This is a genomic window from Virgibacillus sp. CM-4 (assembly GCF_000445495.1).
GTDB classification, from domain to species: Bacteria; Bacillota; Bacilli; order Bacillales; family Amphibacillaceae; genus Virgibacillus; species Virgibacillus salexigens.
On the sequence record NZ_AUQA01000002.1, the window covers coordinates 1 to 57,671 of the forward strand.

58 protein-coding genes, 2 riboswitches and 1 other annotated feature (1 of these 61 running past the window's edge) are annotated in these 57,671 nt (G+C 36.9%); of the genes, 25 read left to right on the top strand and 33 right to left on the bottom strand.

The features are described 5' to 3' along the window. Positions 1-307: 307 nt before the first annotated feature. Positions 308-616, bottom strand: coding sequence for a rhodanese-like domain-containing protein (locus M948_RS23885; protein ID WP_021288864.1), 309 nt, complete (start codon positions 614-616; stop codon positions 308-310). Positions 617-725: 109 nt separating this feature from the next. Here M948_RS23885 and M948_RS23890 point away from each other — a divergent pair, with 109 nt between their 5' ends. After that, the gene (locus tag M948_RS23890; RefSeq protein WP_031334930.1) at positions 726-1,484 is read left to right on the top strand and encodes a hypothetical protein; all 759 of its coding nucleotides are present in this window, start codon (positions 726-728) and stop codon (positions 1,482-1,484) included. A 51-nt stretch (positions 1,485-1,535) separates the two neighbouring features. On the opposite strand, the gene leuS is transcribed toward M948_RS23890, so the two are convergent. Then, positions 1,536-3,947 (bottom strand): leucine--tRNA ligase, encoded by a 2,412-nt coding sequence (gene leuS, locus M948_RS23895; protein ID WP_021288866.1) that lies wholly within the window; start codon positions 3,945-3,947, stop codon positions 1,536-1,538. A gap of 54 nt (positions 3,948-4,001) precedes the next feature. Then, positions 4,002-4,217 (bottom strand) — a binding site (T-box leader). A 106-nt stretch (positions 4,218-4,323) separates the two neighbouring features. On the opposite strand from leuS, the gene M948_RS23900 reads away from it, so the two are divergent. Beyond that, entirely contained in the window at positions 4,324-4,887 is a 564-nt protein-coding gene (locus tag M948_RS23900; protein WP_021288867.1) for a tRNA (mnm(5)s(2)U34)-methyltransferase, read from the top strand. A gap of 23 nt (positions 4,888-4,910) precedes the next feature. On the opposite strand, the gene M948_RS23905 is transcribed toward M948_RS23900, so the two are convergent. Then, positions 4,911-6,002, bottom strand: coding sequence for a tetraprenyl-beta-curcumene synthase family protein (locus M948_RS23905; RefSeq protein WP_021288868.1), 1,092 nt, complete (start codon positions 6,000-6,002; stop codon positions 4,911-4,913). Between the two features lie 79 nt (positions 6,003-6,081). On the opposite strand from M948_RS23905, the gene M948_RS23910 reads away from it, so the two are divergent. After that, complete coding sequence (locus M948_RS23910) at positions 6,082-6,597, top strand: gamma carbonic anhydrase (RefSeq protein ID WP_021288869.1); 516 nt, start codon at positions 6,082-6,084, stop codon at positions 6,595-6,597. Positions 6,598-6,795: 198 nt separating this feature from the next. Here the strand turns inward: M948_RS23910 and asnB are convergent, their stop codons facing one another. Both asnB and metK read right to left on the bottom strand, forming a co-directional pair. Continuing rightward, positions 6,796-8,700: an asparagine synthase (glutamine-hydrolyzing) gene (gene asnB, locus M948_RS23915; RefSeq protein WP_021288870.1), complete on the bottom strand. Its 1,905-nt coding sequence runs from the start codon at positions 8,698-8,700 to the stop codon at positions 6,796-6,798. Positions 8,701-8,970: 270 nt separating this feature from the next. Then, the gene (gene metK, locus M948_RS23920) at positions 8,971-10,173 is read right to left on the bottom strand and encodes a methionine adenosyltransferase (protein ID WP_021288871.1); all 1,203 of its coding nucleotides are present in this window, start codon (positions 10,171-10,173) and stop codon (positions 8,971-8,973) included. Positions 10,174-10,308: 135 nt separating this feature from the next. Then, positions 10,309-10,416: riboswitch (SAM riboswitch) on the bottom strand. A 265-nt stretch (positions 10,417-10,681) separates the two neighbouring features. Between metK and pckA the strand changes: the two genes are divergently transcribed. The 4 genes from pckA (at position 10,682) to M948_RS23940 (ending at position 15,049) form a co-directional block, all read left to right on the top strand. Further along, positions 10,682-12,268, top strand: a complete 1,587-nt coding sequence (pckA, locus tag M948_RS23925) for a phosphoenolpyruvate carboxykinase (ATP) (protein ID WP_021288872.1) — start codon at positions 10,682-10,684, stop codon at positions 12,266-12,268. A 174-nt stretch (positions 12,269-12,442) separates the two neighbouring features. After that, positions 12,443-13,438: an ABC transporter substrate-binding protein gene (locus M948_RS23930; RefSeq protein ID WP_021288873.1), complete on the top strand. Its 996-nt coding sequence runs from the start codon at positions 12,443-12,445 to the stop codon at positions 13,436-13,438. A gap of 5 nt (positions 13,439-13,443) precedes the next feature. Beyond that, the gene (locus tag M948_RS23935) at positions 13,444-14,253 is read left to right on the top strand and encodes an ABC transporter ATP-binding protein (protein WP_021288874.1); all 810 of its coding nucleotides are present in this window, start codon (positions 13,444-13,446) and stop codon (positions 14,251-14,253) included. Beyond that, positions 14,240-15,049: an ABC transporter permease gene (locus M948_RS23940; protein ID WP_021288875.1), complete on the top strand. Its 810-nt coding sequence runs from the start codon at positions 14,240-14,242 to the stop codon at positions 15,047-15,049. Before M948_RS23935 ends, M948_RS23940 begins: the two co-directional genes overlap by 14 nt. Positions 15,050-15,132: 83 nt before the next feature. On the opposite strand, the gene ytkD is transcribed toward M948_RS23940, so the two are convergent. The 5 genes from ytkD to M948_RS23965 form a co-directional block, all read right to left on the bottom strand. Next, on the bottom strand, positions 15,133-15,600 hold the full coding sequence (gene ytkD, locus M948_RS23945; protein ID WP_021288876.1) for an RNA deprotection pyrophosphohydrolase: 468 nt from the start codon (positions 15,598-15,600) through the stop codon (positions 15,133-15,135). A gap of 26 nt (positions 15,601-15,626) precedes the next feature. Continuing rightward, positions 15,627-16,157 (bottom strand): hypothetical protein, encoded by a 531-nt coding sequence (locus M948_RS23950; protein WP_021288877.1) that lies wholly within the window; start codon positions 16,155-16,157, stop codon positions 15,627-15,629. 178 nt (positions 16,158-16,335) lie between these two features. Next, positions 16,336-16,659: a hydrolase gene (locus tag M948_RS23955; protein ID WP_306465024.1), complete on the bottom strand. Its 324-nt coding sequence runs from the start codon at positions 16,657-16,659 to the stop codon at positions 16,336-16,338. Between the two features lie 93 nt (positions 16,660-16,752). Beyond that, complete coding sequence (locus M948_RS23960) at positions 16,753-17,580, bottom strand: ABC transporter ATP-binding protein (RefSeq protein ID WP_021288879.1); 828 nt, start codon at positions 17,578-17,580, stop codon at positions 16,753-16,755. 153 nt (positions 17,581-17,733) lie between these two features. Then, complete coding sequence (locus M948_RS23965; protein ID WP_021288880.1) at positions 17,734-18,699, bottom strand: iron-hydroxamate ABC transporter substrate-binding protein; 966 nt, start codon at positions 18,697-18,699, stop codon at positions 17,734-17,736. Between the two features lie 93 nt (positions 18,700-18,792). Here M948_RS23965 and M948_RS23970 point away from each other — a divergent pair, with 93 nt between their 5' ends. From M948_RS23970 to M948_RS23980, 3 genes are read left to right on the top strand one after another with little or no spacing between them, the layout of a single operon-like run. Beyond that, entirely contained in the window at positions 18,793-19,803 is a 1,011-nt protein-coding gene (locus M948_RS23970; RefSeq protein WP_021288881.1) for a FecCD family ABC transporter permease, read from the top strand. Continuing rightward, a complete protein-coding gene (locus M948_RS23975; RefSeq protein WP_021288882.1) occupies positions 19,800-20,813 on the top strand; it encodes a FecCD family ABC transporter permease in 1,014 nt (337 codons plus the stop codon). Before M948_RS23970 ends, M948_RS23975 begins: the two co-directional genes overlap by 4 nt. A gap of 17 nt (positions 20,814-20,830) precedes the next feature. Further along, positions 20,831-21,841, top strand: coding sequence for an NAD(P)/FAD-dependent oxidoreductase (locus M948_RS23980; protein ID WP_021288883.1), 1,011 nt, complete (start codon positions 20,831-20,833; stop codon positions 21,839-21,841). Positions 21,842-21,851: 10 nt separating this feature from the next. On the opposite strand, the gene M948_RS23985 is transcribed toward M948_RS23980, so the two are convergent. The 5 genes from M948_RS23985 to M948_RS24005 all read right to left on the bottom strand — a co-directional run bounded on the left by M948_RS23985 (position 21,852) and on the right by M948_RS24005 (position 28,214). Continuing rightward, positions 21,852-23,303 (bottom strand): o-succinylbenzoate--CoA ligase, encoded by a 1,452-nt coding sequence (locus M948_RS23985; protein ID WP_021288884.1) that lies wholly within the window; start codon positions 23,301-23,303, stop codon positions 21,852-21,854. A gap of 101 nt (positions 23,304-23,404) precedes the next feature. Next, positions 23,405-24,223, bottom strand: a complete 819-nt coding sequence (gene menB, locus M948_RS23990) for a 1,4-dihydroxy-2-naphthoyl-CoA synthase (protein ID WP_021288885.1) — start codon at positions 24,221-24,223, stop codon at positions 23,405-23,407. Positions 24,224-24,273: 50 nt separating this feature from the next. Continuing rightward, positions 24,274-25,080 (bottom strand): 2-succinyl-6-hydroxy-2,4-cyclohexadiene-1-carboxylate synthase, encoded by an 807-nt coding sequence (gene menH, locus M948_RS23995; RefSeq protein ID WP_021288886.1) that lies wholly within the window; start codon positions 25,078-25,080, stop codon positions 24,274-24,276. Between the two features lie 3 nt (positions 25,081-25,083). Continuing rightward, complete coding sequence (gene menD / locus M948_RS24000) at positions 25,084-26,823, bottom strand: 2-succinyl-5-enolpyruvyl-6-hydroxy-3-cyclohexene-1-carboxylic-acid synthase (RefSeq protein ID WP_021288887.1); 1,740 nt, start codon at positions 26,821-26,823, stop codon at positions 25,084-25,086. Then, entirely contained in the window at positions 26,820-28,214 is a 1,395-nt protein-coding gene (locus M948_RS24005; RefSeq protein ID WP_021288888.1) for an isochorismate synthase, read from the bottom strand. Before M948_RS24005 ends, menD begins: the two co-directional genes overlap by 4 nt. Positions 28,215-28,370: 156 nt before the next feature. On the opposite strand from M948_RS24005, the gene M948_RS24010 reads away from it, so the two are divergent. Genes M948_RS24010 through M948_RS24020 form a run of 3 tightly spaced genes read left to right on the top strand, consistent with a single transcriptional unit; the run spans position 28,371 to position 30,093 of the window. Continuing rightward, on the top strand, positions 28,371-29,306 hold the full coding sequence (locus tag M948_RS24010) for a 1,4-dihydroxy-2-naphthoate polyprenyltransferase (RefSeq protein WP_021288889.1): 936 nt from the start codon (positions 28,371-28,373) through the stop codon (positions 29,304-29,306). A 15-nt stretch (positions 29,307-29,321) separates the two neighbouring features. After that, positions 29,322-29,756: a hotdog fold thioesterase gene (locus M948_RS24015; protein WP_021288890.1), complete on the top strand. Its 435-nt coding sequence runs from the start codon at positions 29,322-29,324 to the stop codon at positions 29,754-29,756. After that, entirely contained in the window at positions 29,740-30,093 is a 354-nt protein-coding gene (locus tag M948_RS24020) for a hypothetical protein (RefSeq protein ID WP_021288891.1), read from the top strand. The genes M948_RS24015 and M948_RS24020 overlap by 17 nt, the downstream gene beginning before the upstream one ends. A gap of 220 nt (positions 30,094-30,313) precedes the next feature. Here the strand turns inward: M948_RS24020 and M948_RS24025 are convergent, their stop codons facing one another. The 3 genes from M948_RS24025 to M948_RS24040 form a co-directional block, all read right to left on the bottom strand. Next, entirely contained in the window at positions 30,314-30,907 is a 594-nt protein-coding gene (locus M948_RS24025) for an ECF transporter S component (protein WP_021288892.1), read from the bottom strand. A 164-nt stretch (positions 30,908-31,071) separates the two neighbouring features. Continuing rightward, a riboswitch (FMN riboswitch) is annotated at positions 31,072-31,215 on the bottom strand. Positions 31,216-31,348: 133 nt separating this feature from the next. Then, on the bottom strand, positions 31,349-35,614 hold the full coding sequence (locus M948_RS24035) for a S8 family serine peptidase (protein WP_081674653.1): 4,266 nt from the start codon (positions 35,612-35,614) through the stop codon (positions 31,349-31,351). Between the two features lie 609 nt (positions 35,615-36,223). Beyond that, positions 36,224-37,282, bottom strand: a complete 1,059-nt coding sequence (locus tag M948_RS24040; protein WP_021288895.1) for a M20/M25/M40 family metallo-hydrolase — start codon at positions 37,280-37,282, stop codon at positions 36,224-36,226. A 133-nt stretch (positions 37,283-37,415) separates the two neighbouring features. Between M948_RS24040 and M948_RS24045 the strand changes: the two genes are divergently transcribed. Both M948_RS24045 and M948_RS24050 read left to right on the top strand, forming a co-directional pair. After that, a complete protein-coding gene (locus tag M948_RS24045) occupies positions 37,416-37,976 on the top strand; it encodes a thioredoxin family protein (RefSeq protein WP_021288896.1) in 561 nt (186 codons plus the stop codon). 221 nt (positions 37,977-38,197) lie between these two features. Continuing rightward, positions 38,198-39,202 carry a potassium channel family protein gene (locus M948_RS24050; protein WP_021288897.1) on the top strand — a complete coding sequence of 335 codons (1,005 nt, stop codon included), beginning with the start codon at positions 38,198-38,200 and terminating at the stop codon, positions 39,200-39,202. Here the strand turns inward: M948_RS24050 and M948_RS24055 are convergent. Further along, positions 39,182-39,592, bottom strand: a complete 411-nt coding sequence (locus M948_RS24055) for a YugN-like family protein (RefSeq protein ID WP_021288898.1) — start codon at positions 39,590-39,592, stop codon at positions 39,182-39,184. The genes M948_RS24050 and M948_RS24055 overlap by 21 nt on opposite strands. Positions 39,593-39,724: 132 nt before the next feature. On the opposite strand from M948_RS24055, the gene yugI reads away from it, so the two are divergent. Further along, positions 39,725-40,099 (top strand): S1 domain-containing post-transcriptional regulator GSP13, encoded by a 375-nt coding sequence (yugI, locus tag M948_RS24060; protein ID WP_021288899.1) that lies wholly within the window; start codon positions 39,725-39,727, stop codon positions 40,097-40,099. 45 nt (positions 40,100-40,144) lie between these two features. Here yugI and M948_RS24065 read toward each other — a convergent pair whose 3' ends face one another. Beyond that, positions 40,145-40,384, bottom strand: coding sequence for a DUF378 domain-containing protein (locus tag M948_RS24065; protein WP_021288900.1), 240 nt, complete (start codon positions 40,382-40,384; stop codon positions 40,145-40,147). A gap of 167 nt (positions 40,385-40,551) precedes the next feature. Between M948_RS24065 and M948_RS24070 the strand changes: the two genes are divergently transcribed. Further along, entirely contained in the window at positions 40,552-41,898 is a 1,347-nt protein-coding gene (locus M948_RS24070; RefSeq protein WP_021288901.1) for a glucose-6-phosphate isomerase, read from the top strand. Positions 41,899-42,093: 195 nt separating this feature from the next. Next, a complete protein-coding gene (locus M948_RS24075) occupies positions 42,094-43,263 on the top strand; it encodes a MalY/PatB family protein (RefSeq protein ID WP_021288902.1) in 1,170 nt (389 codons plus the stop codon). Between the two features lie 26 nt (positions 43,264-43,289). Here the strand turns inward: M948_RS24075 and M948_RS24080 are convergent, their stop codons facing one another. Together M948_RS24080 and M948_RS24085 are read right to left on the bottom strand one after the other, a co-directional pair. Next, positions 43,290-43,874, bottom strand: coding sequence for a superoxide dismutase family protein (locus M948_RS24080; RefSeq protein WP_021288903.1), 585 nt, complete (start codon positions 43,872-43,874; stop codon positions 43,290-43,292). A 119-nt stretch (positions 43,875-43,993) separates the two neighbouring features. After that, positions 43,994-44,185 (bottom strand): hypothetical protein, encoded by a 192-nt coding sequence (locus tag M948_RS24085; protein ID WP_306465025.1) that lies wholly within the window; start codon positions 44,183-44,185, stop codon positions 43,994-43,996. A 115-nt stretch (positions 44,186-44,300) separates the two neighbouring features. On the opposite strand from M948_RS24085, the gene kapB reads away from it, so the two are divergent. Beyond that, positions 44,301-44,681: a sporulation phosphorelay system protein KapB gene (gene kapB, locus M948_RS24090; protein WP_021288905.1), complete on the top strand. Its 381-nt coding sequence runs from the start codon at positions 44,301-44,303 to the stop codon at positions 44,679-44,681. A 74-nt stretch (positions 44,682-44,755) separates the two neighbouring features. Here the strand turns inward: kapB and M948_RS24095 are convergent, their stop codons facing one another. Together M948_RS24095 and M948_RS24100 are read right to left on the bottom strand one after the other, a co-directional pair. Next, positions 44,756-45,595: an SDR family oxidoreductase gene (locus M948_RS24095; RefSeq protein WP_021288906.1), complete on the bottom strand. Its 840-nt coding sequence runs from the start codon at positions 45,593-45,595 to the stop codon at positions 44,756-44,758. Positions 45,596-45,702: 107 nt separating this feature from the next. Next, entirely contained in the window at positions 45,703-45,966 is a 264-nt protein-coding gene (locus tag M948_RS24100; RefSeq protein WP_021288907.1) for a phosphocarrier protein HPr, read from the bottom strand. A gap of 265 nt (positions 45,967-46,231) precedes the next feature. Here M948_RS24100 and deoD point away from each other — a divergent pair, with 265 nt between their 5' ends. From deoD to M948_RS24115, 3 genes are all read left to right on the top strand, one after another. Continuing rightward, the gene (deoD, locus tag M948_RS24105) at positions 46,232-46,939 is read left to right on the top strand and encodes a purine-nucleoside phosphorylase (RefSeq protein WP_021288908.1); all 708 of its coding nucleotides are present in this window, start codon (positions 46,232-46,234) and stop codon (positions 46,937-46,939) included. Between the two features lie 434 nt (positions 46,940-47,373). Continuing rightward, a complete protein-coding gene (locus M948_RS24110; protein WP_021288909.1) occupies positions 47,374-47,967 on the top strand; it encodes a biotin transporter BioY in 594 nt (197 codons plus the stop codon). Positions 47,968-48,098: 131 nt separating this feature from the next. Then, on the top strand, positions 48,099-48,575 hold the full coding sequence (locus M948_RS24115) for a divergent PAP2 family protein (RefSeq protein ID WP_021288910.1): 477 nt from the start codon (positions 48,099-48,101) through the stop codon (positions 48,573-48,575). A gap of 48 nt (positions 48,576-48,623) precedes the next feature. Here M948_RS24115 and M948_RS24120 read toward each other — a convergent pair whose 3' ends face one another. The 3 genes from M948_RS24120 to M948_RS24130 all read right to left on the bottom strand — a co-directional run bounded on the left by M948_RS24120 (position 48,624) and on the right by M948_RS24130 (position 51,099). Next, positions 48,624-49,322, bottom strand: coding sequence for a 3D domain-containing protein (locus tag M948_RS24120; protein ID WP_021288911.1), 699 nt, complete (start codon positions 49,320-49,322; stop codon positions 48,624-48,626). 59 nt (positions 49,323-49,381) lie between these two features. Then, on the bottom strand, positions 49,382-49,693 hold the full coding sequence (locus M948_RS24125; RefSeq protein ID WP_021288912.1) for a YuiB family protein: 312 nt from the start codon (positions 49,691-49,693) through the stop codon (positions 49,382-49,384). Between the two features lie 188 nt (positions 49,694-49,881). After that, positions 49,882-51,099, bottom strand: a complete 1,218-nt coding sequence (locus tag M948_RS24130; RefSeq protein ID WP_021288913.1) for an NAD(P)/FAD-dependent oxidoreductase — start codon at positions 51,097-51,099, stop codon at positions 49,882-49,884. 385 nt (positions 51,100-51,484) lie between these two features. Here M948_RS24130 and M948_RS24135 point away from each other — a divergent pair, with 385 nt between their 5' ends. Then, positions 51,485-52,471 carry an NAD(P)/FAD-dependent oxidoreductase gene (locus tag M948_RS24135; RefSeq protein WP_021288914.1) on the top strand — a complete coding sequence of 329 codons (987 nt, stop codon included), beginning with the start codon at positions 51,485-51,487 and terminating at the stop codon, positions 52,469-52,471. A gap of 60 nt (positions 52,472-52,531) precedes the next feature. Here M948_RS24135 and M948_RS24140 read toward each other — a convergent pair whose 3' ends face one another. From M948_RS24140 to M948_RS24150, 3 genes are all read right to left on the bottom strand, one after another. Beyond that, positions 52,532-52,888, bottom strand: a complete 357-nt coding sequence (locus M948_RS24140; RefSeq protein ID WP_021288915.1) for a HesB/IscA family protein — start codon at positions 52,886-52,888, stop codon at positions 52,532-52,534. A gap of 76 nt (positions 52,889-52,964) precedes the next feature. Further along, a complete protein-coding gene (gene dapF / locus M948_RS24145; protein ID WP_021288916.1) occupies positions 52,965-53,822 on the bottom strand; it encodes a diaminopimelate epimerase in 858 nt (285 codons plus the stop codon). 19 nt (positions 53,823-53,841) lie between these two features. Beyond that, entirely contained in the window at positions 53,842-54,168 is a 327-nt protein-coding gene (locus M948_RS24150; protein WP_021288917.1) for a YuzD family protein, read from the bottom strand. A 144-nt stretch (positions 54,169-54,312) separates the two neighbouring features. Here M948_RS24150 and M948_RS24155 point away from each other — a divergent pair, with 144 nt between their 5' ends. Next, positions 54,313-54,540 carry a NifU family protein gene (locus M948_RS24155; protein ID WP_021288918.1) on the top strand — a complete coding sequence of 76 codons (228 nt, stop codon included), beginning with the start codon at positions 54,313-54,315 and terminating at the stop codon, positions 54,538-54,540. 94 nt (positions 54,541-54,634) lie between these two features. Here M948_RS24155 and M948_RS24160 read toward each other — a convergent pair whose 3' ends face one another. Both M948_RS24160 and M948_RS24165 read right to left on the bottom strand, forming a co-directional pair. Beyond that, positions 54,635-55,600, bottom strand: coding sequence for a 2-hydroxyacid dehydrogenase (locus M948_RS24160; protein WP_021288919.1), 966 nt, complete (start codon positions 55,598-55,600; stop codon positions 54,635-54,637). Positions 55,601-55,626: 26 nt separating this feature from the next. Beyond that, a complete protein-coding gene (locus M948_RS24165) occupies positions 55,627-56,595 on the bottom strand; it encodes a hypothetical protein (RefSeq protein WP_021288920.1) in 969 nt (322 codons plus the stop codon). Between the two features lie 92 nt (positions 56,596-56,687). Here M948_RS24165 and M948_RS24170 point away from each other — a divergent pair, with 92 nt between their 5' ends. Beyond that, positions 56,688-57,200 (top strand): phosphatidylglycerophosphatase A family protein, encoded by a 513-nt coding sequence (locus M948_RS24170; protein ID WP_021288921.1) that lies wholly within the window; start codon positions 56,688-56,690, stop codon positions 57,198-57,200. Positions 57,201-57,259: 59 nt separating this feature from the next. Here the strand turns inward: M948_RS24170 and M948_RS24175 are convergent, their stop codons facing one another. Further along, positions 57,260-57,671 carry the 3' portion of a TIGR01457 family HAD-type hydrolase gene (locus M948_RS24175; protein WP_021288922.1) on the bottom strand. It continues 368 nt past the right edge of the window, so only the last 412 of its 780 coding nucleotides appear in the window; the start codon falls outside the window, past its right edge; its stop codon occupies positions 57,260-57,262.

Consider the following 57,671-nt stretch of genomic DNA (forward strand, 5'->3'; position numbering starts at 1 on the left):
TTCTTGACATACTGGTTGTTTTGTTCAGTTTTCAAAGAGCAAATTTCTTTTTTTAGCGCAACTTTTACATTGTATCACTTGCATTAAAACTTGTCAATGATTTCATTGCGTAAAATTTGAGAGATGAACTCTGTCGAATTAGCTTATAACCAACAACTTCATCACTGGAATAAATATTATAGCATGTATCCCATTAATCGTCAATAGTCTATTTTTTTTGCCAAAAAACAATAACACTTTTTTTGACAGCAAAAAATATTATATATTTGTAACAGAAAAAAGTCAATCCTTTTTTCTGTTACATTTTTCAGCTGCTAACGTCACCTTTCCATTCAAGCATTCCACCAGCCATATTATAAACCCTATATCCATTATCTTGTAGAAATGAAGCAGCTTTCATACTTCTTCTTCCAGAACGGCATACCATTACGTAATCTTTGGATTTATCTAATTTATTTACAGCTTCAGGAATCTCTTGTAGCGGAATATGTTTTGCCTGTTCAATCTTTCCTTGAGCTACTTCTTCATCTTCCCTAACATCTATAACTTCTATATTTTTATCGTTTTCCAGTTTTTCTTCCACTTCTTGGGGGCTTAATTCTTGAATTGTATTCATCTAGAACCACTCCTTAACTAGTACATTCAATTTTAATAATAAGCTGTAGAAGGATAACATGCAACTTTCCTACACACACTAATAATAACAAACGATAATGGAGAGGTACATGATGAAAAAAATAATAGTAAGTATATGTTCGCTATGGATCATTTGTGCATTAAATCCATTGGTTTCACAAGCAGCAGAACAAAAACCAATACAGATTAAAACATACCATGCAGACGTTAATGGGGATGGTCAAAATGAAAAAATCCAACTAAAGGGCATCTTATTTTCTCCCGACTCCAATTTTTATCGGGAAATTTGGACAGAAATCACAAATAAACAAAAGGAAGGCTGGAAAATAAATTATGCTGGTGGAGGTTATGATCCAACTTTACAAATGATTGACTTGAATCACGACAACAAAAAAGATATCTTTTATCAAAGTGCAACTGGGGGGAGTGGAGGACTTTACAATTATCAGTTAAATACAATTTCTCAAGGTCAGCTTAAAGAAAATCCACTTCCGGAGCAAGCCTATTTGAGTGGGACTTTTGAAGATAATTTTAACGTTATCATTAAACTAACCCCAACAGATAAACCGATTACGATTGATGTTCAGAATCGTGCTGAAGATTATATCAGACTTGGCATATACGATAAAAACGGTAATTTACTTGAATCTCATAAATCTGTCATGATTGACCCAATTGCCTTTTTTGAACCAGTATTAATTAGTAAAAGTAAAGGATACGGATTAAAAAGTTATCAACAAATTAGTGGAGCTTACCATGCAGATAGGTTAGGTACAGTTGAAACCACCTGGTATTATGAGAATGGAGAATGGATTATTTTACAAACGAAATGGATACCATCTACTTAAAAATCGAATGTGCTATAAAAAGATCTCTTCGTATCCGAAGAGATCTTTTTATTAATTCGCTACAATATTAACTAATTTCCCAGGAATTACAATTACTTTTCGTACCGTTTTTCCTTCTATTAATTCTTGAATCTTTTCATTTTCTAGTGCTATTTTTTCCAACTCTTCTTTGGTGGTATCTTTCGCAATACTCACCTTTGCCCTTACTTTCCCCATAATTTGTATAACTACTTCCACTTCATCTTCAACAAGTTTACTTTCATCATATGTTGGCCAAGCTTCGAAACTGATTGTTTCCGAATGACCAAGTATTCTCCACAGCTCTTCTGTTACGTGAGGTGCTATCGGTGAAAGCATCTTAACAAAACCTTCTATATAATCTTTTGGTAATTTTTCTGCTTTGTAACCTTCATTAATAAATACCATCATTTGTGAGATCGCCGTATTAAAATGTAAATGATTAAAATCATCGGTAACTTTTTTCACCGTTTCATGGTAAATCTTATCTAACCCATTAATTTCCTCATCCACAATTTTATCAGATTGTTGCCCATCATCTGATACAATTAATCGCCACACACGGTCCAAGAATCGCCTCGCTCCGTCTAGTCCGTTTTCAGACCATGCAACAGATGCATCAAGTGGACCCATAAACATCTCATATAATCGTAAAGTGTCAGCACCATGGGACTCAATAATATCATCTGGGTTAACGACATTCCCTTTTGATTTGCTCATTTTTTCATTACCTTCACCAAGAATCATTCCTTGATTAAATAATTTCATAAACGGTTCTTTAGTAGGCACAACACCAATATCATACAAGAATTTATGCCAGAAACGAGCATACAATAAATGGAGCACCGCATGTTCGGCACCACCGATATAAATGTCAACTGGCAACCACTCTTTTAATGCCTTGGGATCTGCAATTTGGTCTGGGTTAGTTGGATCAATATAACGCAAGAAGTACCAGCAGCTTCCTGCCCACTGTGGCATTGTATTTGTTTCTCTTCTTCCCTTCATTCCTGTTTTAGGATCAACCACATGAATCCAATCACTATTTGCCAATGGTGATTCTCCATTTCCTGATGGTTTAATATTATCCATCTCTGGCAATTCAAGGGGTAATTCCTCTTCAGGAACTGCAGTCATTGTATCATCTTCCCAGTGAATAATTGGGATGGGTTCACCCCAATATCTTTGACGTGCAAATAGCCAATCACGAAGACGATAGGTAACTTTCTTTGTCCCATTCTCTGTTTCCTCTAGCCAATCAATCATTTTTATGATGGCCGCCTTTTTATCCATGCCATTAAGGAAATCTGAATTAACATGTTCGCCGTCTCCAATATACGCTTCATTGGAAATATCGCCACCAGCAACTACTTCAATGATGGGGAGTTCAAATTTAACAGCAAACTCATAATCTCGTTCATCATGTGCAGGAACCGCCATGATTGCTCCAGATCCATAACTCATTAATACATAGTCAGCAATCCAAATTGGCATTTTTTCTTGATTAACTGGATTAATCGCATAAGCCCCAGTAAAAACGCCTGTTTTTTCTTTCGCTAAATCAGTTCTTTCTAAATCTGACTTGGTCTGAATCTCATTCATATAACTTTCTACAGCTATTTTCTGTTCTGCCGTTACGATTTTTTCCACTAACGGATGTTCAGGAGCTAGTACTGCATACGTTGCACCGAAAAGCGTATCTGGTCTTGTCGTAAATACCGTAAACATTTCATCCGTATTATCAACTGTAAACTGTACTTCAGCGCCTTCTGATCTCCCAATCCAATTGCGTTGCATATCTTTCAAACTTTCCGGCCAATCCAGTTCATCTAAGTCTTCAAGTAAGCGGTCTGCATAAGCAGTAATTTTTAACATCCACTGTTTCATAGGTTTACGAATAACCGGGTGGCCACCCCGCTCACTTTTTCCATCAATAACTTCCTCATTAGCAAGCACCGTTCCTAATGCAGGGCACCAGTTAACCGCAACTTCATCCATGTAGGCTAGACCCTCTTCATAAAGCTTTGTGAAAATCCACTGTGTCCACTTATAATAATTCGGATCCATCGTACTAATTTCACGATCCCAATCATAGGAGAATCCGAGTGCCTGAATTTGCCTTTTAAAGATTTCAATATTTTTCTTTGTGAATTCTTCTGGACTGTTCCCAGTATCAATTGCATATTGTTCTGCTGGCAGGCCAAAAGCATCCCACCCCATTGGGTGAAGCACTTCGTATCCTTGCATCCGTTTCATTCTTGAAATTATATCTGTAGCAGTATAACCCTCTGGGTGACCTACATGCAAGCCTGATCCAGAAGGATATGGAAACATGTCAAGTGCATACACTTTTTCTTTCTCTGAAAAGGTATCAGTCTTAAACGTTTTATTTTCTAACCAGTACTCCTGCCATTTCTTTTCAATTTGCTGATGATGAAAACTCATATCAGTTCCTCCTTATCACAAACAAAAATTTATAAAAAAAAGCCACCCATCCCATAAAGGGACGAGAAGCTATTATTCCCGCGGTACCACCCAGCTTAATGCAACTACATGCATTCTCTCCTAATCCATAACGTGGATAAATCGGCAGAAACTACATATCACTTCTGCAACGTTCAAGGCGAGTTCATAATTATTCAGGTACAGTTTTCACCAACCACTGTCTCTCTTTACCTGTAGGGAATTATTACTATTCCTCTGCATTGTCGTTATCCTATATGATGTATATCGAATTTTAATGAATTGTAATCGCTTTGTCAAGACAATAACGATATCTTCTGGTAAAATAAGTCTAACCACTATCCAAAAGGAGTATACGATGTTACAAGGAATATTACATTATGCCCATTATTTACTGGAGGGCTCCATTGATAAAAATGAAACAGTAATAGATGCTACATGCGGTAATGGAAACGACACGTTATTTTTGAGTAACGTTGTTGGTAAAAACGGGCATGTGCTTGCATTTGATATTCAGGATGATGCCATAATCGCTACGAAACAGAAACTCGAAGAAAATAATCGAACAAATGTATCAGTAATACAAGATAGCCATGCAAATCTACAAGCGTATATCCCGACGAATGAATTTTTAATAGGCGGAGCAGTATTTAATCTTGGATATCTTCCTAAAAGCGATAAAAGCATTGTCACAAAAGGCCAATCTACCATAAATGCCATTAATACGATCTTACAATATTTGAAAACGAGTGGTTTAATTGTTTTAGTCGTCTATCATGGACATGAAGGCGGCGAAGAAGAAAAACAAATTGTTTTAAAGCATGTAATGAAGCTAAACCAACGTAAATATCATGTGTTACGATACGGCTTTATAAACCAAAGAAACAACCCTCCATTTATTATAGCAATCCAAAAGCGCTAAGATTAGGTATTTGTTTCCGTAGACTATCTATTTTGATATAGACCAGAATTACGAATTTTTTTATACATATAATAAAGTTTTGTATTCAAATAAAAAAACAAAGAAGCTCCTCCACTAGCTTTTAGCATTCTCTTTTTGACCATACTTCCATTTTCCAATTCTTTTACCTTTTCGTCGCCTAAATATAGTCCAATTAAGCCTTTTACGACCATTTTATGGAATGAAGCGTCTGGTAAAACTGTCGTTTGCTTAAGCGCTTGATTTACAAAATACTCAAAACGATCAAGCATGATCCTTTGATTAGCATAATAACTGCAAAAGTTCAAATCTTTCTCTGTCACATCCTCATGCTGATCAATATAGTAATCCAACAAGATATGCAACCCTTGTATGTATGGAAAGTAACCATTAGTAATAGCGCCGGTCATCTCGTCATTTATTCTACCTGCTAACGCATAACATACTAAACTGTATATCCCAAGTGTTGATCCAGTAGCTGCCGAAAATTCATACCATTGTAATGAGTAGTCATTCTTGATATCTGACCATCTTTTCAACCGTATTTCTCTTTTATTCGGAACCACATGTTTATGTACTTGTAAATCTTCATAAAGTCCTTCCAACCATAATAAATTATCTTGAAATACAGCTAGGTTATCCAAGCTAGCTATAACCTCTCTACAAGTTTGTACGAGCTCCTGCAAGTATCCATTATCATCCTTATATTGGATTAGGCTGTAATAATTAGTTGAGTAATCTGTGAGTGTCAATGCATCTCTCATTGATGTATGTAACATCCGAAAACCTGCAGAATCCATAGACGTACTTCGATCACATAAGTTATCAAGGTAATCACTTATTGTTTGATATGCTACAACAAATCGAACTGCACTCTCCCACTTTTCTTCAGCAAGTAAAGCAAAAACAGATCCTCCCTGACAGTGAAATCGTTTTGAAGTTATACTTGCTAATGCTTGTGTTCTTAATTCATCATCCGGAATAGCAGCTGCTCGTGTTTGCCAATAGCTCAATTCCTTATTTACCTGCGGAAAAATTTTTGTATATACAGTGAACATTAATTTACTGGGGGAGTGAAGAACATGATGCTTAATCAACTCGCTGCCTCCGATCTACGATACTACATGTTATATTTGGTATACTATTTATATCATCATATTTTCCAGGAGGATTCAAATGATACATCCATATAAAGACTTTTATCCAATTATTCATGAATCTGTGTTTGTAGCACCCGATGCAATGATAATAGGCGATGTTACAATTGGTGAAGAATCAAGTATTTGGTTTAAGACGGTCATTCGAGGGGACGTAGCTCCGGTAAGAATTGGAAAACGCATAAGTATTCAAGACCTATCTATGCTTCATCAAAGTCCAAACCAACCACTAATTATTGAGGACGACGTAACTGTAGGACATCAGGTAACGCTCCATTCTGCTATTATTCGAAACAAAGCATTAATCGGCATGGGTTCTATCATCTTAGACGGAGCAGAAATAGGTGAGAATGCTTTTATTGGTGCAGGAAGTTTAGTCTCCCCTGGTAAGAAAATACCAGAAAATGTACTGGCACTCGGTCGTCCCGCTAAAGTAATACGAGAACTAACCGAAGCAGATTACAAGGAAATGGAACGTGTTAGAACGTCCTACGTGGAAAAAGGAAAAAGATACAAACAGGTATTTGATCAGTAAAATTTTTTTACTGTATTTAAATGAGGCGCAACGAATTTATTCACTGAAATAGTAATGGAAACAAAATAAGAGAACAGGCAATCACCATTGTTGTCTAGAGATTGCCTGTCTAATTCAAAAGACTAAAATTGGATAGAAACCCAATTTATGATGAAATTAAAACCGATTTCTCACCATCTTCATTCCTAATCTTTTTCTCTAAGATCGTACCAACTCTTTCTCTTGTTCTCTCTTTTTAATTTCATGCATATCCAATTTACCTTCCACAAAGTTTTGATGCCATACCATAAACATTAGAACTGTCCATATCTTTCTACTATAGTCTGCCTTTCCCTGGCAGTGTGCATGTAATAATTCTAAAATATAACCCTTATGCAGCAAATGGTCCGTTTCGCTCTCTCGAATAAGTTGTTTTGCCCAACCATTTAATTCATTTTTCAACCAGTGACGTATCGGAACTGGAAACCCTAATTTTTTCCGGTCTAATACATGGTCAGGAATAATCCCTCTGGATGCTTCTCTTAGTATTTGTTTCGTTGTTCCATTAGCAATTTTCATATCAACAGGAAGTTGCCTAGCAACTTGGAAGACTTCCTTATCCAAGAAAGGGACGCGTAACTCTAGAGAGTTTGCCATTGTAACTCGGTCTGCTTTTAATAAAATATCTCCACGCATCCATGTATGAATATCGACATATTGCATTTGGTTAACAGATGGATAGTCCCTAACGTGATCAAATAATTTCCTAGTAATTTGTTGATACCCTAACTGCTCATTATAACTTTTGAGTAGCTTTTCTTTCTCCTCTGCTTCAAACATCTTGGCATTTCCAATATAGCGTTCACGTAAAGGGGTTGTACCTCGATCGAGAAAACTCTTGCCTTTCACCCCTTCGGGTAACACCGTTGAAACTTTTGCAAGCAATTCTTTTACTGGAGTTGGAATGGCTTCAAATACCTTTAAGGATTCTGGTTCGCGATAGATATTATATCCTCCAAATAATTCATCGGACCCCTCTCCAGATAGAACTACTTTCACATGTTTCCGTGCCTCTTCAGAAACAAAATAAAGAGGTACACAAGAAGGATCAGCTAATGGATCATCCATGTGCCACATAATAAGTGGAAGATTTTTAATATATGCTTCCGGTGTAATGGTTGTGGATATATTCTCCACATTTAATTTATCCGCAGTTTCTTTCGCAACGTCAATTTCAGAATATCCCTCTCGTTCGAAACCGACGGAAAACGTCTTTATTCTTGGGTTTATCGTTTTTGCTATAGAAACAATTAACGTTGAGTCAATTCCACCAGATAAAAACGACCCTACTGGCACATCACTACGCATATGGACATCTACTGAATCGTACATAACATCTTGAATCTGTTCAATCCAATCTTGTTTCGATCTATTCATTGGCTGAAAAGAGGCATGCCAATATCTTGTAAACATGATCGGTTGTGCTGGTTTTTTCTTAAAATAATGACCAGGTTCCACCTTGTGTATACCCTTAGACATTGTCATTGGTTCTGGAACATATTGAAAGCTTAAATAATGCTGTAAAGCATCTTGATCTACTTCTTCTTTTTCCAACATTAATGCGATACTTTTCTTCTCCGAAGCAAAACTCATCCCTCTATCATTTTCATAATAGAAAAGGGGTTTAATTCCAAATGGATCTCTGGCACCATACAATTCTTCATTTAGTTTATCCCAAATTAAAATCGCAAACATTCCTCTTAGTAATTGAAATGCCTCTTCTTTATATTTAGTAAATAAAGCTGCAATTACTTCAGTGTCGGAATTCGTCTCGAAATGATAACCTTCATTTACTAGTTCCTGCCTTAACTCTAAGTAATTATATATTTCACCATTAAAAACCATCCATATTTGTTCATCATGATAACTTAATGGTTGTGTACCACTTTCGATATCAATAATACTTAGTCTCCGAAACCCAAACGACATATAGGAATCAAAATAGTATCCTTCGTCATCTGGTCCGCGATGCGTTATTATATTATTTTGTTCTTTGAAGTTAGCTATTTCTTGAGCTGATCTTTCCATTGGTTCATCAAATAGCATTCCGATAAAACCACACATAACATAAACCTTCTCTCGTCAATTATAAACGTATCACCCTGAGCTGTAACCCATTTGTAACAAAACCGAAATGATACAGTAATATTCTAACACGGAGATAGGTAAACTTCTATCATTTTTCACCCTTTTTTTCTATATAATCCCAACTTGTCTGGTAAGATATTCACTGTAAATAGGTGATATACCTTAGGTTTTAACACACACGATATCAAAAAAAGAGCTTCCCCAGCTTGAAATGAGAAAACTCTTTTGTCATTCTTCTATCATTTTTTAAAATTGTTTTAAAAGCGCGTTTAATTCATCAACTTTGTCGGTTTTTTCCCACGGGAATTGGATATCGGTTCTGCCGAAATGACCATATGCTGCAGTATTCTTAAAGATTGGTTTTTGTAGATCAAGCATACGAATTATACCAGCTGGACGTAAATCAAATAGTTTTCTTACAGCTTTTACTAGTTTTTCTTCATCGACTACTCCTGATCCAAATGTATTAATCGAAATTGAGACAGGCTCTGCCACACCAATCGCATATGCTAATTGTACTTCACATGATTTCGCTAAACCCGCTGCAACAATATTCTTAGCAACATACCTAGCTGCATAAGCGGCAGATCGGTCTACTTTGGTGGAATCTTTACCACTAAATGCTCCTCCACCGTGCCGTGCATATCCCCCATACGTATCTACAATAATTTTACGCCCTGTTAAACCTGCATCTCCTTGTGGTCCACCAATCACAAAACGACCAGTAGGATTAATAAAGTACTTTGTCTTATCATCAAGCAGTTTCTTTGGTACAACAGGCCGAATGACATGTTCAATTAAATCTTTTTCAATTTGTTCTGTTGTCAGATCTTGGTGATGTTGTGTAGAGATTACAATTGTATCAATTCTTACCGGCTCATCCGCCTCATCATATTCAATGGTCACCTGAGTTTTCCCATCCGGTCGTAAATAATCTAATGTTTTATCTTTTCTAACATCAGCTAAGCGCTTAGCTAACTTATGTGCTAACGAAATCGGTAAAGGCATTAACTCTTCGGTTTCATCGCAAGCAAAACCAAACATCAATCCTTGATCTCCGGCGCCAATAGCTGCAATTTCTTCATCACTCATCGTTCCTTGACGCGCCTCTAAAGCAGTATCTACACCTCCTGCAATATCTGGCGATTGTTCATCAATTGCAGTTAACACAGCACAGGTATCGGCATCAAATCCAAATTTTGCTCGAGTATACCCTATTTCTTTAATGGTTTTCCTTACTATTGCAGGAATATCAACATATGTTGTTGTCGTGATTTCTCCAGCTACAAGTACTAGCCCAGTCGTCACGGTCGTTTCACATGCAACACGTGCATAAGGATCTGTTTTTAATATTTCGTCTAATATTGCATCTGAAATTTGGTCAGATATTTTATCAGGATGGCCTTCTGTTACAGATTCAGAAGTAAATAAACGACGATTAGCAGCCATGTTGCTAAATCCTCCTTTTACATATCAGTTACGGAACTCTATTTATCAATTATGCTCATTCAGTATTAAAGGTTCTAAAGAAAACAAAAAAAACCCTTCCTACTATACATGAGGAAAGGATTGTCCCGCCTTTCGCTCTTATTGTTCAAGGAGATGTTCCTTGCATCAGATTAGCACCTTTTCACCATTGTGATGGTTGCTGGGTTTCATCGGGTCTGTCCCTCCACCAACTCTGAATAAGAGAGTATCCGTTCGAAGTTTAGCTTATCGAAAGAAAACGTTTGTGTCAACTACTTTCGTCGTATTGTCTATCGATTTTTACTTATAATAAAAGGAAAAGAAGTAATTTGCTGTCATGATTCAACATTATAGGATAATTGAATAAAATTATTATATATTTAGTATGGACTATTTTTATTAATGTGTTATACTAATAAACATATTCAACATGATAAGGTCGTTTAGGTTTCGACGTTGATACAATCTTACTAAAAGGCAGGTAGTTAATATGAAAATGGTGGAAAAACCTTTGGTTAATGAATTATATACCCATAATCATTTACAAACCAACTTAACAGTACCACAACTTATTGAACGTATTTTAGATAGAGAAGAAGGGATGCTTACAGCAACTGGTGCTGTTCAAGCTACAACAGGTAAGTATACAGGACGCTCTCCTAGGGATAAATTTATTGTAAGTGATGAAGTGAGTGAAAAGAATGTTGATTGGGGTACAGTTAATCAGTCTATCGAAGAACAAGTTTTTGACAAATTGTATCGCAAAGTAATTAATTATTTACAAGACAAAAAAGAGCTTTTTCAGTTCAAAGGATTTGCCGGTGCAGATCATGATTATCGGCTTCCAATACAAGTAATCAATGAATATGCATGGCATAATTTATTCGCCCGACAACTTTTTATAACCCCGACAGCTGAAGAATTATTAAATCATCAACCTGCGTTTACAGTAGTTTCAGCTCCTACTTTTAAAGCAAACCCTGAGCAAGACGGAACAAATTCAGAAGCTTTTATTTTCGTTTCTTTTAAAAAAAGGGTTATTCTAATTGGTGGAACCGAATACGCAGGAGAAATTAAGAAATCCATTTTCTCCGTCATGAATTATCTGCTTCCCCAACAAAATGTGTTATCTATGCATTGTTCTGCCAATGTAGGTAAAGAAGGAGACGTTGCTTTATTCTTTGGATTATCTGGCACAGGAAAAACAACGTTATCAGCTGATCCATATCGTCGTTTAATTGGTGATGATGAACATGGCTGGGGTCCAAACGGTGTATTCAATATTGAGGGTGGCTGTTATGCGAAATGTATCAATTTATCTAAAGAAAAAGAACCGCAAATATTTGATGCCATTCGTTTTGGTTCCGTTTTAGAAAATGTCATTGTTGATAAAGCCCGAATTCCGAATTACAATGACACATCATTAACTGAAAACACAAGAGCAGCATACCCAATTGAGAATATTGATAACATTGCCATCCCTAGCATGGCTGGCCATCCGAATACGATTATCTTTCTAACTGCTGATGCATCTGGTACCTTGCCGCCAATCAGTAAGCTAACAAAAGAACAAGCAATGTATCATTTTCTTAGCGGTTACACGAGCAAACTTGCTGGTACTGAAAGAGGCGTTACTGAGCCGCAAGCAACGTTTTCAGCTTGTTTTGGCTCTCCATTTTTACCATTAGTTCCATCTACGTATGCAAGAATGTTAGGAGAAAAAATAGATGCATATCAATCAAATGTCTTCCTAGTGAATACTGGTTGGACTGGAGGATCGTATGGTGTTGGAAAACGAATGAAACTTTCCTATACACGAGCAATGATACATGCTGCGTTAGAAGGCGAATTAAATTCTGTTGAGACAACCAAAGACAGTATTTTTGGTTTGGAAATTCCCATGCAAGTACCGGGAGTACCCGATGAAGTATTAATTCCAATAAATACGTGGAAAGACAAAGCGGCCTACAAAGAGGCTGCGCAATCTTTGGCTATGAAATTCCATAAAAATTTTGAGAAGTTCACGGAAGCAAGTAGCGATATTGTGCAAGCAGGTCCAATGTATCAAGGAAAGTAATTGTTTCCTCATCCCAAAAAGGATTTATTATATATGAGTGAAAAGTGTTCAGCTATAGATTGCTGATGACCGATCTCTGAAATGAGATCGGTTTTTTTATATAGGCATTCACACATTTTCACAACTCCTCATAAACTGTGTTGACATACAAATATTTAGAAGGAGTCGTGCAACATGAAGAAGATAAAACGTATAATGCTCCTTTCCTGTGGGTTCCTACTTTTTCTAACAGCATGTAATAACCAGGAGGAAACTACAATAAAATTAGCCGAAGTAACACGTTCGCTATTTTATGCTCCGCAATATGTAGCTTTAGAGAAAGGGTTCTTTAAAGAGGCAGGTCTTAATGTGGAATTACAAACAACTTGGGGTGGAGATAAAACAATGACGGCATTATTATCTGATGGAGCAGATGTAGCTTTAGTAGGCTCTGAAACTTCCATCTATGTTTATGCTCAAGATTCGAAGGACTATGCTGTTAATTTTGCCCAATTAACACAAACTGACGGAACCTTTTTAGTAGCCAAAGAACCAAAACCCAATTTCACTTGGGAGGATATTAAAGGAACCACTTTTCTCGGTCAACGCAAAGGCGGAATGCCCCAAATGGTTGGTGAATTCGTTTTAAAGCAACATGATATTAATCCTCAAACTGACCTCGATCTACAACAGAATATAGAATTTGCTAATATACCTGGTGCATTCGTATCTGGAGATGCAGAATATGTGCAATTATTTGAACCTACTGCAAGTACATTCGAAAAAGAAGGGAAAGGACATATCGTGGCTTCATTTGGAGAAGAATCAGGGCATGTCCCATACACTGTTTTTATGGCAAAACAGAGCTTTTTAAAAGAAAATGATGCAGAAATTGAGAAATTTACGAAAGCAGTTTATAAAGCGCAACAGTGGGTTGAAGCACATAGCGCTAAAGAGATTGCTCAAGTTATACAGCCTTACTTCGAAGACACGGATGTAGAAATGCTTGCTGCTTCTATTGATCGTTATAAAAGTCAAGGGTCATTTGCTACAGACCCGATATTAGATGAGTCAGAATGGAGTAACCTAAAAGATATTATGCAAGAAGCTGGTGAACTGCCTGCAGATGTACCTTATACAGATCTTGTGAATACAAAGATCGCTGAAGAAGTTATTGGTAATAAGGAGTGAGCAATATGTCATTTCTAACCTTAGAAAATGTCTCCCATCATTATTTTTCAAAAGCAAACTTCACCAAAGCATTAGACGATATATCTTTCTCTATTCAAGAAGGTGAATTTGTCGCATTATTGGGTCCTAGTGGTTGTGGTAAATCGACGATCTTATCAATTATTGCAGGAATTATAAAACAAACACAAGGCAAAATACGCTTACAAGAGAAACCGATTGATTTGACAACAGCCAATATCGGCTACATGTTGCAACAAGACTACTTATTTCCATGGAAAACCATCATTGACAATGTTTTACTTGGCCCTAAAATCGCAAACAATGTTACAGAAAACACCAAAGAAAAAGCAACAGCCTTATTAAATGAAGTAGGTTTACCTAATATAGCATCCGCTTACCCAAGCTCTCTTTCTGGAGGGATGCGGCAACGTGTAGCATTAGTAAGAACATTAATTAATGATCCAAAACTGTTACTTCTTGATGAGCCATTCTCAGCATTGGATTATCAAACAAAGCTAAAATTAGAACAATTGGTAGCAAACTTATTGGCAACCTATCATAAAACCGCTGTGCTTGTAACGCATGATATTGGTGAAGCAATAGCGATGAGTGATCGAATTTTTGTTATGGATGCTAATCCAGGAGTTATTTCAAAAATCTTTGAGGTTCCGATTGAAATAAGAAATGAAGCCCCTTTACTTGTGCGTAAACACCCAAAATATCAAATTTTGTTTGATAAAGTATGGGAAGAATTAGATAAAAAAGAGCAATTACCAAACGAAGAGGTGGTGTCTACGAATCATGAAGCGAAATAATGATCAGCAGCTCTTCCAAGCTTATTTACAACATGTAAAACGCGAGAATAGAATTGTATATATATGGCAAATTAGTATACTTATTACGTTTATTCTTCTATGGGAGGTTGCCAGTCGCTTCTATTGGATTGATCCATTATTATTTAGTTCGCCAACAACCATCTTTCAAGTAGTTATAAACAAATTAAGTGATGGATCCATGTTAAATCATCTCCAAGTAACCCTACTCGAAACCATCGCCGGTTTTCTCCTTGGTACAATTTTTGGGATTGTATTAGCTATTTCCTTATGGACTTCTAAACGCTTTTCAAGCGTAATGGATCCGTATTTAGTTATTATGAATGCAATGCCAAAAGTTGCTTTAGGGCCGATAATCATTGTAGCTATGGGGCCTGGGTATATCTCCATCATCACAATGGGAGCTATTATTTCAGTGATCATTACAGCATTGGTTGTATATTCAGCGTTCAATGAAGTTGATCCAAATTATGAAAAAGTATTAAAGAGTTTAGGAGCGAGCAAAGGGCAAATTTTTAAAAATGCTATTTTCCCAGCTACCTTACCGGCAATGATATCAACATTAAAAGTAAATGTTGGATTATCTTGGGTTGGCGTAGTTGTCGGTGAATTTCTTGTATCAAAACAAGGGCTTGGTTATTTAATTATTTATGGATTTCAAGTATTTGATTTTTCATTAGTTATGGCTAGTTTAGTATTAATCGCCATTTTTGCTGCCATCATGTATAAAATCGTAGAACGCATCGAAGTCTGGCTTATTAAGCACTCCACCTCCTAATTAATTCGCGAAAAAAATCGCCTTATCGGTGAAAGTACTTCAGTGATCACTCGTACATTGAAGTTTCACACAATAAGGCGATTTTAAAAATGTTTGTAAATATATTGAATACAGTGTTCTAATACATCATCTTTCATAATAAAACTATAACCATTTTGATGTTTTACATTTAACGGAATATTATCTACGATAACCGGACCATCTGTTTCAAAATACGAATCCTGAGGTTCTAATGCATGTATGGAAGCAAAGTAGACATTTTTAATTACGTTTTCTCTTTTGCCTGCAACAAAATATTGTCCAATATACGTTAAGGTATCGATTAGCCCTCCTGTTTCTTCTTTAACTTCTCGTATGGCAGCTTGTTCTGGGGTTTCCCCCTTTTCCACTTTACCTCCTGGAAATTCCAACCCTCTGTCTTTATGCTTCGTTAACAACCAATTATCTTGATATTTGCAAACGACCCATACGTGCATCGGATTTACTGAAAAAGGTAAATAGTCGAAGGATAATTTAATTTCATTATTGTAGTAATCTTTGAATGTGTACATATGTTCAACGCCTTTTACTTCATATATTAGCTATGTTTGATATTAGTTATTTTCCAGCTTCCCTGAAAAGTAAATTCAATTTCAATGATATAATTACCGTATAGGTTGTTCTTATTTTCTTGTACGACGGTTACTTGCTGATCATTTTTTTGAATCATACGATATTCCTCTTCATCCGAAAACCATGGCGGAGTACTTGTTGGCATCATAAATAGACCTTTTTGGCCTTCTTTGTAATAATAGTCTACATAAGGTTTAGCAGCATCCCTAGTAGCTATATTATGAAATGCACGTAAGAGTTCTTCTTTCGTCCCAAATGCTTCTACCTGGTACTCGGAATCAGTTTCTTGGACAAGCAAGTCCATGAATTGATTCGTACGTTTAATTATTGTATCATGACTTAACGTTTCTTTCGATTTTTCTTCATTCTTGTCCGGTGTTTCATTTATATTGGCATTAGCAGAAACATGCTCGTCTATAATAAAACTAATGAAGAAAATGGTCATGATGCTCATTACGAATACACCAGCATGTTTTAATAGTTGAACTCTTTTCACAGTAAAGCCCTCCTTATATGAATATGTATAATCTACCAATTACAATTCTATTCCTGTTCCATTCCAAATATAAACCTATTTTTGATATTAGACTGCATATTCGGGGCTAAACTGTAACTCTTTCCTTTATAAAAACAGATAAGGGATAAGATGCGAGAGCATGTTATCCCTTTCTTTCTTATAGTGGTCTATCTCCTAAGATCCCCATACTTTCAATATGGGATTTTGCTTGTTCATCACCTAGTTGATACACCATACGATAAGCTTCCATCAATTCATTATCAAATTCATCATTTGATGGATCATTATGATACGGAACAACTGGGATATGTGCACGAAAAAATGTCCGAATACCAGAAGCATCAGCCTCATTAAATTTTTCCCTCAATAAAACGATCTCATCATCGGTTGCGTGTATAACAAAATCCTCATTATTGTCGTATTTTAGTTTCGAAATCTCACCTGTTCCCATATTAACATAGTATTTCTTTTTCTCCATCATTCACACCTCCTACTACTAATGTTCCTTAAAAACGAGGGAATGATGTACTCAAAAAGAAAAACTCGCCATAACTGACGAGTATCTTTAATAATATTAATTTGCAGCGTTAACAGTATTTCTGCCATTAGCAAAAATACAACGACCTTTTCCATGAGGTATGCACATTGGTGTACCAAACCTCGGATCAAACGTCACATCACACATCATTTCAAATACATGATGTACTAAATTACAGGTAATAATTTCTTCAGGCTTTCCTTGTGCAAAAATTTGCTTATCCTTAATTGCAATAATATGATGTGCATATCTACAAGCTAAGTTTAAATCGTGAAGAACCATTACAATGGTTCGCCCTTCTTTTTCATTTAAGTCAAACAAAAGATCAAGTACCTCAATCTGATGCGTCATATCTAAGTATGTCGTCGGTTCATCTAGCAGAATAAGATCAGTATCTTGAGCAAGTGTCATTGCAATCCATGCTCGTTGTCGTTGACCACCTGATAAGGAGTCAACGGGACGATCCTTCAGAGCTATCATATTCGTTGATTCTAAAGCATGGTTTACAGCGTTTTCATCCTCATCCGACCATTGCTTTAAAAAACCTCGATAGGGATGTCTACCTTGTTTAACAAGCTCATGAACCGTTAAACCTTCAGGGCTGATAGGGCTTTGTGGTAGAATAGCCATCTTTTTGGCAACATCTTTAGTACCCATTTTAGCAATGGCTTCACCGTCTAACACAACATTACCCTTTTTCGGTTTTAATAATCGTGCTAACGACCGTAGCAATGTTGACTTCCCACAACCATTTCCACCGATAAATACAGTAATTTCGCCTTTGGGAATCTCTACATCTAAATCATCTATAATTACATTTTCCCCGTAACTAAGCGTCAGGTCATTTGCTGTTAAGGTTTGCATTGGAATCTCTCCCTTTCCCTCTAATTATTTCATTATTTATAGAGGATCGATACAAAGCACTACCCTTAGTTTATTTGCTTTTTCACAATTCGTCAATGACTTTGATAATCATTTTCACTTAAAATTCAAAAAACAAGGGCAGGCTTTTTACAATTATTCCAATGCTTGTAATACGTCATCAATTGTTTTTTCAGAAGCAATCAAGCCTTTATTCGTCCAATTACTTGGATCATTTATCTGATAAACATGATTGTTTTTCGCTGCTTTTGTAGCTTGCCAAACAGAACTATTTTTCAAGGTTTCTACCCCTTGTTGACCTTCTTCTGCTAATAGAAAGACATGATCAGCATCCAATTCCGATAGCTTTTCGATAGAAATAGGATTCCATTCTTCTGTTGCATCTCCTAATTCTTCAATTAATGCTGGTTGCTTAATTCCAAGTTCATTATAGAGCACGCCTGCACTATGACGATTATGTTCAAACAAATAGAATTTATCTCCCATAACCCAGATAATTGCTGCACTTTCATCACCAATTGTATTTGACAATTCTTTACTTGCATCTTCTACTTTTTGATCGTAGTCGTTCAGTACCTGATCAGCTTTATCCTGCATCCCAAGCATTTCTCCAAAAACTTCAATTTGTTTACGCCAGTCTTTTGTTGTCTCTTCAGACATCACATACGTTGGTGCTATCTTACTATATTCTTCATAACTACCTTCATAATTTTGAATGGCATTCTCTAGTATGAGCAGGTCGGGTTCTTGACTCAATACCTGTTCTATAGGAAGGTTCCATTCTATTTTTGGAACATCTTTTAAATCTTCTTCCAAATACTGTTGAATGCTGTTTCCAATTGCCCATTTAGCTACAGGAGTTACACCCAAAGCCAGTAATGCATCTTCATGATAGGGGGCGATTATATTTTCCGGATTAGCAGGGATGGTCACTTCCCCCATTTCTGACTGCATGGTTACTTCTGTATTATTTGATGTTTCCTTTTCCTCCTGATTACCTTCGTTATTCTCTGAAGATTCATTACTTCCACAAGCAGCTAGGAATAATACCCCAATGAATGATACAAGCAAAATTATATTTGATAATGTTTTGGATTTCATATGTAGGTCTCCTTTATGATATAATATTCTCCGTATCAATGATAATCATTTTCAATTAGGAAGTCAATTTTTCCTATTATTCAGGGGGAAAACATGCTACATACAATTAATCATTCGACCTTTCTACGATTACTTATAAATATTTTCGCTTTTATTGCATTGCTATTATCCATTGGTTTTTCAATCGCTTTAGGTGCTGTTGATATTCATTTAAACACCGTTTGGAATGCTTTATTTCATTTCGATTCAGAAGTAACCTCCCATCAAATCATTCAAGAGTTACGCCTTCCACGTGCATTTGCGGCTGTATTAGTAGGAGCGTTTCTCGCCATTTCAGGTGCAATTATGCAAGGTATGACTAGAAATCCGCTAGCGTCTCCCTCCATTATGGGAGTGACAGAAGGATCCGCTCTCGCTTTAGTTATCATGCTTGCTTTTTTTCCAGCAGCTTCAAATAGTGGATTAATTATAGCATCATTTATTGGCGCTGGACTTGCTGTTACAATGGTGTTTATGATTGGTTCTTTTTCCAAGGGGGGCTTAACGCAAGTAAAACTTGCACTTGGAGGTGTAGCAATTAGTACCATGCTAAGCTCCATATCGTCATTAATATCCTTACATTTCCAATTAGAAAGACAGATGGGATTTTGGATGGCAGGAGGCTTGGCTGACACCAATTGGAACTCTATTCAACTATTACTGGTTTGTGGTGCGATTGGTTTGACTTTAGCCATTAGTATGTCAAAATCTATTACAATATTAAGTTTAGGCGACGATATAGCTAGTGGTTTAGGGCAGAATAATATGTTAATTAAGATACTTGGAATTTTCAGTGTATTATTATTAACCGGTGCCGCTGTATCTATTGCTGGTCCTGTAGGTTTTATTGGGCTAATTGTTCCTCATATTACAAGGTTTATTATGGGCACGGATTATCGGTGGATTATTCCCTCCTCCGCCATTTTTGGAGGATTATTGCTTGTACTGGCTGATGTCGTTTCTCGACTAGTAAATGCGCCATATGAAACACCAGTGGGAGCTATTACATCATTAATAGGTGTTCCGTTCTTTCTTTACTTAGCACGTGGAGGTGGAACAAAATGAAGAAAATACATAAAAGCAAATTTAGATGGACCGTATTCATTTTAGTTATTGGAGTCATTATTTCATTTTTTCTAAGTTTGAGCACAGGAATCATTGCAATTTCTCCAGCTGAAGTTGTCCAAACCATCCTGCATAATGGTACAGCACGACAAGAAATGGTACTTTTTGACTTTCGATTACCTGGTATTATTCTCGCATTATTCATTGGGGCTGGCTTAGCTGTTTCAGGTTCTATCTTGCAAGGAGTAACTCAAAATGAACTAGCGGACCCAGGGATCCTTGGTATTAATACAGGGGCTGGGCTGGCAGTAGTGTTGTTTTTATTCTTTTTTCAAGGGGATCTAGAACCTACCAATACATCTTCTATCTTTTTACTACCTATCTTTGCATTTATTGGTGCTTTAGTAGCAGCGGGATTCATTTATCTTCTTGCATGGAAAAAGGGAATCGACCCAATTAGACTTGTCCTTGTTGGTATCGGCATTAATGCCGCATTTAGCGCATTTCTTGTTATATTTCAATTAAAAATGGATCCACAGAATTTCCGCCAGGCAACGGTTTGGTTATCTGGTGATATTTGGAACACGAATTGGATGTTTGTGTTATCTATCCTTCCATGGATCATTACCTTAATCCCGGTTACGATATCAAAAGCAAAAACTCTGGATGTGCTAACCTTAGGAGATGAAGTAGCGGCAGGGTTAGGATCCAAAATTGAAAAGGAACGAGTTACTTTATTATTTCTTGCCGTCGCATTAGCCGGTGCATCTGTTGCAGCTGGTGGGGCAATTGCCTTTTTAGGACTCATTGTGCCACATATTACAAGAAAGATCATTGGTCCCTTACACCAATATATTATACCTATCTCCACACTAATTGGTGGCTTATTATTAATCATTGCTGATATGATTGCTAAAAATCTTTTGCAGCCGACACAAATGCCAGTTGGAATTATTGTATCCATTTTAAGTGCGCCTTATTTTATATACTTACTTATGAAGACAAAATAGTTTAGGAGAGATTCGAAATGGCAGAACAACATGATTTATATGATGTAACGATTATTGGTGGTGGACCCGTTGGATTATTTACCGCCTTTTATAGCGGAATGCGGGAAATGAAAACCAAAATTATTGAATATTTACCTTTTCTTGGGGGGAAAGTTCCGTATTTCTACCCTGAGAAGATCATTCGGGACGTTGGCGGCATCCCTCAAAAAAGCGGAGAATTATTTACTGAAGACCTAATAAAACAAGCAAAAACCTTTAACCCTACGATTGTCTTAAAAGAACAAGTCGTTGGAATTACTCGTTTAAAAAATGGTCACTTTCAACTTACGAGTCGTGATGGACAAGTACATAATACAAAAACGGTTATCCTTGCCACAGGGTATGGGATACTAAAGTCAACCAAACTAGAACTTCCAGAAGCACCTACTTATGAAAATGACACGCTACATTATACCATTCAACGAATGGCTAGCTATCAAGGGAAACACGTGTTTATCTCAGGTGGAGGAAATTCTGCTATCGACTGGGCTAATGAACTTGAACCGATAGCAAAACAAGTCACACTAATCCACCGAAAACCTACATTTAGAGGGATGGAAAGCAATATTTCGAAAATGAAAAATTCTTCTGTGAAAATTAAGCAGCCTTATCACATTAAATCCTTACATGGTGAGAGAAGTAAACTTTCTCATATTACCCTTCAACATGCAGATACGAAAGAAATAGAAACACTTCATATTGACAATCTAATCATTAGTCACGGCTTTCAGATTGATTTAGGATCAATTAATGACTGGGGAATGGAAATGGAGAATGGCTCTATAAAAGTTGATTCTACTATGTCAACAAGCATTCCTGGGATATTTGCCGTAGGAGATATTGCTAACTATCCGAATAAACTTCATTTAATCGCAGGGGGATTTAACGAAGGGCCGATCGCTGTTAACGCAGCGAAACAGTTTATTGATCCGGAACACACGTTATCTCATTTATTTTCAACGAATTACGAGCCTTTTAGGAAAGAATAAGGATGCACCCTTATTCTTTCCTTATATGTCTTAACTGGCTTCTTACTAGTTTGTTTGATGCATTACGCGGTAAAGCGGCTACTTCATGAATTTCTTTTGGAAGTTTATAATTAGCTATATGTTCGCGTAAATAGTTCATCACTTCATCAAATGCGATTTGGGTGTTAGTTACAACAAATGCAATCGGTACTTCTCCCCATTTATCATCAGATATACCTGTAACGCCCGCTTCTTTAATAGCAGGATGACCAGAAAGTACACTTTCAATTTCGGATGGGTAAATATTTTCACCGCCAGAAATGATTAAGTCATTTCTCCGGTCTACCACATATAAAAAGCCTTCATCATCTAAATAACCTAAATCTCCCGTTGCTAGCCAGCCATCTTTCAATATCTTATTTGTCGCTTCTGGTTTCTTATAATAGCCTGATGTTACCATGGGTCCTTTGACATATATTTCGCCTATTGTCTGATCAGACGATTCAACCTTTACTTGTGCTGGAAATAATGCTTTTCCGGCTGACCCCACTTTCTTAAGGGCGTCGTTTGCATTGAGAGTGACAATTTGTGAAGCGGTCTCCGTCATTCCAAACGACTGAAATACTGGTACATTTAATTTTTTTGCTTGCTTCAAAAGAGGAAGTGGTGCAGGCCCTCCACCTAACAGAAAACAGCGCAATGTAGTAGGATATTGATTTGTTCCAAGTTCTTCTACTAATTGCTGCAACATAACAGTAACAACAGAAACAATTGTTACACCGTCATTTATAATGGCTTGATGAACAGCTTTTTTATTAAATTTCTCTAATAAATATACCGGCATCCCATAAATTACACTCCGAATTAAAATGGATAAACCACTAACATGAAATAACGGTAACGCAGCTAACCATTTATCTTGGTCATGAATTCCTAAATTCAATGCGCTGCCAATTGCACTCCACCAGTGGTTCCCATAAGTGTGAATAACACCTTTAGGAAATCCAGTTGTACCAGAAGTATACATAATTGTAAAAGGATCATTTAATCTAATTTCTTTTGCTAATGCGATTTTTTTTGGATGTCGTTGATGAATTTCTGTATAACTTGCTTGATGTTTTATGGATAAGCTTGATGCTTTGTCCTTTAACTCTTCAGGATAGATCAAAAAACAAACATCCGCATCGTTTAATTGATACATGAGTTCATCTTTTGTTAGTCGTATATTTAACAACACTGCGATTGCCTTTAAATAACTTAGTGCATGAATAGCAACAATCATTTCCTGTTTATTCGTTGATAGGATGGCAACATGAAAGCCTTCCTTCACACCCCAATCTGCTAATTTCTTAGCATAAGTTTGACTTTGATTCTTTAACTCTTCGAATGTTAGCCTTTGTCCGTTTACCAATTCAATAGCAGAACAATGAGGTGAAATATCAGCCTGTTTCGATAGCCAATGTGGAATGGTCGTATCTTGCATTATAAAGCTCCTTACAATAATGTTTTGTTAACTTATGTAAATTGTTATAGAAAACACCTTTGCTAAAAGCAAAGGTGATACATTTTAAAATCTTTTGCAACTTAAGGAAAACGAGGGAACTTCTTGAAATCTGGTTTTCTTTTCTCTTTAAATGCGTCTCTTCCTTCTTTTGCTTCATCCGTTGTGTAGTAAAGAAGCGTAGCGTCTCCGCCCATTTGTTGTAATCCTGCTAAACCATCTGTATCTGCATTGAATGATGCTTTCAAGAAGCGTAATGCGGTTGGAGATTTTTCCAGAATTTCTTCACACCACTGAATGGTTTCTTCTTCTAACTTATCAACGGGCACGACTGTATTTACTAATCCCATTTCATAAGCTTCTTCTGCATTATATTGTCGGCATAGGTACCATATTTCACGCGCGCGTTTATGGCCTACCATTCTTGCTAACAAACCAGCACCGTATCCAGCGTCAAAACTTCCAACCTTCGGTCCTGTTTGTCCAAAAATGGCATTATCTGCAGCAATCGTTAAATCACAGACAACATGTAGCACATGTCCCCCACCAATTGCATAGCCAGACACCATAGCAATAACTGGCTTAGGAATTGTTCGAATAAGCCGTTGTAAATCTAACACGTTTAGTCTAGGAACTTGATCATCCCCGACATATCCTCCATGTCCTCGAACAGATTGGTCACCACCCGAGCAAAATGCTTTTTCGCCTTCACCAGCTAATAGAATTACACCAATATTTGAGTCATCTCGTGCATCCGCAAATGCATCAATCATCTCATTCACTGTTAATGGTGTAAATGCGTTTCGTTTTTCTGGTCGGTTAATTGTTACTTTAGCGATTCCATTATATTTTTCATAAATAATTTCTTGATAATCTCTTACCTGTTCCCAATTTACTGTCATGTTATTTCCTCCTTTAGATAGTATGTAATAATGAAGTAATCGTATGGTACTTAGGCTAGTTTAGTACCTGTGATATACTCATTTACTATTTTACCAAAAATCTTTGGTTTCTCCACATGAATTGCATGTCCAGCTTCTGATATGATCTGTAAACAAGCATACTCAAAATGTTTATCCATTACCTTCATTAGTTTACAATATTTCTGATCATTTTCCCCAGCAATTAATAATACAGGCTTAGAGAAAGAGGAGAGTTCCTCCCACCAAGAACGTTGAACGCCTGTCCCCATTGTCCGTAATGAATCAGCTAATCCTGAAGCATGTTGAGACAAACGTTCTTCTCGTATGATTTGTTGCTGCGAATTAGGTAACTTTTGCTGGCTTTGAAAAAGTGGGATTTGTTCCCAATAATTAACAAACCAATCGATCCCTTTCTCTTCAATTTGCACCGCTAAATAATTATCTTTTTCTTTTCGTTGTCGACGTTCTTCTGCTGTTTTTAACCCTGGCGATGTGCTTTCTAATAGTAATGATGATATCATTTCAGGATATAACATCGCATAGGTAATTGCCGTTCTACCTCCCATTGAATACCCTAATAAATGAAACTTATTTAGTTTTAGGTAGTTAAACAATGCATGCAAATCTACACAACAGGCTTCCATGGATGAAACAGATCCAGTTGTTTTACCATGACCTGGGAGATCAATCGTAATACATGTCCAGTTATTTTTCCATGATTGTATAAACGGTTTCCATGTATTTCTGCTCCCTGTAAAACCATGTAATAATACAAGCGGATCGCCATCCCCTTGGACTTCGTACCAATATTTCATTTGATTTATGCAGAAATACATGTATTATTCCTCCCCACTTACGATTTCTTCTTCAATCGCCTTCCATTTATCACGATGCCAGATTGCATTAGCCTCTCTGTCTGTTTTGACTTCAATCACTGACAAACCATTGCGCTGATAACTTGCTTGTACGGCCATTTTTACTTCCTCTTCAGATTGAGGTCGATCGTAGTGTCCGCCATACATCGCTATTACATGCTGAAAATCGATATTTAACGGTGTTCCAAATAAAGCTTCGAAGTGTCTTTTATCATTCGCTTGAGGAAGAAACGAGAAAATTCCTCCGCCATTATTATTCATTAGCAGTACAGTAGCAGATATACCATAATGCATTGCTGCATGTAAACCATTCATATCATGAAAAAAAGATAGATCTCCGAGAACTAAGGTTAATCGACTTCCGTGGACTGCAGCTCCCATACCACTTGAAATCATGCCATCTATCCCATTAGCCCCTCGATTAGCTAGAACTTCAATATGTTTTTCAGTTGTTAAAAAGAAAGTATCCAAATCACGTACTGCCATACTGTTACCAACGAAAATGCTACTATGATTTGGAATTGCATGAATTAGCCCACGCATGGCTTCTCCTTCTGTGATGGGATTTTCTGTATGACGTGAAAAATGTTTTTTTGAAATAGCATTCATCTGCTGCCATTTGCGAAGCCATTCCTTCCTATACTGGGTATGATTATCCACCTCTGTAAGTGCTTCACAAACAGCACGTGCATTCGCAAAGATAAATTCCGTTTTATTGCCGGTTGGTTCTCTAAACCCTCGTTCGTTTTCTATAACTATTTGTAAAGCATCCATATGTTGTTTCACAAAAAATAAATAAGCTTTTGAAACAGGCATGGCTCCAATACGAATAATAAAATCCGGTTTTAACTCTTCACGAATCGTTTCATTACGTAAAAATGCATCATAACCATCAATGATATGCTGCTTTTTATGCTCCCCAGAACGTAACTGTGAAAGGGGGTCGGCAATGATAGGAAGTTCCCATTTACTAGCTAGCTTTGTCACTGCCTTTGCTAAATACCGATCTGTTTGTGGACCACAAACTATAAGACCTTTTGCTTTATTTTGAAGAAGCTGAGATAATTCGGTTAATTGATTACTTGTAAGATGCTTTTCACCTTCAAAAGTTGGAAGATAAGAAGTTTGACTTACCTTCCCCCATAAATGGTCCAATTCAAAATCCACAACTAGTGGTTCTCTAAATGGGAAGTTCAAATGTACAGCACCTGGGTTCCCTTCTTTCGCCATAAAAAAAGCCCTTGCAGCTTTACTACGAGCATACTTTAGCATATCTGGCGCTGCCTCCGGAAGGGCCATTTCTTGAAACCACTTCACATAATCCCCATATAGTTTTATCTGCTCAATTGCTTGTGGTGCCCCAACATCTCGTAATTCATGCGGTCTATCCGCTGTCAATACAATTAAAGGTACTCTGCTATAATAAGCCTCTACGATTGCTGGGTAATAATTAGCAGCTGCTGTTCCAGAAGTACATATCAATGCAACCGGCCTTTTTGTTTTTTTAGCCATTCCTAGTGCAAAAAATGCAGCAGAGCGTTCATCAATGATAACCCATTCTTTAATGCTCTCATGCTCAGCAATTGTTAATGCTAGTGGCGTAGATCTTGACCCAGGTGAAATGACAGCATCCGTTAATCCGTTCATCGCTAATTCATCAACAAAGTTTGCTGTATAGCGTGTTAATACTTCAGTGTGATTCATGATTCTCCTCCTAAAACAGAAAGCATTGGTGCAAATTTTATTCTGGTCTCTTCGAATTCTTCCTCTGGCTGAGAATCCTTCACTACCCCACACCCTGCAAACAATGAAGCTTCATCCTTTTGTATAAGTCCAGACCGGATAGCCACAGCAAATTCACCATTTTCGTTGTAATCAAACCAACCAACAGGAGCACCATACCAGCCTCTATCAAGCAATTCATTTTCACGAATAAAAAGCATGGAAGCAGTTCTTGGAAGTCCGCCAAGCGCAGGTGTTGGATGTAATTGCGATACAATATCAAATATACTATGGCCTTGTTTTAATACACCTGTAACCGGTGTATATAAATGTTGTAAGTTTTTCAAAGGATAAATAATCGGTACTTCTGGCACATAGACTTGCTCGCAATATTTTGCCACACCTTGTTTAATCATCTGTACAACAAAATCATGCTCTTCTCTGTTCTTCATATCTTGCATTAAAGCGTTGGCTATCTTTTTATCCTGTTCGTTTGTCTTTCCTCTCGGTGCCGTCCCTGCTAAACAGGTTGACAACAGCTCTTTATTCTTTATTTTTACTAACCTTTCAGGACTTGCTCCAATAAAACAGCTGTTTTTTTGTTCAAAAGCAAAGACATAGCTATTGGATTGTGTAGCTATTAATTTTTCAATTACTGCTGCTCTATTTACATCGCGATTTAATTTTAATCGTACTTCCCTCGCCAAAACAACCTTATCCACTTGATCATGGCTAATTTCTTCGGTAGCTTTCTGTACAATTTGTTTCCATTGATCAGGAGCAATATCATGTTGTTGAACAATCTCCAATGGTTGTTTCTCTAATTCCTTAAGTGATAACAAGATACGTTCATCGTTTCTAATTTGATTAGATAATTGAATAACATGATCTTCTTTCGTTATTTTTATATTAACTGTTAAATAACATTCATTCTCAAATTTGGTAAGTAAATACTCCGGAACAGTAAAATAAATAGACGGAAAATCTCCCCACAATTCTGTTCGTTTCTTTTCAGGGTCAAAATCCATCCCCCCCAAGGAAACGAGACCTGTTCCTGGAACTTCATATGGATTATAGATCACTGCTTGTCCACGCAATTGCTCCCAAGCTGATTCAATAAACGAAAATCGGTTTTCGTTCGCATCCATCTCAAACGCATTTCCTACTCCAGTCATGGTGAACGATTCTTTTGCGCTCGTCCAAAATACCCGCTCTTTATTTAAACGTAAAGCCGCTTCAAAGAAGTGAACCGGATTAGTTGTTTGAATTTTTTTTGTAATGCTTACAAGTTGAAAATCTTTACCTGATGTTGTTATTCGTTGAATTGCATCTTGTAAAATATCCTCAACTTGTTGTTCTTGTACTTCAATCATTTGCATTAACCTCCGTTAAACTAACAATGACAAACTTCCATCTTTATTTTATTCTCTTTTTTGCGGATTCTCAAGGAAATCAAACCCGAACGTTGACACCTTATTACAAATTCCATAAAATTAATATGATATAGGTATTAACAGGAGGAACATGCGATGCAATCATCTGATAAAGTTAATATAAAAGAAGCACTGAATGAAAGAGATGGATTTCAGGTCTGGTGGCGATTATTACGACCTCATACACTAACTGCATCCTTTATACCAGTATTTGTTGGGTCGATGCTTGCTTTTCGAGAGGGGTATGTGAATTTACCGCTTTTTATAGCTATGCTCATAGCAGCTGTGCTTATTCAGGCTGCCACCAATATGTTTAATGAATACTACGATTTTGTTAAAGGTTTAGACTCAGAAGACTCCGTTGGTATTGGTGGTACCATTGTACGAGACGGAATAAAACCAAAAACGGTTTTACAGTTAGCTCTTGGATTTTATGGAATAGCTATTTTACTTGGTATTTATATTTGCTTAGAATCCAGCTGGTGGATTGCAGTTATTGGTTTAGGTTGTATGGTTTTCGGTTATTTGTATACGGGAGGACCGTTACCAATTGCTTACACTCCGCTAGGTGAATTATTTTCTGGATTTTTAATGGGAACCGTCATTATTGGAATTAGTTATTTTATTCAAGCTGAAGTCATTACGCCTGAAGTTATCTTTGCATCGATACCAATAGCGCTTTTTATTGGAGCCATCATGCTATCAAATAACATTCGCGATTTAGATAATGATAAAGAAAACGGAAGAAAGACATTAGCTATCCTGCTTGGACGTAGAAATGCTGTTCGTTTTCTTGCTTCCATGTTCATTATAGCCTTTATGATTACAGCAATTCTCATTATAGCAGATATTCTACCGATATGGTCGATCATTACATTTATAGGAGCAGTTAAAGCTGTTGACGTCATTAATAAATTTAAAGGCAAAACACAGCCGATTGAAATGATGCCTGCAATGGCTGCAACCGGTAAGACAAATTCGATTTATGGTTTATTACTTGGGGTATCATTATTTATTAGCATGTTCATATAAAGAGGGGGTTTCTCAATGACATTCAACGATACGTTAATGGAAGTGCTTGGTATTCAACAAATCTCTTTAACAAAGGACAAAGTAATTTTGTCAATGCCAGTAGATAAGCGAACACACCAGCCTTATGGCTATTTGCATGGGGGAGCATCTGTAGCTCTAGCTGAAACAGCTGCTAGCATTGGAGCCTCATTACATGCTGACCCCCAAACAAAAAGTGTATTCGGAATGGAAATTAATGCGAATCATATACGAAGTAAACGCAGCGGCATGGTAACTGCTACAGCTACGCCCCTTCATACTGGGAAGACATCCATGGTGTGGGATATAAGAATCACGGATGAACAAGCTAATCTCATAAGTGTGTCTAGATGTACAATTGGTATCGTTTCAAAAAGAAAGGAAACAACCGAATCCTTCAGAAAGGAGAGCTCTAATGAGCAAACATCTTAGTCAAGAAAAAATAGCTGAACTTAAAAGCCGGTTACTTTATATGAAAAAGGAGATCGAAAACGATTTAGCTGCAAACGATCCAACAAGCCCAAATGAAGCTGTGGAAGAATTGGCTGATTATGATAACCACCCAGCAGATATGGGTACTGAACAATTTGAGCAGGAAAGAGATGCAGGGGTACAACAGATAAAAGAAGATCAATTACAGGATATCAAAGAAGCATTAGCAAAGATAGAAAAGGGAAATTACGGAGTAAGTGAAATCTCAGGTAAGCCAATTCCTATCGAACGTTTAGAAGCTCAACCAACTGCTCGTTATTTAGTAGAAGAAAAATAAGAAAACAGCTAAAGGCCATCGAGACTTTTCTCGATGGTCTTTTTTATTTTTCAAAGAAGCAACGTGAAATGAGATTAGCATCACAGAAATGGATAACCAGAGATATTAGTGCAAGCTTTCATTCTAGGAATATATCGCAAAAAAGAGAAAGGATATGAAAAAAAGCTTGTAGCGAACCCCTTGTTCGCTACAAGCTAACCTCCCTCTGTTAATAATCGTTTTAGGGAGCTAATCTTATCTGCTTTTGTTCAATCCAGTGACGCATTTTTATAAATAATGGAACAAATAACATTCCAATTACGATTCCTTTAATAATATTGAATGGCAGGATACCAGCATAAATAGCAGCCCACTTCACTGTACTGCTAGACATTCCTTCCCAACCCATTAGCCAACCATAAGCCGGCAATATAATAACATAGTTTAGTAAACTCATACCTAAGGCCATTATAATTGTACCAGCAGCCAATCCTGAAATAACACTTTTAACACCTTTAAACCGATGATATAAGATGGAAACAGGTAAAACCAGCATTATTCCAGCAAGAAAATTCGCCACCGCACCGATTGGATCTGCAGCACCGGTAACAGCTATATACAACAAGTTTTTAATAGCCACTACAATAACCCCAGCAATTGGGGAGAATATTAGTGAAGCCATCATCGCCGGTACATCACTAAAATCAATTTTTAAATAAGCTGGTAAAAACGGCAATGGGAAATTCAGAAAAAACAATAAAATGGATACTGTTCCAAGTAACGATAGAATAATTAATTTAATTAGTTTTGATGATTGCTTATTGGCAATATGCATTACCATACTCCTCCTTCATCTCCTATCGATCCCTATCTCGTGATGAAGGACCAAAGCCGATAACTTTCCCATCCAAAAAACCCTAAAGCTCCTAACCGGGGCTTTAGGGTTATCATGCATATTCATAGGAAAAAGCAGTGCGTCTTCACGCACATTATCAGGCTCGACATCTTCTCCCATCCAGACTGTAACTGTCGGCTCTGGACTCACACCAGATCAACCACAATCATTGATTGTGGGTCACGGACTTGAAGCTAAAATAGCTTCTTACCGTCGGTCGGGAATTTCACCCTGCCCCGAAGATGGAATCGATTATTATATTGTAAATTCATTTTACCCTAACTTTACAAATTTGGCAACAAAGAAGCTTTGCTTATACATACAAAAAACATCCTGTATCACAGCGAACTGATACAGGATGTTTTAAATGCTAATTACTACTTATTCCGCTACATTAATATATAATTTTCCCTCTGCTTGTTCACGTGTTTCATTGCCATAATCATCTTCGACTTTCACTTCAATAACAGCCCCTTCTGCGACAACATTACTAGTCGCTGTCCAATACCCAACATAATGTCCTTCTGAAGTTTCCATCATTGGAAGTTCGGTTGCATTGGTGACCGTATTTGTTAATGGCATATGAATAAAGTAGCTTGCTTTTAATCCTGGCTCACTATCAAACTCAAACTTAACGGTTTGTCCAGCTTCAAGATTAACATCTTCTTCAGGAGTTAAATTTTCGATTTCTGGAGCTGTGAAGTCAACATCAAGTGTGACGGATTCCGTTGCAGTATTACCTGCTAGGTCATGAGCTACAACTTCAATTTGGTTCTCACCCTCGTCTAACAGGATTCGCTTAGAATAGCTTCCTTCTTCCACATCAGCTTCTTGACCATTAACTTCAACAACATCAAGATTTGTATCGGAAACTGTGCCTTCTACTGTAACCGTCTCACGATTTGATTTTTCACCATCTTCAGGATTGTCAATCGTTAATTCAGGTGATTCCGTATCTAACGTTACATTTACAGGTTCCGATTCTCCAGTAGGTGTACCATCCAGAAGAGATACGGCTGTTAACTCATTTGCTCCTTCAGATAATGTTGTTGGAATTGCAAATGCACCATCCTCACCGATCTCTGCTGTACCTACTTCTTCACCATTATTTAACAATTGAATTGTTGTTGTCGGTGAGGCTGTACCTTCTACTGTAACCTCTGTCTCATTCGTGATGGTATCATTAGCAGGAGCTGTAATTACTGGTTCTTCTACTTCGTAATTAACACGAGCACGAATCATATAATTTCCTTCAGCAGAAGGAGACTTCGACCATGTACCACCAACTAATTGATAGCTACGCTCTGCATTTTGACTGCTTTCATCTGTTGCTAGTCCAGGAGCTTCTGTATTCGTTGCTGTCTGAACATAAACAACATAGAATTCTTTATCTACAACAATACCATGTTCCGATAGATCGATAACTGTCCATTCGTTCGAATCACGGATTGCCTCTGCATCGAACGGTCCAGCTAGTTTTTCACCTGGAGCTCCATCTGTACCAGTAGCATCCCAAATTTCAACTTGGAATTCCGTACCTCCTGGATTCGGGAACTCTTCATCCCAGAACTTAAATACAGCTGCATCAACGACGCCAGATTCTTCACCTTCAGGAAGTGTCATTTTTACTCCCCATCCATTAAATGCATCGTAGAAAGCACGTGCATTTTCTGCTGTGCCGTCATCATAAGCAATTTCTCCACCAGGAACAGTATAGAATGGTTCCAATTCCACATTTTCCGTGACATCTCCATCTTCTAGAGATACTTCGACTTCTGTTCCGTGGTATCCACTTGCAACTACTTTTAAGGTATAACTTCCTTTATATGCGGTTAAAGAATAGTTACCTTCTTCATCTGTAGTTACTGGTTCCACATTTGCATCTTCTTCCAATAATAAGGTAGCTCCTGATACAGGCTCTCCCGTTTGTTGATCTGTGACTGTTCCGCTAACGGTGAATTGATCCATTTCTTCCAGGGTAAAATCAGCTTCCGTTGTTCCATCTGCTTCCACTGTAACTGCCTGCTCTTGAGATTCAAAGCCATAAGCTTCAGCTTTTACTGTGAAGTCACCGGCAGCATGCAGAAGCGTATAGCCCCCTGTAGCTGGATCGGTAGCGACTGAACGTCCACTTTCCAACACACTAACTTGAGCACTCATTGGTAATAACGCAGGGCTAATTGTATCCTTTTCTGGATCCAATTCTTTCTTTGGATTTACAGGCTGGATTTTTGCAGGATTCACTTCTTCTTTTAAAGAAGCTTTTTTATCATTTTTAACAATACTTAGCGCATTATCAAAACCAACAACTCCTACATACCCTTTATCTTTTGATACAGAAGCACTTTCACTATTTGATGTTTCAGCTAAAGTTACATCATCAATATACCAGCCTTCTCTCGACACACTTCCATCGCTATCAAGATTGAAACCAATATAAACACGTTGACCACTATATTCTGATAAATCAACTTCTGCATTTTCCCAGCCATCAGTTGTATCCGTTACCCGTAATAGCTGTGTCCATTCTTCCTGATCTGTTGAGATAAATACATGACCGTAATCCCAATTATTTTCAATATTATACCACTGATTAAATTGTAAATAGGCTTCTCCCTCAGGTAAATCAATAGGTGGCATGACCAATGTTGTATTAGCATTATTATCATATTCACCTGCCAAATTAGTTGCATATACATTTTCACCGGAAGCAGCACTCTCAGGACCTGAAGTTGGTACACCACGCCCCCAACTATTTCCTTCTCCAATAACGGACCACCCAGCTGATGGGGATTCAAAATCATCAGAGAAACCAACAGAGACCCCTGGTAATAAAGCAACCTCATAACTATCGCTAGTTACTTCATTGTCTCCAAAATCATTGATAACCCAGTTGTAGGATAAAGATTCACCAGTAAGCTGTTCTCCTGGGATTGTCGCTTGATATTCACCTTGTTTGTAATCACCAGAAATTCGTTCTGCCTCAACGGATTGCGTTTCTCCATCTTGATTTGTATATTCTAATGTTACATTATTAACACTAATGTTATCTGTTACTTCGATCGTTAAATCTAGATCCATACCAATATAGGATTCTGTAATTCCTTCATGCTCAAAGGTAGGTGCTTCTGCATCTTCACCAGCTTTGGTAACCTGTCCTTCTATTGTTCCTAAGCCAGTAACAAGTGAGGAAACAGCATCATAGGCATTTACTAGACCAGCTCCGTACCCATTATTTGGTGACTCAGGAAATTCATCATCCGTCAATGGATTTGCTGTTGTCATTAAAATTTCTTCAAGTTCATCGACAGTGAGACTAGCATCTGCTTGCTTCATTAAAGCTACAACTGCAGAAACCGCTGGTCCAGCCATCGAGGTTCCATTCCATCCACCTTCATAACCACCACCTGGTACACTTGAACGTATATTTACACCGGGTGCAGAAATTTCAGGTTTAATTTCATCGTAAGGAGAAGGTCCTTGTAATGAAAAACTTGCTAGTAAATCTTCTGAATCTGTGGCACCAGTTGCAAACGATTCCGGATAGTTAGCTGGTACAGCAACTGACCCAGGACCACCAGGATTCGTTAATGTTGTATTACCAGCAGAAAATTCCGGGAATATTTCCGCTGCTCTCCAAGCAGTAACCACGTCACGATACCACTCATCCAAGCCAGGACCACCGCCCCATGAATTATTAACTACATCAGGAGCCATGGAAGCGTCACCACCAGGAGCAAGCATCCATTCCGCAGCTGCTAACAACCACGTGTCATAGCCAGATCCTGCAGCATTTAACCCTTTAGCCGAAATCCATTTTGCACCAGGAGCAACTCCAATTTGGTTTGAACCATCTGGCTCGCTTCCAACCATTGTTCCAGTAACATGCGTTCCGTGGCCATGATCATCATAAGCCTCTTCTTCGTCTGCTGTTGCATCGAAAAAGCTATAGGTATGATCCACTTCACCCGTTTCAGCATTATATCCTCGATATTTTTCTTGGAGTGCAGGATGATCCCATTGTGCTCCACTGTCAATACTAGCAACAACAGTACCTGTTCCATCAAAGCCCATCTCCCATACGGATGGGGCACCTACACGTTCTACATTCCATTCAATATTGGCAAGCTCAGATGCAACTTCACCTGCCTCTTTATCTATTGTTACATCATATAGTTCACGCTCTTCGTTTGGTAAGATTTTTTCAACCTCTGCAAACGAAGCTATTTTTTCTGCTACTTTTTTTGTAGCAGTAACTGCCATACCATTTACGATATGGTAAGATTTAAATTTCTCCACATTACCTTTAGATTCTTGTTCTTCTAGGAAAGCTTTTACGTTTTCTTGAGACTCTAGTGCAGTCGTTTTTAATTCGGATATTACTGCAGAGCGTTGTACATGTTCAGCTTTTTGTGCTGACAAACTTGCCTTTGCTGCATCAGACTTTGCATTCTCAGCGACCTTCGTAACATCTGCTTTTTCACTGAATTTCACCAGGAAGGTTACCTTTTCGTCGTCTTTAAATTCTTTTACTAATCGATCACTGACTTTTTCCTCTACTGTTTTATTAGAATCCTTAGCGGCTTGATGTAACTTCCCACTTGATTCTGCATTAGCTAGACCTGGTGTAATTAAAGAAAATGTCATTAAAACTGTTGCTGCGACACTTAGTGCTTTAGATTGACGTCTTCTCTTAGCTTTCAACAGCTATTCCTCCCCTTCTTTTTTGACACAATCTGATGCAGATAAGAACCTATAATAAAAAAACACCTTCTGTCTCCCTCCCTTACCAATTTTGGTTCTTAGCTGACAGCGGTGCCTATCTGAAATATCTAGGTTGTTACAGCAAGTATAGTCGATGGAGAAGTCAGAATAGTGTCGAATCAAGTCGAAAGAATGCCGAATTTTCTAAATTGATAGAATAGTAGTAGTTTTTCTCTGATTTTTACATAGGTATATTTACGGGTGGCTCAAATTCCTATTTATAATAAAATAGCCCTACTCCTTATTACTAAAGAAATAGCGCTACTTTATTAATCAAACTACCTAGGTTATTTACATTGATTTCAAGATAAAAATAAATAAAATGGCCTAGCCTATTACAAATGATTACTTATTCATTTTCGTCTAAATAGAAAAACTAAGACTAAATCACTTTATTTTGTAACAATACACAATACAAATTAATTATGATTTGTAATTTTTATAATAAATTTGACTCATAAATTGAAATGTTGTTATCTTTTTGTTAAAAACTCAATCATCTAACGGGTTTAAGCTTTCTGTTCCGGATAAGGAAGCAATCACCTCTACCAATAGATCAATTTCCTGTTCGATATCTTGTAAACTGGACGTTTCCACAGGAGAGTGCATATAACGTAATGGTAAGGATACCAATGAAACTGGCACACCTTTGCCAGTTAACCGCATCTTATCTGCATCTGTACCAGTCATTCTTGGTGTAAGTTCATACTGTAAAGGCATGTTTAACGCATTAGCTGCCCTTTCTAATAGTTGGTTTATTTTTCGATTAATTGGTGCTCCTTTTGCCAATACTGGCCCATTCTCTAGGCGCACATCTCCATATTTATTTGTATTAACGCCAGGATAATCGGTAGCAAATGTTACATCACAAGCGATAGCCATATCTGGTGCTAAACCTGCTGCAGCAAAGTATGCTCCCCCCATATTAGTCTCTTCATTCACGGTGCTTGCAGCATATACGCCAACTTGACAGCCTTTTTCTTTTAAGCGTTTTAAGACTTCCGCAACAATAAAAGCACCTGTACGATTATCGAGACCACGCCCAGCAATATAACGATCAGCCAATATCTCTGGTACAGTTTGATAAACAGCTAAATCACCTATTTGGATTTTCTCTTCTGCTTCCGCTTTGGAACGAAACCCACAGTCAATGAACAAGTCCTCTAACTCAAAATCATTCTTCAATCCGCCATGATGCTGCGCATTCACACCAATTACTCCGGTAACGGTACTCTGAAATCCCAATACGGTTACTTTCATACCTACAGCTGCTTTTGGATTAATGCCCCCCATTTTATCAAAATGCAAAAAACCATTTTCATCCATTCGATTAATTACTAATGCTATTTCATCACAATGACCTGCTAACAACACTTTAAACGGTGCTTGAGGATTTAACACTCCAATTGCATTTCCAGCATGATCCGTACGTATTTCATCTGCAAAGACTTTTACATATTGAATCCACTTCTTCTGTATTTCCATTTCATTACTGGATGGCGATGGAGTTTTTAATAATTCCAACAAAAAATCTTGATTTGCTAAACTCATGTTTTACTTCCTCCTTTAGTGGCACACTTACCATTTATATGATAGCAAAAATTTCTCTAGAGATCATTTTTGTTTACGCATGAATGTAGGATGGGTACACTTTAAAGTAAATGAAATAGAAGGAGAGTATACGATGAACTTAAATCAATGGTTTGAAAAAGGAATAAACCCAGATACATACATTGAATCTATGGAAAAGCATAAAGAAAACTTGCTATACATCTACGATCATTTCGAATTACCTAATGATCAAACATTTTTTTCTAGCGTTGTGAAAAAGAAGCTACGTATCATCATACTTACTGAAGATTGGTGTGGAGATGCCATGTTAAACATACCGATATTATTACGTATAGCAGATACAACAGACATGGAGGTCCGTATGCTGCTTCGTGACAATAATTTGGAATTAATGGATAACTATTTAACAAACGGCAAATCACGTTCTATTCCAATTTTTATTTTCATTGATGAACAAGGTGAAGAAATCGCCAAATGGGGGCCAAGATCAAGTACCCTTCAATCATTTGTTGATCAATCTCAAGCTAAACTTCCTCCTAAAGATGCAAAAGACTATAAAGATAAATGGAAGGAGATGATTTTCTTTATGACGAAGTCTTATCGCGACCATACCCCGTTCTGGAATGACGTTTATCTTAGTTTAAAAGAAACGATCCAAGCAGCAACAAAATAAGTGGAGTAAAGGCCGAATGTATGCATTCCGCCTTTTTTTTATAGGTTATAATTGAACGTCCATGTCTATACTAGGTAAGAAACATCTTAACTTGATAAACAATATCTGCACCGTGCTTCCTCATAATTGTAAATAGGAAGCCAGGCCTAGCCTTCTGTAAATCATTACTCGATATCTTAAGTTGAAATTTGTATATAAGTAAGTAGAAACAGGTGAATAGCGTGAGTGTCCGACTTTTTAAACAAATATATTTCAAACTTCCTATATTTGTAAGACTACTATTAGTTATATTTATACTGATGTGTTTTTTTGGAACATTAATCCACTTGGTAGAACCGAACCAATTTCCTAGTATTTTTGATGGTATTTGGTGGGCATTTGTAACGGGTGCTACAGTGGGGTATGGCGATTATGTTCCCTTAACAATCACCGGGAGGATCGTTGCAATTTCTTTAATATTAACTGGCGGTGGATTGATTGCTTTTTATATTTCCACCATATCTGCTGCTACAGTGCAACATGAACAAGATCTAGAACATGGAAAGTTAGCATTTAAAGGGAGCAACCACCTCATCCTCATTGGATGGAATGAGCGGACCAGACAATTAATTGAATTCATTGCTCAATCGAGTTCCCATATTCGCATGGTTCTTATTGATACAACCCTTGAACATGTTGCCTTTTCCGATTATCCTGTCCACTTTATTCAAGGAGATCCTACGGAAGATGCCATTCTTGAAAAAGCCAATATTAAGTTAGCTGATCGCGTATTAATAACAGCGGATATTACAAAAAGAGAACGAGAAGCAGATAATTTCTCGATTCTCACTGCAGTAGCCATTCGAGGGAACAACGCATCGATTCCAATTATTATTGAAATTCTAGCTGCAAGTCAGATTGAGAATGCTCATCGTGCTGGAGCAACAACCATATTACGTTCGAACGACTTTACAAGCGCACTATTTTATCATGAATTATCCCGTGATACAAAAGCCAGACCATTTGAAGACATTTTTTTCATGCTTACATCACAACAATTTCACCATGCCTCATTGCCCGAAGAATTTGAGAACATGTCATTTGGTGACATTGCCAATATTCAACGTAAAAATCAGCAAATATTAATTGGCGTTATAAGAAATAATCAATACATGATGAATCCAACGTTTGAATTTGTAGTTAAAAAAGATGATATTTTGATTGGGTTAATCCCTTGGAATTACTAAATCCTCTACTTTTTTCATTAACGCTTTGCCTGAATCAATATATTCCTCTGGAATCTCCGTATCTGGGTCTGTTGGAGCTTGAAATTGATTGAACGTATCTTGTACTAGCCCAGCAGATCCCTTACTATCATATCCTGATTGATATTGATGCCCTAATAAAAATGGCTTTTCCAACCGAACCGTAACACCAGGGAAATCTAAAGATCCTTGTACTGCATAAAAAGGAATACGTAGAAAGTAATAAGTTCCTTGATCATCCATTTTTAAATCAAAATAGCCTTTGTCATAATCCCAATTCGATCCGATAACAAATCCTTCTGGTTTCAAAATCTCTTCTAAGACATACAAGGAATAAATCTTATTTTCTAATCTGGATTCAAGAGGTACCATTTTTTTCTTCTCCTTCTCTTTCGATAGTAGTAATCAAATGATTTACTAATATGTTTTGCTACATCCTAATTATTATGCTAAAATATTTTATTGTGTAAAATGAACCGAATAATGATATAGGAGTTGTTCAGCATGACAAGCAATTTTGAGAACGGTCAAATTTTAGAAGGAAAAGTAACTGGAATTCAGCCATACGGTGCCTTTGTTGCCCTAAATGAAGAAATCCAAGGACTTGTGCATATTTCTGAAGTGACACATGGATATGTAAAAGATATTAACGATCATTTATCTATTGGTGATAACGTAAAGGTAAAAATTCTTCAGATTGATGAAGAAAATAACAAGATTTCTTTATCTATTCGTGCAACGGAAGAGGCTTCCCAAAAACAGGAGAAACCAAAACAAGCACCAACGAAACAACAGAGCAACGAATCAACTGGATTTAATACACTTAAAGACAAGCTTGAAGAGTGGATTAAACAATCTGAAGGTAACGCTAAAAATTAAAGTAAAGGCAAACTCCTTATTCATCGAGTTTGCCTTTTTTAGTGATTAACTATCCACACGTTTAGGATCCCGTTGATCCGCAAACGCTTCGTCCGTTTTAAATAACAATGGCAGTAAACAAAGGCCACTAATTCCAACTAATGTATAAACTACTCGAGCAATAGCTGCACTTTGTGATCCTCCAAAAATGGCTGCCACTAAATCAAATTGAAATAAACCAATTAAGCCCCAATTCACTGCGCCAATAATCGTTATAGCCAAAGCTGTTCGCTGTAATCCATTCATGAGTTTATCCTCCTTTTATCATTCATTTCTACTATAGCTTTTACCATTATCAGCAAAATATGTAGTTGTCTTTCTTGATTTCCCAACATGTCTTGGGTAAAGTGAATAGTGTAGTATTTATTACTAGAGATAGAAATGTTTCCATTTTTATATAGGAGGATAAGCTTATGAGTCATGTATCGTTTAATTATAAAAAAGCACTTCCGTTTCTTCATGAACAGGAAATTAATAATCTACAAAGTGCGGTAGAAGCTGCACATCAATCCCTTCATGAGAAAACAGGAGTAGGCAATGATTACTTAGGATGGATTGATTTACCAGAAACGTATAACAAGGAAGAATTTAATCGAGTAAAGGAAAGTGCAGAAAAAATCCGAAATAACTCAGATATCCTATTAGTAATAGGTATTGGTGGCTCTTATTTAGGTGCACGGGCAGCATTAGAAATGTTGAATCATTCTTTTCAAAGTTATCTATCTGCAGACGAATTAAATAGCCCCCATATTATCTTTGTGGGACATCATATGAGTTCTACATATATACGCGAATTGCAAGATATCTTACAAGATAAAGACTTTTCTATTAATGTTATTTCAAAAAGCGGAACAACTACGGAACCAGCCATCGCTTTTCGTATCTTCAAAAAAATGTTGGAAGAAAAATATGGTGAAGAACAAGCTAATGAACGAATCTTCGCAACTACTGATAAAGAAAAAGGCGCTTTGAAAAATACTGCTGATCAGGCTGGATATGAGACATTCGTAATTCCTGATGCTGTTGGTGGAAGATATTCTGTATTAACTGCTGTTGGCTTATTGCCTATTGCAGTAAGTGGTATTTCAATTGATGAAATGATGTCAGGTGCTCATCAAGCAATGCAAGATTTAGACGAACCCTCTTTACAGCACAATCCGAGTTATCAATATGCAGCAGTACGTAATATTTTATACAATAAAGGAAAAACAACCGAGATGCTCATTAATTATGAGCCAAGCTTGCAATACTTTGCTGAATGGTGGAAACAGTTATTTGGTGAAAGCGAAGGCAAAGATAATAAAGGAATTTATCCATCTTCTGCTAATTTTTCAACTGATTTACATTCACTGGGGCAATATGTCCAAGAAGGACGCCGAAATATATTTGAGACCATCCTGCATGTTAACCAATCAAAATACAATATTACAATAGAAGAAGATGGTGAAAATGCAGATGGCCTTAATTACCTTGCCGGAAAAACACTTCATGAAATAAATGATAAAGCTTTTCAAGGTACACTATTAGCCCATACGGATGGAGATGTTCCTAATCTAGTAGTCGAAATTCCAAAGCTGGATGCATATACATTTGGTTATTTGGTATACTTCTTTGAAAAAGCTTGTGCAATAAGTGGATACTTACTTGGGGTTAACCCTTTCGATCAACCTGGAGTAGAAGCATATAAGAAAAATATGTTTGCATTGCTTGGAAAACCAGGTTATGAAGATGAGAAAAAGCAACTTGAAAATCGATTATAATTAAAATAGTTTCCAATTAAGGTTTATATTTCTAAATTTGGGGTATGCTATAAAATGTAAGACTTTCTCGTATTCCCCCTGTAGGCAAAGCGATAATCGCTTTGCTTTTTTTATTGCTTTTTTCTCGAATTTATTGCAAGAGGATAGAGGCAAGAAATGTTATACTATAACAAATAACTAATTAGGAGGGCACTAATGGGAATTTTTGATTTGCAACATGATAGAAAAAATACAAAATCTGTGAAATGGGATATGCTAAAACCTGTTTTTCAAACAGAGGATGTGCTGCCAATGTGGGTAGCAGATATGGATTTTCAAGCTCCAGAAGGAGTGAATAATGCATTAATTGAACGAGCAAAACACGGGATTTATGGATATACCATCGTCGATGATACCGTAAAAAAAACGATTGTTGATTGGATTAGCCGCCGGCATGGGTGGGATATTAAAGCAAACTGGCTTTCTTTTAGTCCTGGTGTTGTAACAAGTCTACATATGGCAGTTCAAGCTTTTACTAACCCTGGAGATAATATCTTAATTCAAACTCCAGTTTATACCCCGTTTTATAAAGTGATAGAGAGTCATGAAAGAAATGTCGTCAAAAATCCGCTTGTTTATAAGGATAACTATTACGAAATTGACTTTGAAGACTTTGAAGAGAAGCTAAAGCAAGGTGTAAAAGCATTCATCCTATGTTCACCGCATAATCCGGTTGGTCGAGTTTGGAAAAAGACTGAATTAGCTGAGTTAGCACATTTATGCTTAAAATATAACACCATCATCATCTCGGATGAAATTCATGGGGATCTAACATTTCCTGAAGAAGTGCATGTTCCAATTGCGTCATTATCTGACCAAATTGCTCAGCAGACGGTAACATGTATGTCTCCATCTAAAACGTTTAATTTAGCTGGACTACAAGCATCTTATATTGTTACGCCCGATAAATTAAAGCGTGACCAATTAGAAACACAACTATCAAAACAAGGTGTAAACGGCTTAAATACTATGGGTAACACTGCACTAGAAGCTGCATACACTTATGGGGAAGCATGGCTAGATGAATTACGTCATGTTTTAAAAAGCCATAAAGATTATGTCAAAGAAATGTTTGAAACGCATACTTCTGAATTAAAAGTAATTGATTCAGAAGGAACTTATTTGCTTTGGATAGATTGTAGTGCCTTAAATATGGATCATCGTGAATTGAAAGAATTTATGATAAATCAAGCAAGAGTCGGATTGAACACAGGTGTAGATTATGGACAAGAAGGTGCCACGTTTATGCGAATTAACATTGCTTGTCCAAGACCAACTTTAGAAGAAGGTGTCAAACGAATTCTATCAGCTGTTCAAAACAGATAAAAATGAAGGAGGCTGCTTTCGCCTCCTTACTCTTCTTGTTTGTCATTATACTGAGTAGGGTCTGTTGGCGACTCCCCTTCTCTATCCTCATCTTCAGCTTCAGATTTAGTCAATTTGCCACAAAGAATTCGTTGTCCTGAGTTCCCTCCAGGTTGACTCATCCCATCATCTTCGTCTTGTGTAACGATTATGGAAGTACCATCCCCTTTTATCAAAGAGTTCTTTCCATCCAATAATGTTGTCTGTGGTAGCATAAGGTCAGCATCCACTAGTCCTCCGGCATCTGCTTCAATATTTGGTAAATCGCCAAGATGGGAGCCTTCTGGATGCATTAAGCCGTGCTCAGCTCCGGTTGGATTAAAATGATTTCCTGCGGATTTAAAATCAGGACCTTCACACTTAGCGTATTCATGTATGTGGATTCCATGAAAACCTGGTTCTAAACCTTCTAACTTTAATTTTACATTTACCCCATCTGATTGTTCATTGAAGCTAGCTGTCCCAACCATATCTCCTGATGCATTATACATTTCCACTTTCCGACTCTTCGGATCCTCCTGCTGACAAGCTGTCATCAAAATAAGAACAATAGATACAATTACCCAACGCATACGACTACTCCTTTTAGCTCTTTTCCCTTATGTTCTCCGAGAAGTGCGAAACGATTCGTGGATTCCTTCTTTTTCAAAGTCAAACATAAAAAGTCTCCTTGTTCAGGAGACTTCGGGCGTTAACTATTCTCTTTCGATTCTTTAATCTTTTTGTTATATTGCTCATCAAATTTTTTCTCATCTTTTTTTGATTTTTTATAAAATAAATACATGACAATACTGGCGGCAATCATAAAGATAATTAAGGTTATTACAGCCGGTATGTATTCTGTCTTGTCCTCTGGAAAATAGAGAAAAGGCATCATTCGCATTCACTTCCTTCACGATCAGTATATCAAACTCGTTAGGATATCGAAACGGCTAATAAAAAATATTCGCCAAACTGTTACATTTTTGGCACAATAATAATAAGGAGGGACGATTGACATGCCAGAAGTACAGTTAGGAGATACCGTTAAAGCTCATTATAAATCAGGGACATATATAGGAAAAGCAATCGCTGACAAAGGAGACCGCTATGTTATCGAAGTATTAGCAGTTAAGAAACATCCCATGCAAGGTGATTTGCATAACCCACATCAAACAGAAGGCGTTTTCTTTCACGAACGGAAAGCGCTGGCTTACCATGAAAAAATGAATGTAAAAAAACCTGCGGTTCATCCTCATTCTGAGTTGATTCCTGATTATAAACAATCCTTGAGGCAAGCGGTTAATGACTATAAAGAAAAGTTAACCAAAGAAGAAACTACTTATAATCAAGCTGCAATGAAATGCTTACAGCAGCTAGAACAAACATATTTTAAATAGAAGCCCTTAGGTTAAAGCCACATTTCACCTATTATGATGAAATGTGGCTTTAAGTTTATGTTTGAAATGGATTATCAAATATACAGTTTTACTTGATTCATTCCCCATTCCCATACCTGTTTGGCTAAAACCTCATCTTTTGCTGTTTTTGCTGTTGGAGCAACTTGCTTCCGATAGAAATAATTCCCTTTTTTTGAAGGTATTGTTTCATTGGTAGCTAAAAAAACTGCCGTTTCCGACCCTTGACTTGGGCTTAGAAAGAAGGGGTGTAGATACGAATATACCTTTTCGCCAAAACCTGAGTTACGATCTACTCCAAGATTTGTTGCAACCGCTCCAGGGTGAAGTGCAAACACAGCTAGCTCTGGTTCACGCCTTTGTAATTCTTTCGTAAACAAAATATTTAATAGCTTTGATCGTCCATAAGCCGTTGCTGGATTATACGACTTACTTAAATTTGGATAACGAATATCAATCTTCCCTATTTTATGAGCACCTGACGATATATTAATGATTCTTCCATCAGAAGATTTTTTTATAGAATCAAGGAGCAGAATAGTTAATAAGAAATGCCCCAAATAATTAACCCCTAGCATCATTTCATACCCATTTATGGTCGTTTGCCGTTTAATCGTAACAACACCAGCATTATTAATTAACACATCTAACTGATTAAATTGACCCTCAAACGATTTTGCGAAGCGTTGTATACTTGAAAAACTGCCTAGATCGCATAGCATTAAAGATATAGACTTTGATCCACTTTTCTTGCTTACTTGATACAGAGCCTCTTCTCCTCTATGTTGGTTTCTGCAAACCATAATAACATGCGCCCCTTGCTTCGCAAGCTCAATAGCTGTGGCTAACCCCATTCCCGAATTTGCTCCTGTAACCATCGCCGTTTTTGTTCTCATGACCACCTCTCCTTCCTCTGAATTCACCATAACATGAACGATCCATCCTTAAAAATATAAATAAAAAACCGTCAGCATAAATACTGACAGTTTCTAAAGGATCTCTATTACTCTCCGAGATGTTCTTTAATTACTTCTTCCACTCCATTAAGTGCTTCTTCTTCATCTGGACCGTTTGTCGTAATTTTAATTTCAGCACCCTTTGGAATGCCAAGAGACATAACACCCATAATTGATTTTAAGTTTACTGTTTTATCATTGTAAGCTATTTCTACTTCTGACTCAAATTGCCCTGCTTTATTTACCAGAAGTGTTGCCGGACGTGCATGGACTCCGGTATCTGCTGTAATTGTAAACGTTTGTTCTTTCATCCTAATTCATCCTTCCAAAAGATATTATCCTATGTACATATTACACGTACAATGTTTCTAGAATTGTTTAGTGAAAAACTGAACTATTAATATTATATACAATAATACGCTTTTTTGAAACAAAAAAGGCATATTTTTTATATGAGAAATTATTTCTAATAGAACTGGTTCGACAAATAGCGTTTAAAGATAACAATTTGTCTTTCCATTTTGCTTATGATAACGTTATGCTGTACATTGTATTGATCTATAAGGAGGAATTTTTATGAGTGTACATATAGGTGCAGAACAAGGCGCAATTGCTGATAAAATATTATTACCAGGAGACCCACTTCGGGCACAATTTATTGCAGAAACTTTTTTAGAAAACCCTATCCAGTATAATCATGTTCGTGGGATGTATGGGTATACAGGTACATATAAAGGAGAACGTGTATCTGTTCAAGGAACAGGGATGGGCGTCCCATCTATCTCCATTTATGTTAATGAATTGATTCAAAGTTATGATGTAAAAAAACTTATTCGCGTAGGTACATGTGGGGCTATCCAAAAAGACGTAAATGTTCGAGACGTTATCTTAGCCCAAGGTTCTACAACCGATTCGCAGATAAATCGAATGGTCTTTGGCGGCATCGATTATGCTCCACTTGCTGACTTCGACTTATTAAAGAATGCTTATGATGCTGGATTAGATAAAGGGCTCCATTTACGTGTTGGAAATGTTTTTACGAGTGATACTTTCTATAGAGATAATGCCAGAGAAGTAAATGAAAAATTAGCTGCTTATAAAGTACTTGCAATTGAAATGGAAACAACGGCTCTTTATACACTTGCCGCAAAATTTGATCGCCAAGCTCTTTCTGTACTTACGGTTTCTGACCACATATTAACCGGTGAAGAAACAACCGCTGAAGAAAGGCAAACGACGTTTAATGATATGATGGAGATCGCTTTAGAAGCAGCCATTAAATAGAAGAGTTATAAAAGGTGACCGAGTTATATTGAAAACGAATAACGTTGCAGCCAGATAATTAACGCAACATGAAATAGGACATGTTTTTCGGCGGTACGACCTCTGCTATACTCGAATGAATTTTCGGACACATGCTAGATCCGCCGCAGAAGGCATGCCTATTTTATATTGCTATGATTATGAATACATAGTCTTCAGTTCCTTTCCGTAGTAATTTACTACTTAAAACGAATGTTAAGTCTGAATACATCTTGTATATTGGTAAACTTATTTCAAAATCAACCCCCCATACTCTCGTCCTTCGACCCTAATACAATTTATTTCTATTATCTATTTTCATATTTCTGGAATTTATTTGTCAACCATAATATTTTATCGGTTGACAAAATGAACTTATCAAATTATGATCAATTTAATAGAGGAGGATGTTAAACATGAAAGAATTACGAACAATCGATCTTACATATGGAGCTATTTTTGTTGTTTTAATGGCGATAGGTGCAAATATCACTGTATGGTTTCCTATGCTTGCCATCCCTATTGGCGGGACAAGTGTCCCCCTATCTTTACAAACATTTTTTGCTGTTTTAGCTGGTCTAATGTTGGGTAAAAGATTAGGAAGTATTTCCATGATTGCATATATTCTAATCGGGTTAGCTGGTGTCCCTGTATTTTCCGGTCTTTCTGCTGGACCAATGGCATTTCTAACTCCAACAGGTGGGTTTATCATTTCCTTTGTATTTATTGCATATTTTACAGGAATGATCATTGATAAGCCTCAAAGAAGAATTTTTCCATATTATTTAGTAGCTGCAATTATTGGTACCTTAATTAACTATGGAATTGGTGTTACTTATATGTACATCGCATTGAATACATGGATGGGAGTTCCCATTTCCTATTACCTAGCTTGGGGAGGGATGATTCCGTTTCTTATTAAAGATATTGCTTTTGCTGGTTTAGCAGCGATATTCATGGTCCGTATTGCCACCCGTATCCCACAGTTCAAGCAAGCAAAAGCAGGTTAAGTGCAGTAACTCTACTTGCAGGTTCCGCCTATGTGTCTTCCATCCATATGATAATATAGCATTAAGGATAAATGATGCATATTGTCTTGTTGCAAAGGATACACTTTCCTTAGAAAGGATGATCGACACAGATGGAATTATTTCAAAATTACCCATTATGGGCAGCATTTATTGCAATTATTTTTGCGCAAGTAGTAAAAATCCCTATTTCCCTTATTGTAACAAGAGAATTCAAACCGAACTTGGCCTTCAGTACAGGAGGAATGCCTAGTAGTCATTCTGCAGCCGTAGCAGCCTTAACAACAGGGCTAGGTATTGTAGAAGGTGTAACTTCAAGTTTTTTTGCCATCTCTTGTGTTTTCAGTATTATCATTATGTTCGATGCAACAGGCGTTCGACGTCAAGCTGGAGAGCAAGCCATTGTACTTAATAAATTAATTAGAGATTTTCAAGTATTTGTCGACGGAGCCAAAGAGTGGCCGAATAAAGAAGGCAATGAAAAAAGAAAAGAATTAAAGGAATTATTAGGGCATCAACCCATTGAAGTTTTTTTTGGTGGCTTGGTAGGTATAGCAATTGCATTTATTCTACATGAATTTATATATTAAATAAAAACGGGATACGATCTACATCAAATCGTCTCCCGTTTTATTTCATTAGCTATCTGTAATTTCTTGTCTAAATACTTGTAATGCTTTATTCTCATTCAATTGCTTTAAGTTTTCCTCTGTTAAATTACCGTTCCCTTTCTCAACAATATAAACTTCCAGTTCCTTCTTTCCCCATTGCTGATAAACATCCTCAACAGTGTCATAATAAAGATCAATCTTATTACCAGTAATTGCACTACCTTTATCAGCAACAACTCCAAATCCATAATCGGGAATAAATAAAATCGTTCCGATAGGATAAACACTTAAATCAGCAGCAATAGTAGAATACAAGTCTCGTGTTACTTTAACACCAGAAAATGTAATTCCGTATTCTGGATGATTTGGTGATTTTCCAGTTGATTCCACACCTGCAGTATAACCAGTAGCTATCACATTAGCACTTGGGTATTGCTGATAATTTACTGCTTCAGCCAATGACTCGGGTGCCTTAATCTGTTCACTAGAAATATAACGCTTCTCTTCTTTCTTCACATTTAATCCCTTGTTTTCCAACTTCGTCTGACGCATTGGATTACCTTGATTTGAACCATTAGTTACTGCCTCAATTGCAGGTGTTTGCCCATTTGACCAAACTTTCATGTCTGCAAAGGATACATTGCTTATCGATGTAATTGTTGTAAGAAACGCAAAGATTGCTAAGAGAAATAAACTTGTCCTACGAATAAAATTTTTAATTTTCATGTATAACACCTCTCTGGATGTCATCATTTCCAATCTACAAAATTTTATTCATCATTCTATTAAAACATTTGATATCCACTTTTTCGAAGTAGTTTTATAACGAAGCCCGATACAATCGTTCCTGCAAACCCTGCTGCTAATATCCCGATGTCTACTGGTGTAATTTGCATTAATCTAGAAAACGCTTCCGAAAACGCTTCTACCGGCGCTTTAAAGTACTCCCACGTAGAAATATTATCAACAATCATTAACACTACAATTGGATATAAGAAAGCCATTAACCATGTCCTTCTTAATAGCATATTCAATATAAATGCGATACCAAAAAAGATTACAAAATATAATAAAATAGATACGACTAATTGAATCAAATTGGGTGTCTCCCTTCAGGTACTCTAGTTATCTAATTTTTTCCAGTTTCCTTGCCATCATATCCTTCTCCATTTTAAAGGAATTTATATAAAAAGCAAAGACAGTACATGCCTTTGCTTCTTCATTCTTTTACATGAATAGTCAAAAAATTGTCACACCATAGCTAAAACTTTGATAATATGGTGATTTAATAAAAAATATTAAATTTCCCCTTTTTCATTAATAAACCGAAGCCACCTAATTTCCAAAGATAGCGATTATCAATGATCTTTTTCATTACAGTAGCTTTCCATCCCAGTAATTTTTGGTTATTTAATATAACACCAATTGCGTCATTACTTCCCAAAGAAGCAACTGTACCTAAGATGTTCGGTTCAAACGTTTCCATCTTTGTATTATGAATGAGTGCTTTAACATTATGTGCAACAATATCCGATTGTTGAATTGCAATTTGTGCAGTGGGCGGATATGGTTTGCCGCTTTCCTCATTCATAATCAGTGCACAATCGCCAATAACAAAAACGTCACTATACTCAGGCGTCCGCATGTCAGCTTGAACTTCTATTTTTCCTCGATTATTTTGAAATCCTGATTTTTCAATGATAGAGTTCGCTCTTACGCCTGCGGCCCATACTGTTGTTAAGGTTGGAATTTCTACTTCTTTTCCATTTTTTTCATATACGACACTTGTAGCTGTACATTCTTTCAATAAAGCACCCGTAATAAATTCTACTCCACGTGATTCAAGCGAATTCATTGCATATTCAACAAGCTGTGGGTCAAATCCTGGTAATATAGTTGGCGATCCTTCAATATTAATAATGCGAACTAAATTCTTATCAATATCGTATTCTTTACATAGTTCTGGGATACGATCCGCAAGTTCCCCTAAAAATTCAACACCAGTAAATCCTCCACCACCCACGACAATATTAAGTCGGGCTTGTTTTTTTGTGTTTTCGTTATGATATAAAGCAAAATTATAATCGATATGTTCACGTATAAGGCGGGCACGATTAATGTCTCCAATGGTGAAAGCATTTTCTGCAAGACCTGGAATACCAAATGTCGCTGCTTCAAAGCCTAGTCCAATAACTAGAATATCATAATGTAATTGATTATTTTCCATTTTAACTAGTTTTTCTTCTGGTTTTACAGAAATAACCTTGTCCTTAATAAAGTTTACTTTATTAATATCAATGACAGAATTAATTTGAATTCGCGTTCGGTCATGGTGCAGTGTCCCAGCTGCATTTTCGTGTAACCATGTTGTTTGGTAATGATAATCATTCATATTAACTAATGTTATATTCGCTTCATTGCTACCTAGTGACTTTTGCAATTTAACCGTTGTCATCATTCCGCCATAACCAGCACCTAAGATCACAATATTTGGTTTATTCAACGTCATCACTTCCAATAATTTACTATTTTGTGTGCTTGTGACATATTTCACGAACTAGTCATAAGAAAAACTTGGCTAAATGCCAAGCTTTTATGGTCAAGCGTTAGATGAAAGAATACAAAAATCCAGTATTTTTCCACGTTCCAACCGATTTAGCCGAACCATATCATGATTCAATAATTTGTCACATAATCGTAATATCTTCCTTGAATATAGTAGCCTTTTTTCAATTATATTTCAACCCAATCCACAGTTTACCGAATTATTAAATTATTCCTAATTATAAATTTCATATGAAGCGAGTACATTAATATTCTATTGTGGTCTAGATATGATAGTATAAAAAGTGGCGTAGATAAACTATATAGAAGTGGAGGGGATCATTGTGTCGAATGAGGTATATGATGTGACAATCATAGGTGCAGGGCCAGTAGGATTATTCACGGCTTTTTATGGAGGCATGCGCCAGGCAAGTGTAAAAGTCATTGAAAGTTTACCACATACTGGAGGGCAGTTAACTGCTTTATATCCAGAGAAATATATATATGATGTTGCCGGATTTCCCAAAGTTAGAGCACAAGAGCTAATTGATAATTTAGAGGAACAAGCTAATATATTTGATCCGGAAATCGTTTTAGAACAGGCCATTGAACAAGTTGAACGTCTTGAAGATGGAACGCTGAAATTAACTTCTAATAAAAATGAAGTACATTATACAAAGACTATGATTATTACTGCTGGAAATGGCGCATTTCAACCACGCCGATTGAACATTGGAGATTGCGAAAAGTTTGAGAATATAAACCTTCATTATCATGTGAAAGATATGAATCAATACAAAGACCAAAATGTAGTCTTATTAGGTGGAGGAGATTCAGCTGTTGACTGGGCACTAATGCTAGAACCAATTGCTGAGAGTGTCACGCTTGTTCACCGTAGAGATAAATTCAGAGCACATGAACATAGTGTTGAGAAGTTGCATGCATCGAATGTCGAAATTCTTACTCCATTTGTTCCTTCTGAAATAAATGCTGGCGATAAAATTGAACAAGTTATCTTAGAGGAAGTGAACGGAGATCGCAAAATAGAATTAGACGTCGATGCCGTGCTATGTAATTATGGATTCGTTTCTACTCTTGGTCCAATTAAGGATTGGGGTCTAGAAATTGAGAGAAATAGTATTGTAGTTAATTCAAAAATGGAAACGAACATTCCTGGTATCTATGCAGCTGGAGATATATGTACGTATGACGGCAAAGTTAACTTAATAGCAACTGGTTTTGGAGAAGGGCCAACAGCGATAAATAATGCGAAACAATATATTGATCCAAAAGCTAGAATTCAACCCAAACACTCTACAAGCATGTTTTAAATGAAGTATATATTGAAAAAAGCTGAAGCTACTATCTGCTTCAGCTTTATTTGTTACTATCTAGCAATCACCTGGAACGCCTGCTTTATCCTTTGTTCTAAATGAGGAACCACAGCCACAAGAAATAATGGCATTTGGATTATCAATACTAAATCCCCCGCCCATCATATTCTGTTTAAAATCAATGGTTGTTCCTTCAATAATTGGAATATCTTGGTTATTTAATACAACAGGTATACCATTAATCACTTCTGTTGTGTCCAATTCTTGATTAATATCGTATTCAAATCCAAGTGAATAGGATAATCCACTGCATCCTCCGCCTTTTACACCGAAGCGTAAATACGCCCCTTCGGACTCTTCCTTCATCATGACTTGAATCTGCTGCCTTGCATGATCGGTTATTGTAATAGACATATCATGGACCCCCTTTTCCTAAACTGATTACTCTTAAGTATACAAAGTAAATAGAGTTGATTCAACTTTTTGATTTTTAGATACTTGCATAATATACACCAGTAGCGATTGTTTCTGCATCTCCTGTCATCCATACATAATCATGATTATCCCACTTAATATATAAATCTCCTCCAGGTAAATGTACGGTAATTTCTTCATTTTTGCTTACTTGATTAGTTAATATTGCGGCTACCACTGATGCGCAAGCACCAGTCCCACAAGCTTGTGTTACTCCAGAACCTCGTTCCCAAACACTAAAATTTATTTCTGTAGGGGAAACAACTTCAATAAATTCAACATTTACACCATCTGGAAAACGATCATCCTTCTCAATCAATGGTCCTATCTCCAATACGTCCGTCTCTTTTAATTTGTCGACGAAAAATATTGCGTGTGGATTCCCCATTGAAACAGCCGTCACATTCAACTGTATGCCATTAACAGTAAATGGTTCAGCAATAACCTGCTCTGTTAACGCTCCTACCATGGGGATTAAATTCCGTTGGAGAATAGGCTTACCCATATTAATTGTTACTAGCTCAACACAGGAATTTTCTACAGCTACCTTAGCATCAACAATATTCGCTTTTGTTTCTATTGTAAATTGCTTAGATTGTACAATTCCTTGTTCATAAGCATATTTTGCTACACATCGCAGTCCATTACCGCAACTCTGGCCTTCTGAACCATCCTTGTTAAATATTCTCATCCCTAGATCTGCTTGCTCACTAGGCTGAATTAAGATTAATCCATCCGATCCGATTCCCGTATTTATACTCGATACTTGTCGGGCAATGGCAGACAGCTTGGATTCGTCCATTATCTCTTGAAATAAGTCAACATATACATAACTATTTCCTAATCCGTGCATTTTAGTAAAAGAGAACTTCATCCTCGGTTCCTCATTTCTTCTATTTTTTCTGAAGTTGCAATCCATGGCTATCCAATGCTTGATAAATTGGTTTCAGCCTTGGAATACCTTCTGCGACCATTTCATCATTAATTAAAACAATCGGGTAAAGTAATTCTTCTTCCACCATTTGTTGAATAAATAATTGATGTTTTTCCACGTTTGGAGGTTGATCAATATCAATATATTCAAACCAGACCGTATCCGCGACATACTTCCTATTTATGGCTGCTTGCAACCATTCAAAGGTATCACGTGAGCCCGGTGCACCAACACAACTAGCACAAATTTGTTCCGCTCCATAAACCGTAACCCTAATTTCATTCATACCCTTACTTCCCCCTTTATGGATATCTTTTATTTTACAAAATCATCATCAAAAGATAAAATAAAAATGATTATCGTTTTCAATAAGACCATAGATTTTTTAAAGTGTTCGTTTTATAATAGATAGTAAGAAAGGAGAAGATGGATGATGCAAGAACAGGTACAAGAAGTGTTAAATAAATTACGTCCATTCTTGCTACGTGACGGTGGCGATGTGGAATTAGTTGATGTAGATGAAAACGGCATTGTACTTCTTCGTCTGATGGGTGCGTGTGGAAACTGCCCTAGCTCTACCATAACATTAAAGGCAGGAATTGAGCGTGCCTTAATGGCAGAAGTTCCAGGGGTAACGGAAATCGAGCAGGTGTTTTAAGATACTAGACATGAAGCACTGATGATATAGTGTCAAACAGTTATAACCATTGTTTTTCTTAAACAAAGAAGGCTTATTCATAAGCCTTCTTTGTTTACGTTATTGGGGTTTTAGGGTCTTCTCCCTCTAATACCGCTATTACATTTTCTAAACATAATTTCCACATTTTTGTTCTTGTCTCTGTACTCGCAGACCCAATATGAGGAAGTGCAACAACATTGTCTAAATTGACTAAGGGGTGATCAGAGCGAATTGGTTCTTCTGCAAAAACATCCAATCCTGCAGCCATAATCTGTTTTGTTTTCAGCGCATGTATTAACGCCTCTTCATTTACCACTGCTCCTCTGGATATATTAATAAATATTCCTGTATTTTTCATTTGTTGAAAAGCCTGCGCATTAAATAATTCAGCTGTTTCCTTTGTTAACGGCACGACGGAAATCACAAAATCTGCTTGCTTTAGTAACGTATGAAAATCCACATAACGTGCTGAAAGTTCTACTTCTTCTTGATATTTTCGAGAACGATTGTAATAGAGAATATCCATTCCAAACCCTTTTGCTCTTCTAGCAATAGCTTGGCCAATTCTCCCCATCCCAACAATACCTATCGTTTTCTGATGAATGTCTGTGCCTGCTAATAAGTAGGGAGCCCAATTTTCCCATTCATTTCTCCTTACAAAGTCACTTGCTTCTATTAACCGACGTGCTGTGGCCATAAGTAAGGCAAAGCCTAAGTCAGCAGTTGTTTCAGTTAATACGTCTGGTGTATTGGTTACAACTATTCTTCTGGATTCAGCAGCAGCAATGTCAATATTATCAAACCCTACTGCTAGATTCGCTATTATTTTCAAATGGGGTGCAGCTTTCATTAAATCTTCATTAACATCTTCACTTAACATACATAATAGGGCATCAGCCTCTTTTACTTGTTCTAATAAAACGGATCTTGGAACAGGTTCATTCTCGTGCTCCCAACATTTAAATTCAAATTGTTCCGCATATGGAGCTATGAATTGATTAGGGATTTTACGTGTAATATAGATCAGCGGTTTTTTCATCTTATAACCTCCATTACTAGCATACCTTATAGCCAGTGTAACACAGGTATCTGTAAGAGTTCACAATCAATGTCTACGCTGTTATAAAAATCACCTAATTTCTGTTCATATTCGGATTGGAGCTGTAATAATTGTTTAAATTGCTCAGCACTACTATTCGCTTCTATTAAGTTCCTTTCTAGAAAGTCAAAAAGATGAATTGGAAACAACAACCTTGCATACACTAATCGCCAACTAAATACAGATAGAGAACGAATTGCCTGGTAATCATTTAAGAATCGAGTGATATTAGCTGGCGGTACATTAGCTAGCAGTTGTTGTCGAATAAATTCAGAAATATCTCTAGCAGGATGATCATACACTAATTCCATTGGCCACATAATTGGCTGAATTAATTGGTTAGCATACCTTCGAAAAGCAACTGTACCTTGATCAACTTCGTAATACCGTTGTTCTTGTTCACTTTCACGAATATACTGAATGGCATTTTCACTGATGCCAATAATATAAGGTAATACATCCATGACAAGCTGATTATATGCAGAGGGGCTTATCCTTGCTTCTTGTGCTAATTTCTCTTCCATGCTATTAACTTTAGCTATCCAAAGCTCTTTCCACTGTCCATAGCTGGAAATTGCTTTAGGCTCATATTGATAAGCATTTCCAATTTGATGAAATTCAGCTAAAAGCTTCCCATCTGATATGTCAAACTCTCGTGTAGTAAGCTTGCCTTGAATCACCATATACATGGCGTCCTGAAAAGGTGTGAACCACTCCCCTTGGTGATTTTGTATAGGAACTGCCATATGCACATAATAGTCTTCAGCTAAATAATAAGCCACAACTGCCTGTTCCATATGAATAACTTCATTGTTATCAATAGAAATGGTAAAATAAACATATTCTCCAGATTTAAAACATTCTTTTCCATCGACCCACCTTTTTTCTTCTGGCTGAATATTATAGTTTTCGTAAAGCCAGTCTGGAATAGGCAAAAAGATCCCTCCTTTGGGCATATATTATATTTATATGTAAGAGAGCATCCATTTTTAACTTAAATTGAAAAAGAGAGAGGAAGATATACAAGATGGAACGAAAAACCATTCACAGTGAATTAGAAGTGAAAGCAAGACAGTGGCTCACCGAACGTGGAGTTACATTAGATGATATTGCAGAGCTTGTTTATTATTTACAATCAAAGTATCATGATCATTTAACGCTCGATGTATGTAGACATAACGTCGACCGTGTATTAACGAAGCGAGAAGTACAAAATGCTATCGTAACCGGTATCCAATTAGATGTATTAGCAGAAAAGAAACAATTGGAACAGCCTCTTCAGAAAACCATCGATACGGATGAAAGCTTATATGGCGTTGATGAGATTATTGCTTTATCCATCGTTAACGTTTATGGTTCTATTGGATTTACGAATTATGGATATATTGATAAACAGAAACCTGGAATTTTAAAGAAACTAAATGATAAATCAACAGGCGAATGTCATACTTTCCTAGATGATATTGTAGGAGCAATAGCTGCAGCTGCTTCAAGTAGACTTGCACACTCTACAGGAGAAGATATTTTAATCGAGGAATAAAATAAACATAAATACAATAAATATAGGTATATAAAAATAGCAGGAAGAAATCTTTCCTGCTATTCTATATTTTTTATCCACTCATCTAATTGATGAACAAAATAAGTTGGTGCTTTCTCTAAACTTGCATATGCCTCAAAAGGAGTAACGCCAGTAAATACCATCAATGTGTCAATACCAGCATCAATTCCTGCTCGTATATCCGTATTGTAATTGTCACCAACCATTACTACCTCTTCCTTTTCTAAATCTAAGACGTTCAAAGCTTCTTCGATAATAATCGATTCAGGTTTTCCGATAAAAATCGGATCTATGCCGGTACTCCTTGCAATAACGGATGTTAGAGCTCCATTCCCAGGAAGTAATCCTCGTTCATTCGGGATTGCCACATCCCCATTTGTAGAGATGAACGTTGCGCCATTACGTACTGCTATACTGGCTTTTGCTAATTTCTCATAGGTAATATCTCTG

What these genes read in the sequence shown, in the direction of transcription:
- M948_RS23885 (WP_021288864.1), bottom strand. Translation starts at nt 616, where the DNA reads ATGAATACAATTCAAGAATTAAGCCCCCAAGAAGTGGAAGAAAAACTG.
- M948_RS23890 (WP_031334930.1), top strand. Translation starts at nt 726, where the DNA reads ATGATGAAAAAAATAATAGTAAGTATATGTTCGCTATGGATCATTTGT.
- leuS (WP_021288866.1), bottom strand. Translation starts at nt 3,947, where the DNA reads ATGAGTTTTCATCATCAGCAAATTGAAAAGAAATGGCAGGAGTACTGG.
- M948_RS23900 (WP_021288867.1), top strand. Translation starts at nt 4,324, where the DNA reads ATGTTACAAGGAATATTACATTATGCCCATTATTTACTGGAGGGCTCC.
- M948_RS23910 (WP_021288869.1), top strand. Translation starts at nt 6,082, where the DNA reads ATGATACATCCATATAAAGACTTTTATCCAATTATTCATGAATCTGTG.
- asnB (WP_021288870.1), bottom strand. Translation starts at nt 8,700, where the DNA reads ATGTGTGGTTTTATCGGAATGCTATTTGATGAACCAATGGAAAGATCA.
- metK (WP_021288871.1), bottom strand. Translation starts at nt 10,173, where the DNA reads ATGGCTGCTAATCGTCGTTTATTTACTTCTGAATCTGTAACAGAAGGC.
- pckA (WP_021288872.1), top strand. Translation starts at nt 10,682, where the DNA reads ATGAAAATGGTGGAAAAACCTTTGGTTAATGAATTATATACCCATAAT.
- M948_RS23930 (WP_021288873.1), top strand. Translation starts at nt 12,443, where the DNA reads ATGAAGAAGATAAAACGTATAATGCTCCTTTCCTGTGGGTTCCTACTT.
- M948_RS23935 (WP_021288874.1), top strand. Translation starts at nt 13,444, where the DNA reads ATGTCATTTCTAACCTTAGAAAATGTCTCCCATCATTATTTTTCAAAA.
- M948_RS23940 (WP_021288875.1), top strand. Translation starts at nt 14,240, where the DNA reads ATGAAGCGAAATAATGATCAGCAGCTCTTCCAAGCTTATTTACAACAT.
- ytkD (WP_021288876.1), bottom strand. Translation starts at nt 15,600, where the DNA reads ATGTACACATTCAAAGATTACTACAATAATGAAATTAAATTATCCTTC.
- M948_RS23955 (WP_306465024.1), bottom strand. Translation starts at nt 16,659, where the DNA reads ATGATGGAGAAAAAGAAATACTATGTTAATATGGGAACAGGTGAGATT.
- M948_RS23960 (WP_021288879.1), bottom strand. Translation starts at nt 17,580, where the DNA reads ATGCAAACCTTAACAGCAAATGACCTGACGCTTAGTTACGGGGAAAAT.
- M948_RS23965 (WP_021288880.1), bottom strand. Translation starts at nt 18,699, where the DNA reads ATGAAATCCAAAACATTATCAAATATAATTTTGCTTGTATCATTCATT.
- M948_RS23970 (WP_021288881.1), top strand. Translation starts at nt 18,793, where the DNA reads ATGCTACATACAATTAATCATTCGACCTTTCTACGATTACTTATAAAT.
- M948_RS23975 (WP_021288882.1), top strand. Translation starts at nt 19,800, where the DNA reads ATGAAGAAAATACATAAAAGCAAATTTAGATGGACCGTATTCATTTTA.
- M948_RS23980 (WP_021288883.1), top strand. Translation starts at nt 20,831, where the DNA reads ATGGCAGAACAACATGATTTATATGATGTAACGATTATTGGTGGTGGA.
- M948_RS23985 (WP_021288884.1), bottom strand. Translation starts at nt 23,303, where the DNA reads ATGCAAGATACGACCATTCCACATTGGCTATCGAAACAGGCTGATATT.
- menB (WP_021288885.1), bottom strand. Translation starts at nt 24,223, where the DNA reads ATGACAGTAAATTGGGAACAGGTAAGAGATTATCAAGAAATTATTTAT.
- menH (WP_021288886.1), bottom strand. Translation starts at nt 25,080, where the DNA reads ATGTATTTCTGCATAAATCAAATGAAATATTGGTACGAAGTCCAAGGG.
- menD (WP_021288887.1), bottom strand. Translation starts at nt 26,823, where the DNA reads ATGAATCACACTGAAGTATTAACACGCTATACAGCAAACTTTGTTGAT.
- M948_RS24005 (WP_021288888.1), bottom strand. Translation starts at nt 28,214, where the DNA reads ATGATTGAAGTACAAGAACAACAAGTTGAGGATATTTTACAAGATGCA.
- M948_RS24010 (WP_021288889.1), top strand. Translation starts at nt 28,371, where the DNA reads ATGCAATCATCTGATAAAGTTAATATAAAAGAAGCACTGAATGAAAGA.
- M948_RS24015 (WP_021288890.1), top strand. Translation starts at nt 29,322, where the DNA reads ATGACATTCAACGATACGTTAATGGAAGTGCTTGGTATTCAACAAATC.
- M948_RS24020 (WP_021288891.1), top strand. Translation starts at nt 29,740, where the DNA reads ATGAGCAAACATCTTAGTCAAGAAAAAATAGCTGAACTTAAAAGCCGG.
- M948_RS24025 (WP_021288892.1), bottom strand. Translation starts at nt 30,907, where the DNA reads ATGCATATTGCCAATAAGCAATCATCAAAACTAATTAAATTAATTATT.
- M948_RS24035 (WP_081674653.1), bottom strand. Translation starts at nt 35,614, where the DNA reads ATGACATTTTCTTTAATTACACCAGGTCTAGCTAATGCAGAATCAAGT.
- M948_RS24040 (WP_021288895.1), bottom strand. Translation starts at nt 37,282, where the DNA reads ATGAGTTTAGCAAATCAAGATTTTTTGTTGGAATTATTAAAAACTCCA.
- M948_RS24045 (WP_021288896.1), top strand. Translation starts at nt 37,416, where the DNA reads ATGAACTTAAATCAATGGTTTGAAAAAGGAATAAACCCAGATACATAC.
- M948_RS24055 (WP_021288898.1), bottom strand. Translation starts at nt 39,592, where the DNA reads ATGGTACCTCTTGAATCCAGATTAGAAAATAAGATTTATTCCTTGTAT.
- yugI (WP_021288899.1), top strand. Translation starts at nt 39,725, where the DNA reads ATGACAAGCAATTTTGAGAACGGTCAAATTTTAGAAGGAAAAGTAACT.
- M948_RS24065 (WP_021288900.1), bottom strand. Translation starts at nt 40,384, where the DNA reads ATGAATGGATTACAGCGAACAGCTTTGGCTATAACGATTATTGGCGCA.
- M948_RS24070 (WP_021288901.1), top strand. Translation starts at nt 40,552, where the DNA reads ATGAGTCATGTATCGTTTAATTATAAAAAAGCACTTCCGTTTCTTCAT.
- M948_RS24075 (WP_021288902.1), top strand. Translation starts at nt 42,094, where the DNA reads ATGGGAATTTTTGATTTGCAACATGATAGAAAAAATACAAAATCTGTG.
- M948_RS24080 (WP_021288903.1), bottom strand. Translation starts at nt 43,874, where the DNA reads ATGCGTTGGGTAATTGTATCTATTGTTCTTATTTTGATGACAGCTTGT.
- M948_RS24085 (WP_306465025.1), bottom strand. Translation starts at nt 44,185, where the DNA reads ATGCGAATGATGCCTTTTCTCTATTTTCCAGAGGACAAGACAGAATAC.
- kapB (WP_021288905.1), top strand. Translation starts at nt 44,301, where the DNA reads ATGCCAGAAGTACAGTTAGGAGATACCGTTAAAGCTCATTATAAATCA.
- M948_RS24095 (WP_021288906.1), bottom strand. Translation starts at nt 45,595, where the DNA reads ATGAGAACAAAAACGGCGATGGTTACAGGAGCAAATTCGGGAATGGGG.
- M948_RS24100 (WP_021288907.1), bottom strand. Translation starts at nt 45,966, where the DNA reads ATGAAAGAACAAACGTTTACAATTACAGCAGATACCGGAGTCCATGCA.
- deoD (WP_021288908.1), top strand. Translation starts at nt 46,232, where the DNA reads ATGAGTGTACATATAGGTGCAGAACAAGGCGCAATTGCTGATAAAATA.
- M948_RS24110 (WP_021288909.1), top strand. Translation starts at nt 47,374, where the DNA reads ATGAAAGAATTACGAACAATCGATCTTACATATGGAGCTATTTTTGTT.
- M948_RS24115 (WP_021288910.1), top strand. Translation starts at nt 48,099, where the DNA reads ATGGAATTATTTCAAAATTACCCATTATGGGCAGCATTTATTGCAATT.
- M948_RS24120 (WP_021288911.1), bottom strand. Translation starts at nt 49,322, where the DNA reads ATGAAAATTAAAAATTTTATTCGTAGGACAAGTTTATTTCTCTTAGCA.
- M948_RS24140 (WP_021288915.1), bottom strand. Translation starts at nt 52,888, where the DNA reads ATGTCTATTACAATAACCGATCATGCAAGGCAGCAGATTCAAGTCATG.
- dapF (WP_021288916.1), bottom strand. Translation starts at nt 53,822, where the DNA reads ATGAAGTTCTCTTTTACTAAAATGCACGGATTAGGAAATAGTTATGTA.
- M948_RS24150 (WP_021288917.1), bottom strand. Translation starts at nt 54,168, where the DNA reads ATGAATGAAATTAGGGTTACGGTTTATGGAGCGGAACAAATTTGTGCT.
- M948_RS24155 (WP_021288918.1), top strand. Translation starts at nt 54,313, where the DNA reads ATGATGCAAGAACAGGTACAAGAAGTGTTAAATAAATTACGTCCATTC.
- M948_RS24160 (WP_021288919.1), bottom strand. Translation starts at nt 55,600, where the DNA reads ATGAAAAAACCGCTGATCTATATTACACGTAAAATCCCTAATCAATTC.
- M948_RS24170 (WP_021288921.1), top strand. Translation starts at nt 56,688, where the DNA reads ATGGAACGAAAAACCATTCACAGTGAATTAGAAGTGAAAGCAAGACAG.